The sequence below is a fragment of the Bacteroides sp. 41_26 genome (assembly GCF_949740115.1).
GTDB classification, from domain to species: Bacteria; Bacteroidota; Bacteroidia; order Bacteroidales; family Bacteroidaceae; genus Bacteroides; species Bacteroides nordii.
Genome location: NZ_CATJGZ010000055.1, coordinates 1 through 45,290 on the forward strand (window position 1 = coordinate 1; position 45,290 = coordinate 45,290).

Below are 45,290 nucleotides of genomic sequence, written 5' to 3' on the forward strand. Positions count from 1 at the left end.
GTCTATTAAAAGTGTTAAAAATAAAGATTTCATACCATACTTCTGCAAGCCGGCACCAAAGAAGAATATTTATTTTCTCTAAACAAAGCGTTAATTCCGAACAAAGAATTATATTTGCAGAAATCTAACAATTCTGATACTTATGAAAATACTATCTATCCATGATTTGCAAATAATCAGGAAGAGAGCGGAGCACCATCTTTCATTGCGCGAAGAAAGTAATGAAAAGGTTTCCGAAAAATGTTGCGGGCTGGCGTCCGGAACAGCACACCTCCAGATTCTTATTTGCGGAGGTACCGGTTGTAAAGCCTCTTCCAGTCAGGGCATCACTGAAAATCTTCAAAAAGCCATTGAAAGAAACGGGATAACCGACAAAGTAGACGTCATCACAGTAGGCTGCTTCGGCTTCTGCGAAAAGGGCCCCATCGTAAAGATCATTCCTGACAATACGTTCTATACCCAAGTCACTCCCGAAGATGCGGAGGAAATCATCAGCGAACACATCATCGGAGGACGAAGAATCGAACGGCTACTCTACATAGACCCGAAGACCGAACAAACTGTCAGTGACTCCAAACACATGGACTTCTACCGGAAACAACTCCGCATCGCCTTGCGCAACTGCGGATTCATCGACTCCGAAAATATAGAAGAATACATCGCCCGTGAAGGATACTTCGCACTGGCCGACTGCCTTCTCAACAAACAGCCTGCCGACGTCATCGACGTCATCAAACGCTCCGGCCTGCGGGGACGCGGTGGGGGCGGTTTCCCCACCGGCTTGAAATGGGAATTTGCCAGTAAGCAGGTATCGGACGTAAAGTACGTTGTCTGCAACGCCGATGAAGGCGACCCCGGCGCCTTCATGGACCGCTCCATTATGGAAGGCGATCCGCACTCTATTGTAGAAGCGATGTGCATCTGCGGTTACTCCATCGGTTCCTCCAAAGGACTGGTCTACATCCGCGCCGAATATCCGCTGGCCATCAACCGCCTCAAAAAAGCGATTGAGCAAGCCCGTGCATACGGATTACTGGGAGACCACATCTTGGGGACAGATTTCAGCTTCGACATAGAGATCCGTTACGGAGCAGGCGCGTTCGTCTGCGGCGAGGAAACCGCCCTCATCCACTCGATGGAAGGAAAACGGGGAGAGCCGACCCTGAAACCTCCTTTCCCCGCCGAATCCGGTTATCTGGGCAAACCGACCAATGTGAACAATGTGGAAACCCTCGCCAATATTCCCATTATCCTGACCAAAGGCGCCGAATGGTTCGCCTCCATCGGAACGGAACGCTCCAAAGGAACCAAAGTCTTCGCTCTTGCCGGAAAGATCAACAATGTCGGACTGATCGAAGTACCGATGGGAACTACCCTGCGGGAAGTAATCTACGAAATCGGCGGAGGCATCAAGGGAGGAAAGAAATTCAAAGCCGTACAGACAGGCGGTCCGTCAGGAGGCTGTCTGACGGAGAAACATCTGGATACTCCCATTGACTTCGACAACCTGCTGGCAGCCGGTTCCATGATGGGATCGGGAGGCATGATCGTGATGGATGAAGATGACTGTATGGTATCCGTCGCCCATTTCTATCTCGACTTTACCGTCGAAGAATCCTGCGGTAAATGTACCCCATGCCGTATCGGCAACAAACGCCTGCTGGAACTGCTGAACAAGATAACGGAAGGACGGGGCACGGAAAAAGACCTGGACACGCTTGCCACCCTCGGACGGGTGATAAAGGACACGGCACTCTGCGGACTGGGACAAACGTCCCCGAATCCGGTACTGTCTACCCTCGACAACTTCCGTGACGAATATCTGGAACATGTCAGAGACAAGACCTGCCGCGCCAAACAATGCAAGTCCCTGCTGACCTATACCATTAATCCGGAACTTTGTATCGGTTGCCACCTATGTGCCAAGAATTGTCCGGCGGATGCCATCAGCGGCTTGGTACGCAAACCTCATGTCATCAACCCCGAGAAATGTATCAAGTGCGGCATGTGTATGGCACGCTGTAAATTCAAAGCTATTCTTGTCTGCTAAAATCTACTGCTATGGAAGAAAAACAAATTACCCTCCAGATAGACGGTCACTTTATCACCGTACCCGAAGGAAGCACGATCCTCGAAGCCGCCTGCAAAATCGGCATCAACATACCTACGCTGTGTCACATCGACCTGAAAGGAACCTGTATCAAGAACAATCCCGCTTCCTGCCGCATCTGTGTAGTCGAAGTGGCAGGACGCCGCAATCTGGCTCCCGCCTGCGCTACCCGTTGCACGGAAGGGATGGTAGTGAAAACCAGTACCCTACGCGTGATGAGCGCCCGGAAAGTGGTAGCCGAACTGATCCTTTCCGATCATCCCAACGACTGTCTCACCTGTCCCAAATGCGGCAACTGTGAACTCCAGACACTGGCACTGCGTTTCAACATCCGTGAAATGCCGTTCAACGGCGGCGAACTTTCTCCCCGCAAACGGGAAGTGACCTCCTCCATTGTGCGCAACATGGACAAGTGTATCTTCTGCCGCCGATGCGAAAGCGTCTGCAACGATGTACAGACAGTCGGCGCACTGGGAGCCATCCGCCGCGGATTCAACACAACGATAGCCCCTGCTTTCGACAGAATGATGAAGGACAGCGAATGTACCTACTGCGGTCAATGCGTAGCCGTATGTCCGGTAGGCGCACTGACCGAACGGGATTACACCAACCGCCTTCTGGACGATTTGGCCGACCCCGATAAAATCGTAATTGTCCAGACTGCCCCCGCCGTACGTGCCGCCCTGGGAGAAGAATTCGGCTTGCCTCCCGGCACACTGGTAACCGGAAAAATGGTTTACGCCCTCCGCGAACTGGGTTTCGACTATGTATTCGATACCGACTTTGCCGCCGACCTCACCATCATGGAAGAAGGTTCCGAAATCCTGAACCGACTGACACGCTATCTGGACGGAGATAAATCCGTCCGGCTTCCGATCCTGACTTCCTGCTGCCCGGCTTGGGTAAACTTCTTCGAGCACCACTTCCCGGATATGCTGGATATCCCTTCTACCGCCCGTTCTCCGCAACAGATGTTCGGCTCCATCGCCAAGTCTTACTGGGCAGAGAAAATGGGAATCCCCCGCGAAAAGCTGGTAGTCGTCTCCATCATGCCCTGTCTGGCCAAGAAATATGAATGTGACCGCGACGAGTTCAAAGTAAACGGTGTCCCCGACGTCGATTACTCCATCTCCACCCGCGAACTGGCACGCCTGATAAAGCGAGCCAACATCGGCTTTACCCTCGTGCTGGACAGCCCGTTCGACAACCCTATGGGAGAATCAACCGGTGCCGGTGTCATCTTCGGTACGACGGGTGGTGTCATGGAAGCCGCCCTGCGCTCCGTTTATGAAATCTACACCGGACAGCCGCTGAAGAATGTCAACTTTGAACAGGTACGCGGACTGAGCGGAGTCCGGCGCGCCACCATCGACCTGAACGGATTTGAACTGAAAGTAGGCATCGCACACGGACTAGGCAACGCAAGGCACTTACTGGAAGATATACGAAACGGACATAATGAATATCATGTCATCGAAATCATGGCATGCCCCGGCGGCTGCATCGGAGGTGGCGGGCAACCGTTGCATCACGGCAACTCGGACGTTCTCTACGCCCGTGCCAACGCCCTTTACCGGGAAGATGCCAACAAACCTTTGCGCAAATCTCACGACAACCCATATATTCAGAAACTGTATGAAGAATATCTCGGCAAACCGCTGGGTGAGAAATCGGAAATGCTCTTGCACACGCATTATTTCAACAAATCGATTGATTAACTTTAAACAAGTACTATTATGTCAGATATCAAGCTAGCCTGCGATGTGGTGGAACAAGTCAAGACGATTTGCGACAAACACGGGAACAATGCGGGCGAATTAATCAATATTTTGCATGAAGCGCAACATCTGCACGGCTATCTGCCCGAAGAGATGCAACGGATCATAGCCTCCAAACTCAGAATCCCCGTGTCGAAAGTCTACGGAGTTGTGACATTCTACACCTTCTTTACAATGACTCCCAAAGGAAAGCATCCGATTTCCGTCTGCATGGGCACGGCGTGCTACGTACGTGGTTCGGAGAAGTTGCTGGAAGAGTTCAAGCGGGTACTCGGCATCGAAGTCGGAGAAACCACCCCCGACGGAAAGTATTCGCTGGATTGCCTGCGCTGCGTAGGCGCCTGCGGACTGGCTCCGGTAGTGATGATCGGCGAAAAGGTGTACGGACGACTGCAACCGGTGGATGTAAAGAAGATTATCGAGGAACTGGAATAAGTCTCCCCCGCCCTTCAAAAGAGGATGTGACGTATCGGGTATCCGATATGTCACGCATCTTCTTTGGGGTCATATCCCCACTTCACATAAACCGCTCCCCAGGCAAATCCCGCACCGAATGCGGTAAATATCAGATTATCGCCTTTCTTCAGTTTTTTCTCAAAATCCCAGATGCAGAGCGGAAGCGTGCCGGCACTGGTGTTGCCATAACGTTCGATGTTGACCATCACTTTCTCGGACGGTACTTCCAACCGTTGCGCCACAGCGGTAATGATACGCTGGTTAGCCTGGTGGGGAATCACCCAATCAATATCCTCCTTAGTCAAGTGGTTTCTGGCGATAATAGCTTCACAGGAATCCGACATATTCGCTACGGCATACTTGAACACCGTGCGGCCTTCCTGATAAATATAATGCAGATGATGATCCAATGAATAATAGGAAGGAGGACATACGGAACCTCCCGCTTTTATATGCAGAAAAGGCAGCCCTTTACCATCCGTTCTCAACACCGAATCCATGATGCCGACCTCTTCCGTAGTCGGTTCCAGCATAAAAGCGGCCGCACCGTCGCCAAAGATAGGGCAAGTGGCACGGTCCGTATAATCGATTACGGATGACATCTTATCAGCACCTACAATAATAATCTTTTTATATTTCCCCGAACGGATAAAATTCGCTCCCGTTTCCATCGCATACAGGAAACCGCTGCAAACCGCCTGCATATCGAAAGCGAAAGCATTCTTCAGCCCCAGCCTTTCGCACAAGATAGATGCCGTTGAAGGAAAACGATAGTCCGAAGTAGTAGTGGCGACAATGACCAGATCGATATCATCGGGACGACTCTTTGTGCGTTGCATCAACTGCTTGGCGGCCTTACGGGCCATATACGAAGTTCCAAGCCCCTCTTCATTCAAGATATGTCGTTCTTTTATGCCGATACGCCCCATGATCCATTCGTCGGTGGTATCCACCATTTTAGAAATTTCATCATTAGTCAGCACATAATCGGGCACATATCCCCCGACCCCAGTAATTACCGCATTTATTTTATCCATCAAGTCTATTTTCAGAATTACAAAAATGTGATATCTCAAAAAAATATCGGGCGCAAATATACAGAAAAGAGAATGATATACAAGAGAAGAGTACTAGAAATACCAGACACTTTGACCTATGAAAAGAACTTTTGGCTAAAGAACGAGAAGTTTTGACTAAATTTCAGATTCAGCGGAGAGAGCGGGATTCGAACCCGCGATACACTTTTGGCGTATACACGCTTTCCAGGCGTGCCTCTTCAACCACTCGAGCATCTCTCCCTAAACCGGTTTGAGCCTTTTCAGCTACAAATGTATCCTTTTTTTTCTTCTTCTAAAGCATTCTAGCTCTTTTATCTCAAAGAAATACTCCAAATTAATATATTTTAAAACCTTTAGAAGCTTATTTGAGCATTCCAAACACTTTTAAAGCGTTTTCAGATGTGGCTTCAGCAACCCGTTCAGGCATCTTTTCATAAGCCTCTGCAACTTTTATCAAAGTATCTTTTATATAGGCACTTTCATTCCTCTTTCCACGATTCGGAGCGGGAGTCAGGTAAGGTGAATCAGTCTCTAAAACAATACGTGTCAACGGAATACCTTTCAAAACATCTGCCAAGTGAGATTTCTTAAATGTCACGACCCCATTTATTCCCAGCATAAAATCCGGAAATTCCAGTAACCTGGCAGCCTCTTCAGAAGTACCGGTAAAACTATGAAAAATCCCTTTTAACCCACTTTTTTTATAGGGCTCCAATACCTTATATATATAATCGAAAGCTTCTCTACAATGAACCACAATAGGCAAATGATACTCTAAAGCCCATTCTATCTGTTTTTCAAAGACAATAAGTTGCTCTTTCAAAAAAGTTTTATCCCAATAAAGGTCCAAGCCAATTTCACCAATAGCCACATACTCATTAAAAGGAGCTAACTGACGTGCAACAATATCCAATTCTTTTTCATAAGACTCATTAACAGAAGTAGGATGTAATCCCATCATCGGAAAACAAAATCCTTTATAAGTATTACATACCGAAAGTAATGGTCCAATTGTTGTACTGTCTATATTCGGCATAAAAATATGAGTTACACCTGCATCGTGAGCACGCTGCATTACTTGTGGAAGATCGTCGGAGAACTCTTCCAAAAAAAGATGTGAATGAGAATCAACAAGCATAATTAAACTAATCTATTCAGGTTGTTTTTCACCTGTCCGGTAATAATAAATAACTCCATAGTCACGGCATCTGTCTAAACGGAGTTCATTAGGAGATATATTCCGGAACTTTTCTTCTACTTGATTCCAAATATCCAATATCAGTTCATCAGCACGGGTACGCATAGCAGCCAATCCTTCTAAACTACGGTTAGTCAACACTTGTAGTGCTTTCTGCCTTTCATAACTATCAACAAATATATCATAATGAACCTTCACCTTAGCAATAGTAGGATTATAAATAGGCACTCCTCCCTGTGACGTTCTTTTTCTCTCACCTTCAATAATTCGTTTTCCCCATTCAACCATTGCAACCTCAGATGTTAAATCGGGAACATTATAATTATCAACCGGTAAACAATATATTTTTTTGTGGATAGGTTTCACTTCAGAACGAAGTACAGACAAATTCAATACCTGGATAAAATGAGAAATATACAAACGGGCTGTCTTTACATTTGATTGATGCTTTGGACTTTCCTTCACCTGGTTATTATAACATTGAATATAATAGTTATGAGCAACCTCAAATTTTGAAAGAAAATTCCTTGCTTCAGATAAAGTATTCAAAGATATTGCCAGTTCACTTACATTATACACATCACCCTTTCCGACCGCCGATTTCAGCGCTCGTATTCTGGCCTGGTCTGTATTTGGTAAACGTCTGTAAGGCATCGGACAACACTGTTAATTACATTTCTCTGTACATCAAATGTTCCATCAAATTTTTTAATTCTTTTTTTCTTTCTTCAGCCACTGTTACTACTGCTAAACTTTCCATAGCACGGGTATAATATTCACGCATTTTATTTTTACAGATACCCTTTATGCCAATCTTATCATAAATCCCGGTTACAGCAGCGATCTTTTGTTCCGGAACAAAATCTTCAGCAGTAATCCAGGTATTCAGTTCGGCAAAACAATCCTTATCAGCATGCTCCAAAGCTTTAATCAACATATAAGTTTTCTTATTGCAGAGGATATCTCCCCCTATTTTCTTACCAAAGACAACCGGATCACCATACACATCCAACAAATCATCCTGCAATTGAAAAGCAACACCTAGCTGAACACCAAAATCATAAAGACGTTCGGAATCTTCTCTGGATGCTCCGCCCAATATTGCACCTATTTTCAGACTGGCAGCCAACAACACTGCTGTTTTCAACCGGATCATTTCAATATATTCCTCTTCTTTAACATCGCTACGTTGCTCAAACTCCATATCCATCTGCTGCCCTTCACAAATTTCAAGAGCAGTAAGGCTAAAAATATCCATCACCTCCTTTAAATATTCCGTTGGACAGGCTGCCATATATTGATAAGCAAGTACCAACATTGCATCCCCCGACAATATGGCAGTATTATCATCCCACACTTTGTGTACGGTAGGTTTACCTCTACGCACATCTGCCCTGTCCATGAGATCATCATGAAGAAGGGTATAGTTATGATAAATTTCAATACCTATGGCCGGATCATAAACCTGCTCCACATTTTCCTTATATAAGTTATAAGCCATCAACATCAATACAGGACGAATGCGTTTTCCGCCCAAAGACAAGACGTATTCTACCGGATCATATAATCCTTTAGGAGAACGGGTAAACTGTAATTCAGAAACATGGGTATTTATTTTATCAAGCAATTGAGGCGCAGTAAACATAGTCATTTGAATTAAAAAGACGAGAAATAATTACTAATGAAAAAGGCTGCTTTTATGGCAGCCTTTTTCTGTATATTACATAATATTATTGCAATCTAAACATTACAGGTACCGTATACTTCACACGTACAGGTTTGTTTCTCTGCATACCAGGATTCCATTTAGGCATGGAATTAATCACACGAAGAGCTTCTTTATCCAGATATGGGTCAACACTACGTGCGACCTTTGCATCTACGATACTACCATCTTTATTTACAACAAACTGTACGATAACACGACCTTGTGTACCATTTTCCTGAGCAATTGTAGGATATTTGATATTCTTAGCCAAATATGACATCAAGGCAGCATTTCCGCCCGGGAATTCCGGCATTTTTTCTACAACATCGAAGATTTCCTGTTCTTCCGGTTCTTCTTCAACAACCTGTACAGGCACATATTTCACTTCAACTTTCTGACCGGTTTCCTCACTTGATGCTATAATTGTTTCTTCTACATCAGCATCATCATCTACAATATCCAAGATTTCAGCTGCCGCAGGTACTTCAGGTGGAGGTGGAACCTCAATTTTCTGTTCTTGTTCCGTAATAGGAACCATTTCCTCTTCAAACACTAGATCGGATAAAGCCTGACTTGTATCAATCTTTATGTCTCGCTCGGTCCATTCGAACGCCACGAACATAAAAGCTAATACAACCACGTATCCGATAAGCAACCATGTAGACTTTTTGCCTTCCAGGTCTGCTTTAGGTGATTTTTTAACTTCCATAAATTATAATATAAATATTAATAATACGTTCTTTTAATCAGATGTGTTTCTCAGTGCTTTTGAGTATCACGTGTTTTTCTGCCACAAATATAACGCAGATATTTGAGAAATAAAGTATATTTGAACAGTTTTTTCTGCCAAAATGTTAAAAAAGAATATATTCATAGTAGTATTACTCCTTTTTTGGGTCCGGATACAGGCTCAGGAAGATAATAGCGTGTTCCAATTCCTCAAGATCCCTTTTTCTTCTCATGCAGCAGCATTAGGAGGGGAAAATATATCAATTATAGAGGATGACCTTACAATGGCGGTCCATAATCCTGCTTTGTTGTCATGCGTAGCGGATAAAACACTTAACCTGAACTATATGTTATATATAGCCGGAGTCAACGCCGCCAGTGCAGCTTTCTCACGTGTTGCCGGAGAACGCTCAACATGGGCAGTTACAGCTCAGTTCGTGAATTATGGAACAATGAAAGAAACAACCAGTGAAAATGTAATAACAGGAACCTTTTCGGCTAAAGATATGGCATTTTCAGGAATCTACTCTTATGACTTGAGTGACTATTGGAGTGGTGGAGTAAAAGCAAATCTCATCTATTCTAATTACGAGAAATTTTCTTCATTTGCTATTGGAGTGGATTTGGGATTGAATTATTATCATCAGAACAGCGACTTTTCTTTTTCTCTTGTTGCCCGTAACTTAGGAGGACAAATTGTAGCTTTTGAAGATAAACATGAAAAGCTTCCGGTAGATGTGCAAGTAGGTATCACAAAGCGATTGTCACATGCACCTTTCCGAGTATCAGCAACTTTATACAATCTGACGGATTGGAAAAATTCCAACTTCTTTGATCACACCGTGTTAGGTATAGACTTTCTGCCAACAGATAATTTCTATATTTCATTAGGATACAATTTCCGTAGAAAAAACGAGATGAAAATAGCTGACTCCAGTCATTGGGCAGGTCTCACAGCCGGAGCCGGCATACAAATCAAACGCTTCAAATTAGGAGCTGCCTATGCAAAATATCACCTCAGCTCTTCTTCTTTATTATTCAATCTCTCAATGACATTATAGTACAATTACAAATAAAATGAAAAAAATCACCATAGCAATCGATGGCTTTTCCTCTTGTGGTAAAAGCACAATGGCCAAAGACCTGGCTCGTGAAATAGGGTATATTTATATAGACAGTGGAGCTATGTACCGTGCAGTCACTCTTTATAGTATAGAAAACGGTATCTTTAAAGGAGATACGATTAACACCGAAGAGCTTAAAAAACGAATGAACGACATCCACATTTCTTTCCAGATTGATCCGGAAACCGGCCGCCCAAATACTTACTTAAATGGTGTGAATGTAGAGAACAAAATTCGCACAATGGAGGTTTCTTCTAAGGTGAGTCCTATTAGCACACTTGACTTCGTACGTTCTGCTATGGTCCAACAGCAACAGGCCATGGGCAATGAAAAAGGAATTGTTATGGATGGACGTGACATCGGTACTACAGTATTCCCTAATGCCGAGTTGAAAATATTTGTTACAGCAACTCCTGAAATTCGTGCTCAAAGGCGTTACGATGAGCTAAAAGCGAAAGGACAAGAAGCCAACTTTGATGAAATATTAGAAAATGTAAAACAACGCGATTATATTGACCAGCATCGCGAAGTGAGTCCATTACGAAAGGCAGATGATGCGCTATTGCTGGATAATACAGAATTGACTATCCAGCAGCAGAAAGAATGGTTATTTAATCAATATAATCAAAAGGCAAAAGGGTAAGTTACGTATCATCTGACCTCATTAAGAGCAGAGAGTATTAAACAAATACATAGAATCATCTGAAAAAATCTGCAAACGTAAAACCAGGAATGATCAAAGTAGAAATAGATGAAGGTTCAGGTTTCTGTTTTGGAGTGGTAACCGCTATTCATAAGGCAGAAGAAGAACTGGCAAAAGGAGTTACCCTCTATTGCCTGGGTGATATTGTTCACAACAGCAAGGAGGTAGAACGGTTAAAAACAATGGGACTCATTACTATCAATCATGAAGAGTTCAAGCAACTACATAATGCCAAAGTATTACTTCGTGCTCATGGTGAACCTCCCGAAACATATACAATCGCCCGGGAAAATAATATTGAAATTATTGATGCTACCTGTCCGGTAGTACTCCGATTGCAAAAACGCATCAAGCAAGAATATCAGGAGAAAGATGCAGAAGAAAAACAAATTGTTATTTATGGTCAAAATGGACATGCCGAAGTTTTAGGATTAGTAGGTCAAACTACCGGAAAAGCAATTGTTATAGAAAAATTAGAAGAAGCTAAAGAGCTCGATTTCAGCAAAAGTATCCGTCTTTATTCGCAAACCACCAAATCGTTAGATGAATTCTGGGAAATAGTTGACTACATCAAAGATCACATTTCTCCTTCTGCTACATTTGAATACTATGATACCATTTGTCGTCAGGTAGCCAATCGCATGCCTAACCTACGTACGTTTGCTGCTTCACATGATCTTATCTTTTTTGTCAGTGGTAAAAAAAGTTCTAATGGGAAAATGTTATTCAGTGAATGTCTAAAGGTCAACCCTAATTCTCATTTAATAGATAATGCAGAAGAAATAGATGACTCTCTATTTCATGGAATTAGTTCTATTGGAGTATGCGGAGCTACTTCAACCCCCAAATGGCTGATGGAACAGATTTATACAGAAATCAAAGCACGTCTCGACAAAAAAATCATTTAACGTTATTTATTAATGCCACCGTCAGTTTGACACAAATGCAACTTATTTCCTAACACTTTTTGTTATCTTTGCAGCGTCAAATATAAAATAAGATTGTAATGGGAACAGTTAAGTGTGTAGGTATTTTAACCTCCGGAGGAGATGCTCCGGGAATGAATGCTGCAATTCGTGCAGTGACACGTGCAGCTATCTATAACGGACTGCAAGTTAAGGGTATATACAGAGGATATAGAGGTCTGGTAACAGGAGAAATCAGCGAATTCAAAAGTCAGAATGTTAGTAATATCATTCAACTGGGTGGCACTATATTAAAAACAGCACGTTGCAAGGAATTTACTACTCCTGAGGGACGTCAGCTCGCATACGATAATATGAAAAAAGAGGGAATCGACGCCCTTGTTGTTATCGGTGGTGATGGTTCATTGACCGGTGCACGTATTTTTGCACAAGAGTTTGATGTACCTTGTATCGGACTACCCGGTACAATTGATAACGACTTGTATGGTACAGATACAACTATTGGATATGACACAGCATTGAATACAATTCTGGATGCAGTCGATAAAATACGCGATACAGCGACTTCACATGAGCGCCTTTTTTTCGTAGAAGTAATGGGACGTGATGCAGGTTTTCTTGCACTGAATGGTGCTATTGCTTCAGGAGCCGAAGCCGCTATTATTCCAGAATTTAGTACAGAGGTAGACCAATTGGAAGAGTTTATCAAAAGCGGTTTCCGAAAATCCAAAAATAGCAGTATCGTATTAGTAGCCGAAAGTGAACTGACTGGTGGTGCCATGCATTACGCAGAGCGTGTAAAAAATGAATATCCGGAATACGACGTACGCGTCACTATATTAGGTCATTTACAACGTGGTGGTAGCCCTACCGCTCATGACCGTATCATTGCGAGCAGAATGGGTGCCGCAGCAATCGATGCATTAATGGAAGATCAACGTAATGTAATGATTGGTATCGAACATGACGAGATTGTATATGTACCATTCAGTAAGGCCATTAAGAATGACAAACCAATTCAAAGAGAACTGGTGAACGTACTGAGAGAACTCTCTATTTAAGGGTTATAGAGTTATAAAGTGGTAGAGTTATAGGATTATAGAACCAAGAAGCATAGTGCCATTATTTTTCCATTCAGATTTTCAATGAGATCTGAAGTGTAAAATTTTGAAATCTTGCATCCTATAACCCTATCACTTTATAATTCTATAACTTCACCACCCTATCGTTCTTTTTTATCGTTTATTCAGCGGAATATATTTACCGACATCCAGTACATTTTTATATGCAGGACGGATGATGCGCTTACCTTCAAAGTTAAGTTCTTCATTACGATGTGCACACCAGCCTACAATACGAGCCATTGCAAAAAGCGGAGTATAAATTTCTTGTGGCAGACCAATCATCTCATATACAAAACCGGAATAGAAATCAACATTACTTGATACAGTCTTACCGTTATTTTTTATTTTACCAAACATCGCAATTGCACGTTCTTCAAGCAATTCAAGAAAAGCAAACTCTTCTTCCTTTTTCTTCTCCTTTGCCAAATCCCGGGCGAGTTCTTTCAGCAATAAGGCACGTGGATCTGAAATAGTGTATACAGCATGCCCGATACCATAAATCAATCCGGTTTTATTATAGACTTCCTTATTCAGCATACGAGTAAAATAAGTATCTATTTCATCTACATCCTTCCAATCCTGGATATTTTCCTGAAGATGATGGAACATATCAACTACCTGAATATTAGCACCTCCGTGAAGCGGACCTTTTAAGGAACCGATACCAGCTGCAATAGATGAATAAGTATCTGTCCCGGTAGAAGAAGTGACACGTACTGTAAAAGTAGAGTTATTACCACCACCATGCTCTGCTTGTAGCATGAGTAAAAGATCAAGAGTACGGGCCTCCAGCTGGGTATAATCCTTCTTAAGCATGTAGAGGAAATTTTCGGCTATAGAGAGATTTTCCTGCGGATGACGAATATGAAGCGAACGACCAAAGGTGGCATGACGCAACATATTATAAGCATATGCAATAATAGTAGGAAACTTCGAAATCAGATCAATACTCTGTCTCATAAGATTATCCCGGGAGGTATCATCCGGATTGGGGTCAAAACGATACATTTCAAGAACACTACGAGCCAGAATGTTCATAATGTTATTACCCTCCAGCTCTATAATATTCATTTTCGTTTTCTGTTCCAATGGCATATTGTCATTCACCAATTCACGAAAAGAAGCTAATTCTTCCTTATCGGGCAAATGACCGGATAGCAACAGATAAGCTACCTCTTCAAATCCGTAACGTTTTTCTTTCATTGCAGCATGTGCCAAGTCTTCCAAATCGTATTGACGATAGAACAACTTACCGGGAATTGGCTTCAAACCACCACCCGGAATACGCTCATAACCAACTACATTACCAACCTTAGTCAATCCTACCAGTACACCAGTACCATCTTCATTACGCAAACCGCGCTTTACATCATATTTCGGAAATAAATCATTATCAATCCGGGTAGCATCCTTCATCTCCTCGGAGAGCTTATAAACTAAATATTCTTTCTTCATGGAATTATCTCTCTTTTAATCATTAATTTATATTTTCTATTCTTTCAATAATCTCCCGCGTAAAAGCAGAAGTAGACAGAGCTTTACCCCCCGGCATAAACCGAGCCAGATCAGCTGTTGCACGACCATCCTCAAAGTTGTGTTCCAGTGCTCTTACTATCAGATCGGCAGCTTCCTGCCAACCAAAATACTCAAGCATCATCACAGCAGAAAGAACAAGCGAACAAGGATTCACAATATCCTTTCCGGCAATGTTAGGTGCAGTCCCGTGTGTTGCTTCAAAAATAGCATGCCCACTATCATAATTGATATTAGCACCAGGAGCTATACCAATACCGCCTACCATAGCTGCCAACTGATCAGAGATATAATCACCATTCAGATTGAGGGTGGCAACCACCGAATACTCTTCGGGCATTAACAAGGTATTTTGCAGAAAAGCATCTGCAATACAGTCTTTAACAATAAATCGTCCCTCTGCCAATGCATCACCAAATTCACGTTGTGCCAGTTCATACCCCCATTTTTTGAAACCACCTTCGGTAAATTTCATAATATTTCCTTTATGCACCAATGTCACAGAAGGTAAATGATGATCTAATGCATACTGACAAGCTGCCCTTACCAAACGTTCAGTACCTTCACGCGAAACCGGTTTTACACCAAAAGAAGACGTTTCCGGAAACCGTACTTTAGTTACTCCCATTTCATCACGTAAAAAATGATAAAATTTCTTCGCTTCAGGAGTGCCCGCTTCCCATTCTATTCCTGCATAAATATCTTCTGTATTTTCACGGAAGATATGCATATTTACCTTCTCTGGTGCTATGACAGGCGAATGTACGCCTATGAACCAGCGAACAGGACGAAGACATACATACAAATCAAGAGTTTGGCGCAAAGCTACGTTCAATGAGCGTATGCCACCGCTCACCGGTGTAGTCAAAGGCCCCTTGATACCTATCAGATACTCTTTAAATTTTTCCATGGTCTCATCAGGAAGCCATGAACCGGTAATATTATATGCACGTTCTCCAGCCAAAACTTCTACCCAGTCTATTTTACGCTTTTCACCGTAAGCTTCTTTCACGGCAGTGTCCACAATGCTTTGCATGGCAGGAGTAATCTCCTCGCCTACCCCATCCCCTGTTATGAAAGGAACTGTAGGGATATCGGGTACTAATAATGTACCATCTGCTTGCTTAGTAATTTTACTCATAATAAATAATGTGCCAATATGCCAATATTCAAAACATGTCAATTGGCTGGCGCGTGTTAATTGGTTAATTGGTTAATTCTTTAATCCATTATTATTCAAGGCAGAACCGGCACGAAACCAGTCTATCTGTTGTTCATTATAAGTATGTTGCACAGCAAAACGTTCTTTCGTTCCGTCTTCATGATGGACAATCACTTCAAGATCACATCCCGGAGCAAAATTCTGTAGACCTATTACAGAAATTAAATCATGTTCCTGTATCCGATTATAATCATCTTTATCCTTGAAAGTAATAGCAAGCATGCCCTGCTTTTTAAGATTTGTTTCATGGATACGGGCAAAACTCTTGGCAAGAATTACTTTCACATTGAGGAAACGAGGTTCCATAGCAGCATGTTCCCGGCTGGAACCTTCGCCATAGTTTTCTTCAGCAACCACAATCGAAGAAACTCCTTCAGATTTATACATCTTTGCCGTACCCGAAACTGGTCCATACGTATTTGTCAAACGATTCCAGACACTGTTCGTTTCACCATTAAAAGCATTCACAGCTCCCATCAACATATTGTCTGAGATGTTTTCCAGATGCCCCCGAAAACGCAACCAGGGACCTGCCATAGAGATATGGTCGGTAGTACACTTCCCCTGAGTCTTAATAAGGAGAGGCATATTCAGTAAATCATTTCCATCCCATGCAGGGAAAGGAGTCAATAATTGTAAACGCATTGAATGTGGATCCACTTTTATTTCAACTTGTGATCCTATCGGAGCAAGATAGCCGTCAGAAGCCGAAATGAAACCATGCACAGGCAATTCATCGCCTACCGGTTCATTAAGCTTTACTTTTTCACCATCATGAGTGAGTAAACGATCTCTCAACGGATTAAAGCAAAGATCACCGGCAATGGTCAATGCCATAACAATCTCAGGTGAAGCAACAAAAGCAAAGGTATTCGGATTTCCATCAGCACGCTTGGCAAAGTTACGATTGAAAGAAGTTACTATAGAATTCTTACGCATAGGGTCATCTGTATGTCTCTTCCACTGCCCGATACAAGGTCCACAAGCATTAGCCATAATTGTAGCACCAATTTGCTGAAAAAGAGTTATCATACCATCGCGTTCAGCAGTAGCGTAGATTTGTTCACTACCCGGATTTACAATTAGTGGTGAAGAGATAGCAACATCTTTCTCCAATGCCTGCCGGGCAACAGAAGCAGCGCGACTGATATCCTGATAAGAAGAATTTGTACATGAGCCAATAAGCCCCACCTCCATCTTACGAGGATATCCATTCAGCAATACTTTTTCTGCAAATTCCGAAATAGGAGTAGCAGCATCAGGAGTAAAAGGTCCGTTAATATAGGGTTCTAATTCAGATAGATCTATTTCAATTATACGATCATAAAACTTCTCAGGAAGTGCCATTACTTCATCATCCGGACGAAGATCGGCAGCTACAGTTTCAGCCAACATTACAACCTCTTCGCGGCCAGTAGCACGTAGATAAGCAGCCATACGCTCATCATAAGGAAATAGTGAAGTAGTAGCACCTACCTCCGCCCCCATATTACAAATAGTAGCTTTTCCTGTAGCAGAAATAGATTCCGTACCGGGGCCAAAATATTCAATAATGGCATTTGTTCCCCCTTTCACGGTCAATATACCTGCCAGTTTCAGAATAACGTCTTTCGGGGCAGTCCAACCATTAAGTTCACCCGTCAAACGAACTCCAATCAACTTAGGCATCTTAAGCTCCCATTCCATACCCGTCATCACATCTACTGCATCAGCACCTCCCACACCTATTGCAACCATACCTAACCCACCGGCATTAGGAGTATGAGAGTCCGTTCCCACCATCATACCGCCAGGAAAAGCATAATTCTCCAATACTACCTGATGGATAATGCCAGCTCCCGGTTTCCAAAAGCCAATGCCATAGCGGGAAGAAACGTCACGCAGAAAATCATACACTTCTTCGTTTGTCCTGGTGGCAGTGGCAATGTCTTCGCGTGCACCTTTATAAGCTTGTATCAAATGATCACAATGTACAGTAGAAGGAACTGCAGCCTGTTCCTTTCCTGCATTCATAAACTGCAATAAAGCCATCTGCGCTGTAGCATCCTGCATTGCTACGCGGTCCGGACGGAAATTCACATAATCTTCCCCACGTTTATAATCTTTTAAAACAGCCTCATCAAAAAGATGAGTATACAAGATCTTTTCCGCCAACGTAAGCGGACGCTTCAATACTGCCCGCACATGCTCCATCTTCCCTTTATAAGCCGAATAGAAGCTCTTTATCATGTCTATATCATACACCATATGCATTAATATTTTTAAACTGTATATATAATATTAACGAACGAGAGACAGATAAGGTTTAACAAAATGAAATAAATATTCGAGACTGCAAAGAGAAGTGTTACCTTTGCGAAAAGATAAATTATAATCAGAATTATTTTCTCTGCTTAAAAAAAGAATCACGCTTTACAACATAGATTTGTTTTTTGAGCAATAGTGAATATTTTTTAGCAGACAGCATGGTTGAAAATAAAATAAATCCCGCATCTCCACTCCTTTCTCTCCAAAAGCAACAACTCCTGTTGCGTATGGAATATGAATGTGAGAAAGAAGAATTTAAGCGTCAGACAGAAACAATGGGAATCACCCGAAAGATAAAACGCGGGCTCTGCTGGTATCCTCTACTTGTTGGACGTAGTTATTATAATTCTTTAAACCAACTGGTAGCAGAAGTGATACGAACCGAAGATAAGGATATCGAGCATGCTTTTGAGTTCGGACGTCCTGTTTGTTTCTTTCAGCAGGAATATGATGGAAAAATCCATTATATGAATTTTACTGCAACAGTAAGTTATGCTGATGAAGAACGAATGGTAATCGCTCTACCCAATGCAGGTGCACTACTCGAAATACAAGGAACCGATCGGTTGGGGGTACAGCTTTATTTTGACGAGACCTCCTACCACACTATGTTTGAAGCATTGGAAGATGTAATCCGTGCCAAAAATAGCCGACTGGCAGAACTGCGTGATACACTCTTAGGAACTCTTCCTGTACATCAACGCGAGCTCTATCCTGTCCGTTTCCCATGGTTAAATTCTACTCAGGAGGAAGCTGTAAACAAGGTACTTTGTACTAAAGACGTAGCCATAGTCCATGGACCTCCCGGAACAGGAAAAACCACCACACTCGTTGAAGCTATTTACGAAACACTACATCGTGAAAATCAAGTACTCGTTTGCGCACAAAGTAACACTGCTGTAGACTGGATTTCAGAAAAGCTTGTAGACCGCGGTGTACCCGTACTTCGCATCGGTAATCCAACGCGTGTTAATGATAAGATGCTCTCGTTCACGTATGAACGCCGTTTTGAGAGTCATCCGGCCTATACCGAGTTATGGGGGATACGTAAATCTATCCGGGAAATGAACGGACGTATACGTAAAGGCAGTCATATCGAAAGAGAAAATATGCGCAACCGTATCAGCCACCTGCGTGACCGTGCCACAGAGTTGGAAATACTTATCAATGAAGATCTGTTTTCTTCAACCCGGGTGGTTGCATCCACTCTTGTCAGCAGTAACCACCGGATTCTTAATGGACGTCGTTTCAGTACACTGTTCATTGATGAAGCTGCACAAGCATTAGAAGCAGCATGCTGGATTGCTATCCGCAAAGCAGATCGTGTGATCTTTGCCGGTGATCATTGCCAGTTACCTCCTACAATCAAATGTATTGAAGCTGCTCGTGGTGGTTTGGATCACACATTGATGGAAAAAGTAGTAGCTAATAAGCCAATTTCCGTTTCTTTATTAAAGGTACAATACCGTATGAACGAGTCCATCATGCGTTTTCCTTCAGAATGGTTTTATAACAATCAGTTAGAATCTGCTCCTGAAATACGTCAACGCGGCATTCTTGATTTCGATACCCCTATGACCTGGATCGATACCTCAGAAATGGAATGCCACGAAGAGTTTGTTGGTGAAAGCTTCGGACGTATTAATAAACCAGAAGCAAACTTGTTGCTGCAAGAGCTGGAAAGTTATATTCAAAAAATAGGAGAAAACCGGGTATTAGACGAACAAATTGACTTTGGACTCATTTCTCCGTATAAAGCACAAGTACAATATTTACGAAACAAAATAAAAAGTAGTAGTTTTTTCAGGCGCTTCCGGCCATTAATTACCGTTAATACAGTAGACGGCTTCCAAGGTCAGGAAAGAGATGTCATTTTTATCAGCCTCGTACGCGCCAACGAAAGCGGGCAGATTGGTTTCCTCAATGATTTACGAAGAATGAATGTTGCTATTACCCGGGCACGAATGAAATTAGTAATATTAGGAAATGCTACGACCCTGACTAAACATACTTTTTATCACAAACTAATGGAATATATCCAAAAAGAGACAGCTATACGCTTATAAATCATCCTACCTATAAAAACAACCGGGTGATATTATTCAAAGACAATACCACCCAGCTATCACACTAATGTGTATCTATTACTTGTACCAATCTTTATTAGTTGTACCATTCGACTTAGCCCAATCCGTAAAACGGGGATAAGACTTGTCTACTGATATTTTTTCTTCTGTACTGAATTTTTCAGCATCTGCCATATGGATAGCATATGGATAATTATTAGTAGAAACATAATAAACACCTTTTTCTACTTCAGAAAGATCAGCACCTGTATGGAATAATGTCATATCCGCTTTCTCCGTCGGTTTATGGTTTACCAGATGAACCTCAATGCGCCCCTTGTCCATATTCTTATGAATAAAAATAAACGGATTGTATGGAGCAACATCAAACTGGCTATGATCGACCGGTTTTTTGAAAGAATTCCTGACTTTATAAACAGAAGTATAAGTGTTATTCCCCGTTACTTCACTGGCATCATTAAACAATGATATAGTGGCCATACTTATATCCTTGTCAAGTCCCTGATTACTCCAGCCAGAAGCACCTTCTACAACTTCACATTCCACATTAGAACGTTCAGTATTCATCTGATAAGCAAATCCATTATGATAAAGTGCCCCTGCCCAAAGAGCAGTAAAAGTATCTTCTGTGGAAAGAACTTCATTCTTTGTGTTATAGTACATTACAGAGTTATACTTCAGAATCATATCATTCAAATCATAATCACCCTTATCAGGCCAGTTATCCTCAAAAGCCAGGATTCCTTTATAAGTTACACGATAGGCTATCGAGTTATCATCTTCCGGCTCTGAAGGTTTTACTTCAGGCAGTTCTGGGGTTACAATTGCTTCTATCGGATTAGACCATACATTGAACTGTACATCATTGTAATCCTCATCTGTCCAGTCTTCAAACGAAAGTACGATGAAGTCATTTATTCTAAAGGCTACAGTGTGTGTGCGTCCATCAGAGTTCAAACTGGTCGTGGAATAGAATTCTTTATATCTGGTAGCAACCGTACCTTTTCTGAAAGCATCATTATTGATAAACCAGCCAATTTTTGTTCCATTCGGAAAATCCGTTCCCTGATCTACTCCATTTCCGTCAATATAATGCAATTTTACGCATTCTCCCCCTTTAATACCAACACCTGTTTTTGTGTTAGGGAATACAACATACTTTTTGGCCTTTTTGATAGCTGCGTCCGAGTCTCCTTCTTTATAACAATAATATCCAAAAGCACTCGCGGCAGCACTTGTCCCTCCAATAAAACGTACTTTAACCTCTGATTTTCTTCCTTTCGGATCATTTAATACAAAATCAGCAGACTGACGATACTTAGAAGGACAAGTTCCTCCTTCCGGGATAGTCTTATTGATTGTACTTAATATAGACTCAGATAAACTGAGCTGCCCTTCACTGTCCAAATAATTTGGACGACCATTTACATCCCATGTCCCTAATATATTATAATTAGAAGGTACATTCTCAAATTCTCCACTGGCACGTGTCTGTGGAATAGCATCAGCCATTGTATCCCAATTGATGTCAGCATCAATCACCTCCCCCTTAAATGAAGCCTTATACAACATAGGTACCCCGATATAGGAGGTATAAATATAAACATCACTACCATGATCCGATGAAATCGTTTCCAAAGAACGGTATTCCCCCTTTTCATCTGTCATACGTTTAACTACGGGTTCAATATCCATACGTTTTACAACTTGCCCTTCAGCATCAGTAATAAACGGATTTTCAGTATAAACCTCAAAAAGAACTTTATATCCTTTAGGAACATCGTAATTCACATTCAACTGAATGGACTCAGTAGTAGCAAAATCAAAAGTATTGGGAGTGTCAGAATTAACGTCCCCAGGTTCAGAAAGGTCAGTATCATTATTAATACAACCTACAAGAATAGAAGTCATCAGCAAGCAAAATATTGCTCCTGAATACATAAAGGAGATACACTTCTTTACCATATTAGTTATTCGTTTTGTTTGTTTTCAGTTAATCGCCACAAATATACATATAAACTTGTAATATTTATCCATACCATATACTGTTTTTTTATACAGAAATCAAACCTTTAACTAATATCCGGTTTAGTACTCTATCATACAGCAAAATAAAAGGAGGAAAACTAACGTCCCCTCCTTTACAAAAGTTGTATATTTTATCCAGATTAGTTATTTTCCGGACGAAGTTTACGAACAACCGCACCAGCTTGCCACATTTCACTTTCACGTAATGCTTTCAGCTCAGCATCCAAACCTTCACGATAATCCGGTTTAGAGTTTGTATCAATAGAGCGTTGTGCTTCGTTACCACATTTTACTTCACTATACAGCTTTTCAAATACTGGTTTTGTAGCATCATGGAACGGCCCCATCCAGTCGAGAGCACCACGTTGAGCAGTAGTAGAGCAGTTTGCATACATCCAATCCATACCATTCTTTGCAAATAATGGCATCAACGACTGAGTCAATTCTTCAACAGTTTCGTTGAAAGCCTCAGAAGGAGTATGACCATTCTCACGCAACACTTCGTATTGAGCCAGCAACAATCCTTGAATAGCACCCATCAACGTACCACGTTCTCCTGTCAGGTCAGAGTAAACTTCACGTTTGAAGGTAGTTTCAAACAAATAACCAGAACCTACACCGATCCCCAGTGCAATCACTCTATCCCATGCTTTACCTGTCGCATCCTGGAAGATAGCAAAAGAAGAGTTCAACCCACGACCTTCGAGGAACATAGTACGAAGAGACGTACCCGACCCCTTCGGAGCTACAAGAATTACATCTACATCAGCAGGAGGAACAATGCCTGTACGTTCTTTGTAAGTAATACCGAAACCGTGAGAGAAGTAAAGTGCTTTACCCGGAGTCAGATTCTTCTTCACAGTAGGCCATACTTCGATTTGGGCTGCATCAGAGAGCAGGTATTGAATAATGGTTCCACGCTGGCATGCTTCGTCAATATCAAACAATGTCTCACCAGGTACCCAACCGTCAGCAACTGCTTTTTCCCAAGTTTTACCACCTTTACGCTGTCCTACGATTACATTAAAACCATTGTCGCGCAAATTTAACGACTGGCCAGGGCCCTGTACACCGTAACCGATAACAGCGATTGTTTCGTTTTTCAATACTTCACGAGCTTTCTCCAACGGAAATTCTTCACGGGTTACTACATTTTCAGTAACACCGCCAAAATTCATTTGTGCCATTTTTGTTTTCAGTTTTAAATGGTGGCATAGCCACCTGTTCATTATTTATAATCTAATTTTTTTCTATTCAAACAGTACTTTAGAACGACAAACGACCTCGTTTCCATTCTTTTTTACCTCTACATGATATTCATTTTCATTCACCTCTTCCTGAAAGAAAGAGAGTTCATCACCGTAATAACTTTCGGCAACATAAGCCATTTCAAAACGGCGAATATGCTTCGTCTTATACAATTCTATCGGAAACAAATCCAGAATATGCTCAATATAACGAATACTGTTTACATGCCCGTTAATATCGATATCACTATATTTAGCTGTAAGCGTAGCCGCAGGTTCTGTAACGGTCACCTTAATACGTGAAGGCTTTTCTATCGGACAAGGTTCATCACAAACATAATCCACAATACTTCCCCCATGTAGCGTAAGCAAGTCGGCCGGTTTACGGGTATTCAGATTTATCATAGCCCATACAGAACGGGCGTATCCGATTTTCTTTCCATCTTTATTGATTATTGCAAAATTACGATCTGTAAAAAGGCGGTATACATTTTCTACCCATGTCTGAACACCAAATTCCTCATACTGATAAGGCATTTCATCCAATTCAATAGCTAAGCGGGAAAGCACCCAGGTATAATTATCCTCATTTAAAGTTGCGATTCCAAACCCACGGTCACTGGCATGAAAACCTGCACAGTTAAGCAAATGATTCCCCAGCACCCCCATTGTCAGACGCCCGTTAAAATCTACATGAAACGGCTCTGCTATGAATTTATAGCTTCCAATTTTATTATTCTCACTCATTTTCCTGCTGATTCTTACTTAGGTTATATCTTGCCTCCCGATCCGCCAGAAATTCATTTACCCGTTCAAAGCAGCTGGTAGTAATAGCTACACGTCCCGAACGTACAAATTGCAATACACAACCCAATGTGCGTAGTTCATCATAAAGAGCTGTGATATCTTCTCCCCGTCCATTCTTCTCAACAATAGCAAATACAGGGTTTACCTCCACAATACGTGCATTGTATTTTCTGATTATCCGGGAAGCATCCGGATTGGATTGAAATTCCGGAATAGATACTTTATATAGAGCAATCTCATGAAAATAAATCTCATCATCAGTAAAATAATGTGCCTGCAACACATCTATCTTCTTTTCAATCTGTTTAACAACTTTCTCGATTGTATCTTTATCCGTCCAGGCAGTAATCGTATACTTATGTACCCCTTTAATGGAAGAGGCAGACACATTTAAACTCTCGATATTAATCTGACGACGTGTAAATACAGCCGTTATCTGATTCAACAAACCTGCAATATTCTCCGAATGAACAATCAGCGTATATAATGTCTTATCACTCATAATCTTATTTAGTTAATTGAAAATTGAAAGTTGAAAATTGAAAGTTGAAAGTTGAAAGTTTTTAGTTAAAAGTGAGATTACGCTATCAGACTGCATAGCCATTTTCAACTTTCAATTTTCAATTTTCAACTAATTCAGCACTCCAACAGCATCTGATTCACCGAACCACCCGGAGGGGTCATTGGCAATACATTTCCCTCTTCAATCACACAAGCTTCCAGCAGATACGGTCCATCGGTTGCAATCATTTCTTCGATAGCCTCTGCCAGTTCTTCACGCGTCATTACCCGCCGGGATGGAATATCATAAGCGGAAGCAATTTTCATATAGTCCGGATTCAACATCGGCGTAAAAGAGTATTTACGGTTGAAAAACATCGCCTGCCATTGACGTACATTTCCCAAAAAGTTATTGTTCAATACGATAATCTTTACCGGTGCCTTCTGTTCCATGATAGTACCCAACTCCTGAATATTCATTTGAAGACCACCATCTCCCATAAAAACACAAACCGTACGGTCCGGACGTCCAAAGGTAGCACCAATAGCTGCCGGAAGGCCAAATCCCATCGTTCCCAATCCTCCGGAAGTAATAATACTACGATCTTTCGTATATTTAAAATACCGGGCAGACATCATTTGATTCTGGCCAACATCGGTTACAAGGATCGCTTCATTATTAGTAGCTTCGCTCACAGCACGTACCACTTCACCCATAGAGAGTGTGTCATTCATAGGATGAAGTTCCGGACGAATAACTTTTTCCTCTTCCATCCGTTCATAATCCGTGAAGCTTTCCAGCCATTCAGTGTGTGTATTGGGCTGAAGTAGTTCTGTTACTGCAACCAACGTTTCTTTGCAATCGCCTAACACAGCTACATCTGCATATACATTTTTATTAACTTCAGCCGGATCAATATCAAAATGAATCACTTTTGCCTGTTTGGCATAGGTAGCAAGATTACCTGTTACGCGGTCGTCAAAACGCATGCCCACGGCAATAAGCACATCGCATTTATTTGTATTAATATTAGGCCCCAAATTTCCATGCATCCCCAACATCCCTTTATTCAGAGGATGTTCAGTAGGTAAAGCAGACAATCCGAGCAACGTACATCCAGCAGGTATTCCAGCCTTTTCGATAAAAGTGCGCAATTCCTGTTGAGCATTTCCTAGCTCCACACCCTGCCCAACAAGCACCAACGGACGTTCTGCCTTATTAATCAAATCGGCAGCCATCTTCACAGATTCCGGATCGGTATCAGGTACAGGAACATAACTACGAATATAATCCAGTTTAGCAGGAGCATATTCAGCTTTTTCTACCTGTGCATTTTTTGCAAAGTCAAGAACAACAGGACCGGGACGTCCACTTTTTGCAATATAGAAAGCACGTGCCACAGCCCATGGGACATCCTCTGCACGACGAATCTGATAACTCCATTTGGTTATAGGTTGGGTAATACCAACAAGATCTACCTCCTGAAAAGCATCTGTCCCCAAAAATGCAGTTCCTACCTGACCGGCTATCACAACAACAGGAGTACTGTCAATCATGGCATCAGCAATACCTGTTATAGTATTAGTAGCACCAGGACCACTGGTTACCAGGCAGACCCCTACTTCACCCGACGAGCGTGCAAAACCCTGTGCTGCATGAGCAGCCCCCTGTTCGTGTCGAACCAAAATATGGTTCAATGTTTCTCTATGATCATACAGAGCGTCGAACACCGGCATAATAGAACCTCCCGGATAACCAAAAATGGTTTTCACTCCCTGATACTCAAGAGAACGCATCAATGCCTCTGAGCCTGATATTAGTTCTTTCATCTATATATTTACGATTAGACAATTTACTATTTACGATTGAAATTACTTCAACTCTCAATCCTAAATCCTAAATCTAAATTCATACTTCTAAATCATTCTTACAGCTCCCTTATCAGCGGAGCTTACCATACTGGCATAAGCCTTCAAACTTTTCGGAACATTACGTTCGCGGGTCACAGGAGTCATGGGACGAGCAGCCAACTCTTCATCGGTCAGTTTCACATTAATGGTACGTTCCGGGATATTGATTTCAATAATATCTCCATCCTGAATTTTTCCGATATTCCCGCCGGCTGCAGCTTCGGGAGAGATATGCCCGATACTCAGTCCGGATGTACCACCACTAAAACGGCCATCCGTAATCAAAGCACATTCTTTTCCAAGATGACGGGATTTAATATAAGAAGTAGGATACAGCATTTCCTGCATACCTGGACCACCTTTGGGACCTTCATTCGTAATAACCACCACATCACCACTCACCACCTTGCCTCCGAGGATACCCTCACAAGCTGCCTCTTGCGAATCAAATACTTTGGCCGGTCCCGAAAACTTCCAGATACTTGCATCTACGCCTGCTGTTTTCACGACACAGCCATCCTGAGCTATATTTCCTTTCAGTACTGCCAGACCACCATCTTTGCTATAAGCATGTTCCAAGTCACGGATACACCCTTCGGCACGATCCGTATCAAGCTCTTTATAAGATGCATGCTGAGACCCAAGTACAAGATTAAATTTGCCGGCTGCAGCACTTGAATATTTTTTTTTCGCTTCATCACAAACGTCAGAACTGGTTATACTGTATTTATCAATAGCCTCAGCCAATGTCATTCCATCTACACGCAGAACGGTTGTGTCTACCAATCCGCCCTTAGCCAATTCATCCATTATAGCAATGATACCTCCGGCGCGATTCACATCCTGTATATGATATTTCTGTGTATTAGGAGCTACCTTACAAAGACATGGGCTCTTACGGGACAACATATCAATATCATCCATCTTAAAATCCACCTCTGCCTCATGGGCAACAGCAAGCAGATGGAGTATTGTATTAGTAGAACCACCCATAGCAATATCCAGCGTCATTGCATTCAAAAAAGCTTCACGCGTTGCTATACTTCGCGGCAATACACTTTCGTCGCCTTCTTCATAATATTTAAAAGCATTCTCTACTATCAATTTTGCTGCATCTTTAAAGAGTTGCTTACGATTCTCATGTGTAGCCACAATGGTACCATTGCCGGGAAGTGCCAAACCAATCGCCTCATTCAGACAGTTCATTGAATTGGCCGTAAACATACCCGAACAACAACCACAGGTAGGACAAGCATGTTGTTCTATTTTAGCAACTTCATTATCGCTCACACTCTCGTCGGCCGATTTAATCATAGCATCAATCAAGTCAAGATGCTGGCCATCCCATTCACCAGCTTCCATCGGACCACCCGATACAAAAACAGTAGGAATATTCAATCGCATAGCAGCCATAAGCATACCTGGAGTGATTTTGTCACAATTACTAATACAAATCATTGCATCTGCCTTGTGAGCATTCACCATATACTCAACACTATCAGCTATAATATCACGGGAAGGAAGTGAATAAAGCATACCATCATGTCCCATTGCTATACCATCATCAATAGCAATTGTGTTGAATTCCGCTGCAAAGCATCCCAACTTCTCTATTTCAGTTTTCACCTGTTGCCCTATCTCATGCAAGTGTACATGTCCCGGAACAAATTGTGTAAACGAATTGACAATAGCTATAATGGGTTTTCCCATTTGTTCTTTCTTCATGCCATTGGCTGCCCATAAAGCGCGGGCACCCGCCATACGGCGGCCTTGTGTACTGGATGAACTGCGTAACTGCTTTTTCATTTCCTGTTTTCCTTTTAATTAAAGAGCCTTCCTCACTGTTGTGAGAAAGGCTCTAATATTATCTTTTATGATACGAATACATACACAACCTTCCTCACGCTCTTGATGGAACCACCACGACGCGAATAATATGCAGGACTGTTAGGTTTATAGATGTATGGATATTCATATCTTAATTTTCTCTGTTTATTGTGCTGCAAAGGTAAGGGCTTTTTTATTATCTCCAAACAAATTGAAGAAAAAAATCATCTAAAAACGAACAATCGTAAGAAAACAAAGGAATAATATCCTTTTTTATCACTTAAATAACACTTTTCACCACAGAGTAACACTGAGTTTCACAGAGAATTAACCATTAAATTCATCTATAAACAATAAACTCTGTGAAACTCTATGCTACTCTGTAGTGAAATTCGTATCTTTGCAGCTACGCGGATTATGCGTAAGTACTAACTATATACAAAAAACAAATGGAAACAGTAGAAAACAAGTACATCACTGTAGCGTACAAGCTGTACACAATAGAAGATGGAGAAAAAGATTTAGTAGAAGAAGCAAAAGCAGAAAATCCATTCCAGTTCATTTCCGGTTTGGGTACTACGCTCGAAGCTTTCGAAAGCCAGATAGCCTCACTCAACAAAGGAGATAAATTTGAATTCATCATCCCGTCACAAGAAGCTTACGGCGAATACAACGAAGAACATGTACTGGATTTGCCGAGACACATCTTTGAGATTGATGGTAAATTCGACAGCGAACGTATCTACGAAGGTAGTGTAGTACCTTTGATGGACGCTGAAGGTCATCGTATGAACGGAACTGTAGTAGAAGTGAAACCCGATACAGTAGTAGTTGACATGAACCACCCGTTGGCAGGAGCTGATTTAAACTTCGTAGGTGAAGTTACAGAAAGCCGCCCGGCTACAAACGAAGAAATACAGGAAGTCGTAAATATGATGGGCGGTGGCGGCTGTAGCTGCGGTTGTGGAGACTGTGGCAGTGACTGTGGTGACCATGAATGCAGAGATGGCTGCGGATGCCATTAATTTAGTTGAAAGTTGAAAATTGAAAGTTAGCTGCGCTATAACACTGCATAGTAATTTTCAATTTTCAACTTTCAATTCCCTAACAGTTCTTATGTGTCATTATGTCCAATACCACTCTATCCGTTTCATTCATTCCCTGCGAACCAATACGGGTTAGGTTACGAATACTTTGATCCACATCTTTGTCTATAATACCCTCTACAGATGTAACACAGCGATTCTCCATTGCCATTACAGCAGATAAAACAGCAGTAGAAACTCCCGTTGTCACTTTTAATGCACAACTGGGTTTTGCACCATCGCAAATCATTCCGGTTAAGTTAGCAATCATATTTTGTACAGCGAAAGCAACTTGTTCATAGCTTCCTCCCATCAGCCATGTTATACCACAACTGGACCCCGTTGCAGCTACTACACAACCACAAAGAGCTGATAAACGCCCCAGACTTTGCTTTATATAGATCACCGTGAGATGACTCATCATCAAGGCTCTGATTAATTCCTCTTCTGATTTTCCATTCTCTTCAGCAAAGACAAGTACAGGTAAAGTAGCCGAAATACCCTGATTACCACTTCCCGAATTACTCATTACAGGAATCATAGCCCCTGCCATACGGGCATCACAAGCTGCCGAAGTATAAGAAAGAATGTGAGAAAACACACTATCGCCCATAATCTGATGTTCATACCTCCCCCGGAGCATTCTTCCCAATGCATGTCCATACTCTCCATGAAAAGATTGCTCGGCAGCAGCCTTATTTAGACGGGCAGTCTCAAGGATAAAGCGAATTTCATCCAAGGGAGCTTCCAAAGCAAAATCATACACCTTTCTCAGATTTAGTTCCAAAGGTTCTTGTTCGTCTTCCTCTGTTCCGGATTGTTGTTTATCAAGCAATACTTCTTCACCACGCGCTATATATATAAAGGTAGTATGCCCCCCGGCAATAATTGCTGTAGCAGTTTTATCTCCCGCCTCACAAATTACTTCAATATAAAGTTTCTCCGCTATATCCTCTTTTAATGAAATACAAATACGTTTTTCATCAATAAATCGCTTACCTTGCTCCACAGCTTCCGGTGTACTATCTCTCAACACTTCAAGCTGGTATTCTGATTTTCCGATAATAGCACCCAAAGCCACTGCAATAGGAAGCCCGATCATACCTGTTCCCGGAATACCCACCCCCATTGCATTCTTTAAAATATTAGCACTCAAAAGAACTTTTATATTTTTGGGGATTGCGCCAAGTGTTTCTGCTGCTTTCGATACACATAATGCTACCGCAATGGGCTCCGTACAACCAATAGCCGGAATAACTTCGCGTTGTACTAAATCTATTATCTGTTTCCTTTCTGACTCAATCATGAATTTTCTCTTTTTTTAAATTTCTACAAAAGTAAAGAATATACTTATAAACATGAATTATATTTTCAAGTTTTACACAAAATATCGAGATATTATATACCTATACCAAAGCCCCCTTAATTTCTTTTTTATTCAACTGCTTTCTTGCTAACAATGAAAGGCTATAAGATACAAAATAAACTTAGGTATTTAACTATACGTTAAATACCTAATTAACAAGCTATTAAATACGTACTTTTACATACATAAAGTACGTACTTTTGTAAAACACTATAGTACAAATACATACATAACATTTTATATCTTTTGTGCCTATACATCTTTTAGTATACTCACATATATTATCCCCGATCATTTACTATAATAAATTCGAGGTTATTTTAGGATTAGACCACAAAATCAAAAGAATAGACCTGCATTTAATCCGATTCACAGGCATTATTTTAAGGAATAGTACAAAAAGAACATAAAATAAGGAAAGCAAGATTTGATATATGAAATTTTAAACTTAACTTTGCACCAAAGTTTTCTCAAAATAGTCTATATTATAAATTTATAATCAATAATTTAACGGAATGAGATTTAGAACTATAATAATAAGTATGTGCATTTGTCTAAGCTTTAGCTCTTGCATACGTGAAGAAGCGGCTAACACTGAAGCTGATATCGAATCTTGTACAGTTTCCGATCCCTCAGTGTTGAAAATGCAGCCAATTATTACTAATAATACGGTAATAATCATGGCACAATCAACCATTGACATCACGCACTTTGCTCCTGAATTCACATTAACAAAAGGGGCCACTATTGAACCGCCCAGCGGAACAGTAAGAGATTTCTCAAATCCACAAACTTATATAGTAACATCGGAAGACAGACAATGGAAAAAGGAATATACTGTCTACGTTGATATTTCTAAGAATAAATTGGATTTTAATTTTGAGCATTGGGAAATAATAGAAGGAGCCAGAGGTAAACAATGGCACGGTTTTTATGAAATCTCAGAACAGGAGCAGAAACAGTTTATTTGGGCAACAGCTAACAGTGGATATGCCCTGACCGGTTATGTTACTCCTGAAGGAGAAAAACTCACTAATCCTCTTATTTACCCAACTACCTCCTATGAAGCCGGACATTCCGGAAAAGGGGTGAAACTTGAAACCAAACCGACCGGTGCATTCGGTGATATGGTAAGAATGCCGTTAGCTGCCGGAAATTTATTCATAGGTTCCTTTGATGCCACAGTAGCAGGTCAAGGTCCTGAAGAGGCATTAAAGTCAACATTATTCGGACTTCCTATCGCTTACAGTCCTAATAAAAAGCCTAAAGCTTTTAATGTATGGTATAAGTATACTCCCGGAGAAGTATTCAGAAATGAACAAAAAGAAGAAATACCAGGTAAGGAAGACATATTCGATATGTATTCAATTCTTTATGAGCCAACCGATGGTAAAATCCTGGATGGTTCTATTCAGTTCGATGATCCTTGCATTATAGCTATCGCTCGTCGTATAGAAGATGCTAAACCTGCTTCTGAATACACATACCGATCAATCCCTTTTGTATACCGTAAAGAACCTGATCCATCCAAACTCGAAACAGGCAAGTATTATACAGCAATTGTATTTTCGTCCAGTCTGGAAGGAGCATTTTTCAGAGGTGCTATCGGAAGTACCCTTATCATTGATGAGGCTACAATTGAACTCGAAGACATAGAAAACATAGAAGATCATCTTAATTAAAACTATCAATGAACAAGAAAATAACCTTTATACTTCTGTGCCTAATTGTAGCTAATATTGCTCAAGCTCAGGAAGATCGTAACAAGAATATTCTTAAATCACTGACAATAGGACTTGAATATCGTTTAAAAGCCGGATTTAACATAGGTGGGACATCTCCTATCCCCCTACCTGTTGAAATAAGAAAAATCAATAGTTATAAGCCTACAACAGCCTTCTCTATAGAAGGAGATGTAGTAAAAACGTTCGATAATAAGTGGGGAGTTAGCGCAGGGATCCGTTTAGAGACAAAAGGTATGGAAACGGATGCTACTGTGAAAAACTATCACATGAAAATGATTGCCAGTGACGGCGGCGAAATGGAAGGACAATGGACAGGAGGTGTAACAACGACCGTTAAACAATCACTGTTAACTGTCCCAGTTTTAGCTCTTTATAAAGTGAGTAAGCGTTGGGAATTAGAGTTAGGACCCTGGTTTTCTTACGTTCTATCAGGTGAGTTCTTTGGAGAAGCCTACGACGGTTATCTCAGAGACGGTGATCCGACAGGAGAAAAAGCAAATGTAAGTTCTGCTACCTACAACTTTAATGATGATTTAAGACGTTTCCAATGTGGTATGCAATTAGGTGCGCAATGGAGAGCCTTTTCTCATCTAAATGTAACCGCCAGCCTTACCTGGGGGGTAGTACCTATTTTCAAAAAAGATTTTGATACCGTTACATTTAATATGTTTCCTATTTACGGAAACATTGGTTTCGGTTATGTGTTCTAAAGAATAAACGATAAAAGAAAAAATTATGAAGAAAAAATTACTTACAGCAATTATTGCGTTCATAGCAATCACAATGTCCTCATCAGCTTACGCACAAGTAAGTCAGGAAGCAGCAGGAACTTACAACGGTACGCTGACAGTTTCGCAAGATGGAAATACAATGGGAAAACCCAGTACAGAAAATGTATACCTCACGGCAACAGACGATTCTCACGTTACGTTAGAAATAAGGAATTTCTCATTTAACATGGGAACAGTTCTTGAGTTAGGAGATATAGTAATCCCGGAAGTGGAAATACAGAAAGAAGGAAATGTAATTACTATTCTTCCTAAAGAATTAAAAATGACGCTGAACATAGTAGGTGAAGTTACTGTACACCTTAATACATCAACAATTGTTGATAAAAAGATAGTATTATCTTTAAATGTAGAAACCATTTTCCCTGTTGAATTATTCATTGATGTGGATTTTGAAGGAACAATGACTGCAACTGGTATCTCAGACGTAACTATAAATAAACCTACAGTTTATTATAATCCTTCAATAGATGCTTTAATGGTGCAAGGTGCAGAAAATCAAAAGTATGATATATATAATGTCACTGGTATGCAAATCCTATCAGGAGTTTTAAATACAGAAGAAGTTAGTGTATCTACTCTATCCAGAGGTTTGTATCTTATAAAGATTGGTAATACTACGGTAAAGTTTATAAAAAAATAAACTCAAAATATCCCTAAAATAAAAGCTCCCTACAGATTTAGAAAAATAATCTGTAGGGAGCTTTTATTTTGGTTCATTACTTCTCATTGCGTTAACACCGTTAACGAAGTTTTTAACATTCAAATTCTTACCTTACAAGATTGTACATTTTAGCACCACAAGAATGTACAACCTTATATGGCAAAAGTGTACATTTAACACTAACATAAGTGTACACTCTTATAGGACTAAAAATATAGGATCATAACTATCTGACAAACAAAATATTAAATCAACAAACATATTCTATTCCGGATTTTCTTCCTCCAATGTCTATAATTGCTTTTTGAACAACTATCCATATATCGAAGGGATTAGAATGAACACCTTCTTTCACTATCTGCTTTAGATAAAACTACGGTATTACACAAAAAACACAAGTTATATAGAATAGCGTAGTCCTTTTATCTATTTGAACCACCGCACTACTCTATATAACTTGTGCCAAAGTTAGATAGCAGCCAGCTCTTTTATCGCGCCAGCTGCTATTTCAATTATCTAACAACTATTTTAGCTACATAAGATCCAACACGTACCACATACATAACATCTTTATCGATATTAGTAGAAATCACGTTATCTGTTCCTTCGTAAACCTTCACACCTTGTGTTGTATACACTTCAATTGTTTCAGTAGCTTCATTATTAGCTACACAAATCGCTCCGTTTTCACTATATACGCGAACATCAGAAAGCGAATTGTTATCAATTCCGGTAGGAGCCGTTATCTTCAGTACACCATTTACATAAGTAACTTCATAATTGGCAGCTGTACCTTTGGTTATAGCAATTGCAAACTCGTCACCAACTTTCGCATCAGATGGAATTTCCTTTTCAAGAGCAGCAACAGGAACTTTTGTACCAAATGCTTTTGCTACATCTTCATCGTAAACAAATCCATCGTATATCAACTCAAAGGTTTCAGGTGCCGGACTTCCGATAAGTAAAGCTACATTCTGGGCAGTAACTGTAAGCGGAGCTTTAGCAATAGGAATGTCTACACGTTTTGACAGAGCCATATATTCATCATTAGCAGCAACCTTAATGGTTACATAAGTAGATGCATATGCAGATTTAATAGTCAAAGTTTTACCAGACACAGTAAGTCGGCTGGTACTTGAAGGAGTAATGGTATAATCAACAGATTCACCCTTATCATTCTTCACGATAAAAGGAGCTTCAAAAGGAGCATCACCATATACTTTCTCTATCTTTTCCGCGTTTTCTACTGTATATGCCTTCAAAGCTTTTACAGTCAATCCTGTATAAGTCTTGAATTCATAATTATCCAATACCTTTTGAGGGAATTTCACTGTCAGAGGAACAACTTCTCCAACTGCTGCAGTTTTAGGTGCTTTGTCAAATACTACATTAACCGTATCATTACCTAATGCTTCCATCACAGCAGCATCCTCTTTATATACAAATCCACTATAAGTAATTCTATAGTCAATATCAGACCCATATACGAAAAGCCCCTGAGCATCATTCTTGTTCAAATTAACTTTCGTACCATCCAAGTCATAATAAGGATAGACTGTCAGGAATGTTTTCCGGATTTCGGCACCATTATTGACAAAAGTTACATTATAGTTATTAGTTGAAACGGTTGTCAATGGATCACTTGAACCGGTAAATGAGAAGACAATGGGACGATAGTTTCCTATAACCTCATCCGTTGCCTCTTTTCCGGCAGCACCACTTGATATATAAATATTCTTTGTATCAAATATCTTATGTACCACATCGACTATCGTACCCTCACCATCATCATTTTTCAGTCCTTCATATTCAAATTCAACCCCATAGTCCGTACCATTGGCAGCTACTGACGAAGAAGTATTGAAGCTTATCGTCTTACCACGCTGACACCATGCCTTCAAAGTCATAGTCAATGATGCTTTTTCAATGGTCACCGTCACTGGGTCAGAAACAGCAGGTAATGCACCTTCTTTCTCCTGATGTGCCACTACAGTAGTAGTACCTGCACCAATAGCATAGAATTTCTTCGTTTCGGAATCATACTTCAGCACTTTGTCACTTCCAATTGTATAAGTGAACGGCACCTCTGTATTGGTTGATGTAAATGGTATTTCAAACCCATCACCATATACTTGAGACATATCAGCAGGAGCGGTTATATCGCCCACATAACTTCCTTTAAAGGTCAACGTATAGACATACGTCTTATTCACATCAGAAGTAGCATTGTCAGCACAAGTCACAGTCAGAGTCTTTATTACTTCATTAGCATCTTCCTTTGTTGTAGCTTCAGTTACCACTGCATCTTTACCAAAGGCTTTAGCTACAATCGCTTTATTGTGCTCGTTATAAGCCAGGTTATATTCAAACTTATCCGGATCGAATCCCGTAAGTTCTTCGCCACCCAACGTTACCGAACTCAATTTAGCATTATAAACAAGTGCAGCATCGTCTACCCACAATGTATTTTCTTTACCGATATCAGCACGTACCCAATAGTTACCTCCTGAGAATACTATATTCATCTTTTCAGGAACCAATTTTCCGTTTTCACCCTCTACATAGTTGACCGGAATAGAAAGACGTACCCAACCGTCTCCTTCAGTTTCTTTAGTAATGGTGTATTCAGTACTGGCAATCAAGACACCATCACCTTTTGTTTCGGCAGGGATAATTTCCTTTCCTAATATAGCCCGATCCTGATCGTCCACCTCTACATAGGTAACATCATTACCACTATGAGAATTAATTATTTTAGATTTAAAAGTTCCCTTCCACAGGTATACCAATACCTTAGCTGTCTCATTGGGCTTTTCTGTTCCTAATTTACGTTTATAATACACAGTCAGAGAATCCGGACGATAAGTGAAATCAATACCACCGTTTACTCCACCATTACTCATATCATTCCCCCCCAGCATACCGGACATATCAGCAAAAACCCACATTTTGCCTAAAGTGACAAAAGCAGGAGCATTAGCACCTATTCCCAACATACCAACATAATCATTCATAATTTTAGCACCGGTTCCTGTACGGCCTGCATCAGGAAATACAAACTCCTTACCTACTATAATCTGGTATACATTTGAAGCGGTCCACCCTACAGGTTGTTTACCTACCAGCTTTCCCTCAGCAGGATAGCAATCTTCCCACTCTTCAAAATCTCCTTTAATTTGCTGTGCCAACGCACTTCCTGCGTACAACACAACACACATCATTAAAGTAATAAATTTCTTCATACACTTCTCTTTTTAATATAAATACAATCTTTCGTGAACCATAAACCGGAAATCCCCTATTGATTCACATCATTCATAAAAACGTTGCAAAGTAACAACCGTTTTTGTTTTCAGTCAAGGTCTATTTCTGTAATCTTATATCCCATTACTAAGGTATTTTATCATTTTACCCTATAAATCACCCAAATAAGGGTATCTATTACCACTTTTTCATGTCCTATAACTAAAATAAAAATACCTATTCATAAAATACTTGTATATTTGGGCGTTGAAAAAAGAGAATACACATGAAAAAGGAATTACCCAAAATAGACATCAGTGAAGATTTTGTAATAGGCAGTAATGCTGATATAGATCCTAATATACTAAATCTCTATACCAGCTATCCATGCCGACTTAAAGCCGAAGTCTTTGTACTCTGTATGGGAGGGAGTATTGAAGCCAGCATAAACCTTTCGGACTATACCATAAAGAAATATGATTTCGTAACGCTCTCTCCGGCGAGTATTATTCAGATTAATAAGATAGAAGGTGATTTAAAACTCTATTTCATGGTATTTTCTTCCGATTTTATTAACGGGATAAGTAAAACCAAAGCTATTATTGACCTTATTTATATAACTAAAAATCACCCGGTATTATCGCTGCCTCAGGAGTTTGCCAATATTTATGAAGAGTTCTTTCTACTCATGATGAAAGTATATTATAAGAAGCGGTCTCCTTATAATCCAGAGATACTAAAATGTATGCTGTTATCTATTCTGTACAGACTGAGTGATATGTATCATGAACGCCCTGTTCGAAACAAAAGCAGTTTAAACAGAGGTGAAGATATATGTAAAGCATTTGGAAATTTGGTAATTCAGCACTACACACAGGAAAGAAATATTTCATATTATGCACAACAACTAAACATAACGCCTTCCCACCTGAGCAATACCGTAAAACATATCACAGGGAAGACCGTCATGGATATCATTTCAGAAGTGGTCATTGTTGATGCACAAGCACAGCTAAAGTCAACCAATACACCTATACACGAAATTGCAGATTCATTAAACTTTCCGAATGTATCTTTCTTTGGGAAGTATTTCAAACGACTCACAGGAATGAGTCCTCAGCAGTACCGAAACAGTGATAAATAAAAGTAAAAAAGTATAGTAAACTAAAAACCAATAAAGGTCCCTCTTCCTACTAATAAGAAAAGCCAGCTAATCCGATCAGCTGGCTTTTCGTTCATATTTATTTCAGGTTTACTTTGTCATTACGCGTGTTACATAAGAACCTATTTTTACAAGATAAATTGTATTTGAAGATAATCCATGGATAGTCATCGTACCATTAACAGTAGATTGTGCAACCAACATTCCTTGTACGGAATATACTTCAATAAGCTCTTCCAACTGTGCTCCTTCAACAACCACACCACTTTCTATACCTTTTATGCTCAATGAGTTATATGTATTTTGTTCAACACCTACACCGCCTTTGAATGTTAAAGTATAAGTATGATAGTTTGCAGCGTTATCAGCAATATCATTACCTTTCACTGTTATAGTTAGCACTTTGCCAGCAGCAGTAACTTCTACTGTAGCACCTTTACCATCTGCTTCTGCAACAACATCTGCCACAACAGGCATAACACCATCTACTGCATATTCATAAGTATCTTTGTCGAAACCAGTTAATGCAGTACCACTAATAGTTATTGATTTGAGTTTAGAGTTATAAACGAAAGCTACATTGTCAGCACTCAGTGTATTGCCATTACCAATTCTGGTACGATTGAAATAATCCGCACTAGATATGATCACATTAGCCTTCTCCGGTTTCTCATCACTTACATAGTTCAATGGAACGGATATACGTGTCCAGTCAGCCAATTCCTTAACGGTTTCTTCGGCAGATGCAATTAAAGTAATGCCTCCTGCAGCCTCTCCGCCATTCTTTGTTCCGAGAATGTCGATATCGCGATCAATTAGCAACTGCCAGGACGAGCCTGTTGATGTAAATAGATCTCCTGTAGCCGGAGCCATGGAAGTAGATGTACCTTTCCATAAATAAGCAATAATTTTTGCTTCTTCATTAAGATTCGTACCTGCAAGTTTACTCCCTGCATCTGCATAAGTACGCTTGTAATAACCTATAATAGAGTCTGGCTGATAAGAGAAGTTAACCCCTCCGATAGTTCCACCGTCACTATCATCTGTATCCGGTATTCCACCTGGATAAATTGATGACATTAAACCTATCATATCTGCATACACCCAAGGCCTACCTAATGCAATATATCCCGGTGCATTAGATTCAATCCCCATTGCTCCCGGACGTCCATTAATCATCTTCACAGCCAATTTATCATCACCTACAACATGAGATTCTTTTTCAACCATGACAAAATTCATACTTCCCATCTGAGTTACATTGGATGAATACCAGCCATCTGCTACTGTGCCCCATCTTTCCTCATTCAGAGCATCGGGTCCCCACTGTACCTGCTTTTCAAAATCCCCTTTGATCTGAGAACCATTCATTATTTTATCCGAAGGAGTGAATTTCAGTGTATATGTATGATCTGCCCCATTCACTTTATCTGTCACCACAATTGTAACAGTGTGTTCTGAAGTGCTCAGTTGCATGTCTACTGATGTCAAATTAGGATCAGAATTAACCGATACCACCGGATAAACTCCATTAGTCATTTCAAGACCGTCATAAGAAGTGACAGCAGGATCAAAATCTTCAAGTTTAACATCATTCAATGCAATAGCAGTAGCACCAAAAGTAGTACCTTTTCTAACCAATGAATAGACATGCTGATTAGAAGCACCATCGTTGCCGGTAACTACAATCTTCATAATATTATCACCTTCCTGAATGTCGACTTTAGCACCTTTACCATCAGAAATCGCTACGATATCATCCTTAGCAGGAAACTCGCCTTGAAGTACATACATATAGGTATCTTTATTAAACCCCTCTAAAGGTGTACCATTAATAGTAATTGATTTTAGTTTTGAGTTATAAATAAATTTAAAATCATCAGCCCATAAAGTATTACCTTTACCAATAGTTTTGTCATTAAAATATTCTGCACTGGAAATAATTACATTTGCTTTTTCCGGCACTCCATCTGTTAAATAATTCACAGGAAGACTAACATAAGTCCAATCTTCATAATCTCCTTCAATAAATTTATCAACAGTAGCGACTAATGAAAAATCTTCACTTTTAGTAACACCTTCTGTGATCATACCTAAAACATCCTTATCACGGTCAACCATTTCCTGAGGTTCTACATCCTCTTTCTCTTTTAAGCTCAATCCACTTTTTACTTGCGATTTAGTAGTTCCTGTCCAGAAATAAGCTAAAATTTGAGCTTTTTCATTCAAATTTTGTTCACCCTCCTTCTTTCCTGTATCCACACCGTGTTGTCTTTTAATATAACCCACAATAGAGTCTGGCTGAGAAGTGAATTCTACACCTCCATGAGTTCCTCCATCGCTAGCCAAAATCTTACTACCACTACCAAATAGGACTAATTTACACCATGCATAACTCCAAAACTCTCCTAAGCTAACAAAAGCAGGAGCATTTGCTCCCAACCCCATTGCACCGCAAAAATCGTTCACCATCTTTATACTTTTACCACCTGTAGTAGTACGATCTGCATCTCCAAAAACAATAGGAAATTTTAGCACACGATCTACATTAGATGCATACCACCCTTCTGGATAGATACCATCTGTTTTCTCCCAAGTATTTTGAATATCAAAATCTCCTTTGATCTGTGACGATACATTTCCTTGTGCCGAAGCCCATGAACAACTTACTGCTGCACAAAGCACCATAAGTAACTGTTTCTTCATACTTTTTTTGTTTTTTAAATTAACTATTCCAATTCCATCTTTATTTCAAAAAAGACATTGCAAAATACGGTATTTTTGAATCTCCTCACAAGGTCTATTCCTTCTAATTTATGTTCTATTACTTAATTCTTTTATTTATCTCTCTATATATTCCACAAATACAATAAATATATTCTTTTTTCATGTTCTATAACTTAAACGCCCATGTCTATTCATTAATTATTTCTATATTTGAACACACATTAAACATTTAAACAATTATGGAAAAGATATTGCCCAAAATTGATATAACCGAAGATTTCGTGATTGGAAGTAATGCGGACATAGACAATAGTATACTAAGCCTTTATACCCAATATCCTTGCCGCCTTAAAGCCGAAATATTTGTGCTTTGTATGGGAGGAACTCTGGAAGCCACAATCAACTTATCAGACTATACCATCCGGGAAAATGATTTTATCACACTCTCTCCGGGAAGTATTATCCAGATAAACAAGATTGAAGGTGATTTGAAACTCTACTTCATGGTATTCTCTTCCAAATTTATCGAAGGAATAAGCAAAACAAAATCAATTATTGACCTTATCTATATAACCAAAAACCATCCGATACTATCGTTACCAAAGGAATTCGCCTGCATTTACGAAGAATTTTTCACACTCATGATGAAAGTATATTATAAAGAACATTCTCCTTATAATCCTGAAATATTGAAGTGTATGCTTCTTTCAATTCTATACAGACTGAGCGATATGTATCACGAACGTCCCATACGGAGTGAAACTGCATTAAGCAGAAGTGAAGAGATATGTAAAACATTCAGTCATCTGGTAATTCAACATTATACCACAGAAAGAAATATCTTATATTATGCAAAGCAGATGAATATAACACCTACTCATCTGAGTAACACTGTAAAACATGTTACCGGAAAGACTGTCATGGATATTATATCAGAGGTTGTAATAGTAGATGCCAAAGCACAACTAAAATCAACCAATATACCCATACATGAAATTTCAGACTCCCTGAACTTCCCTAATGTGTCTTTCTTTGGAAAATATTTTAAGCGCCTTACCGGTATGAGCCCTCAACAATATCGAAACAGCGATAAATAAAAGTAAAGTTATCAACTATAGTGTTAGATAAATTGTTATATTTGCAATATACAATCTCTTAAATTACACAACATCATGTTCAATTCATTCGGAAACATATTCAGACTCACCAGCTTTGGAGAATCTCACGGGAAAGGCATCGGAGGCGTTATTGACGGCTTTCCGGCAGGTATCAGGATTGACGAAGAGTTCGTCCAAAAAGAGCTCAGTCGTCGTCGTCCGGGACAATCGGCCATTACCACCTCACGCAAAGAAGAAGATAAAGTAGAGTTTCTTTCAGGAATCTTCGAAGGAAAATCTACCGGTTGCCCTATCGGATTTATTGTATGGAATCAGAATCAGCATTCCAACGATTACAATAATTTGGAGTATGTATATCGTCCATCGCATGCCGATTATACCTATAAAGTTAAATATGGCATTCGCGATCATCGTGGTGGTGGACGATCTTCCGCACGAGAAACTATTTCACGTGTTGTTGCAGGTGCATTAGCAAAATTAGCACTAAAGCAATTGGGCATTCATATCACAGCTTACACATCACAAGTGGGCCCTATCAAGCTGGAAGGAAATTATACTGATTATGATCTGGATCTGATTGAAAGTAATCCCGTACGTTGTCCTGACCCGGAAAAAGCAAAAGAGATGCAAGACCTTATATACAAGATAAAGGGAGAAGGGGATACCATTGGCGGAGTATTGACTTGTGTAATCAAGGGCTGTCCCATCGGATTGGGACAACCGGTATTCGGAAAGCTACATGCTGCACTTGGAAACGCCATGCTGAGTATCAATGCTGCCAAAGCTTTTGAGTACGGTGATGGATTTAAAGGTTTAAAGCAAAAAGGTTCGGAACAAAATGATGTGTTTTACAATAACAACGGACGTATTGAGACACGTACGAACCATTCGGGAGGTATCCAGGGTGGTATCAGTAACGGACAGGATATCTTCTTCCGCGTTGCGTTCAAACCGGTAGCGACAGTATTGATGCAGCAGGAAACCGTGAATATAGACGGTATCGATACTACTTTAAAGGCACGCGGACGCCATGATCCTTGTGTATTACCCCGTGCAGTACCTATCGTAGAAGCAATGGCTGCTATGACAATACTCGACTATTATTTACTGGATAGAATGACACAGCTATAGTTTAGCAGTCAGCAGTTAGTAGTCAGTAGCTGGAATCCTTTCGGGCATATCAACACTTACATGCTGCATAGATTCTATCTACTAACTATTAAATTCCAACTTCTTATTCTATCTACTAAATTCTAACTTCTTATTCATTATGAGTTATATTAAAGACTATATTGCGGCTAATGAATCGAAAATGATGGAAGATTTGTTCAGCCTCATCCGTATCCCAAGTATCAGCGCTTTGCCGGAACATCATGATGATATGTTGGCCTGTGCACAACGCTGGAGTCAACTATTGCTGGAAGCCGGAGCAGACGAAGCTATCGTTATGCCTTCAAAAGGAAATCCAATGGTGTTCGGACAGAAAATTGTAGATCCGAATGCCAAAACAGTACTTGTGTATGCGCACTACGACGTAATGCCTGCTGAGCCACTGGAGCTTTGGAAGAGTGCTCCCTTTGAACCGGAAATACGTAACGGTCACATTTGGGCACGAGGTGCAGACGATGATAAAGGACAAGCATTCATTCAGGTGAAAGCCTTCGAGTATCTGGTCAAAAATGAGTTATTGAAAACGAATGTAAAATTCATTTTTGAAGGAGAAGAAGAGATTGGTTCACCAAGCCTTGAAGCATTCTGTGAAGAGTATAAGGAGCTATTGAAAGCAGATGTCATATTGGTATCCGATACCAGCATGTTAGGAGCTGATCTGCCTTCACTTACTACCGGATTAAGAGGTCTTGCTTACTGGGAAATAGAGGTAACAGGCCCCAATCGTGACCTCCATTCCGGACACTTTGGGGGTGCGGTAACCAACCCTGTCAATGTGCTTTGTGGCATGATCAGTAAAGTAATAGATGCCGACGGACGTATCACAATTCCAGGTTTCTATGATGATGTGGAAGAGGTACCTCAAGCCGAACGGGAAATGATTGCACATATTCCATTTGATGAAGAAAAATATAAAGCAGCTATCGGCGTAAAAGAATTATCCGGCGAAAAAGGATACAGCACGTTGGAACGCAACAGTTGTCGTCCTTCATTCGATGTTTGTGGTATATGGGGAGGTTATACAGGAGAAGGTTCGAAAACCGTTCTTCCTTCAAAAGCATTTGCCAAAGTATCCTGCCGACTGGTTCCACACCAGGATCATCATAAAATATCAGAACTATTTGCCAATTACATCCGTGCTACCGCCCCGGATACTGTTCAGGTGAAAGTAACTCCCATGCATGGCGGACAGGGATACGTATGTCCCATCTCTCTCCCTGCTTATAAGGCTGCCGAAAAAGGATTTGAAATCGCATTTGGAAAAAAGCCACTTGCAGTACGTCGCGGAGGAAGCATCCCCATTATCTCTACATTTGAACAAGTGCTTGGCATCAAAACAGTACTGATGGGATTCGGACTGGAATCGGATGCTATTCATTCTCCCAATGAAAACTTCTCACTGGATATCTTTAGAAAAGGTATTGAAGCAGTGGTGGAGTTTTATAAGGAATATGGGAAATAGTGATTAGCGAATAGTGATAAGTGATTAGTACCATGCGGAGTATAGCGTAGCCATTAATCACTTATCACTATTCGTTAATCACTATTTCTCACGGCAATCTGAACAGGAACGTAAATGACTTACCATTCTGGAAATCTTTATAAGCATCTCCTGCATAAATCTCTCCATTGGTCAATGACAATTTCTTCACACTTGCTTTCGGACTAAAATCTACTTTCTTCAAGTCTACCCAGAAAAGATTGGGAGTCAAGGTTGATTCAAAGTAATATACTTTATCTTTCTGATCGGATACAGAACGCCAGCGGGTGGAAGAAATATGAGGTTTATCCGGAGTAGAAATACCAAAAGGAACAGATACATTTCTCATTATGCTTAA

The 45,290-nt window shown here is 40.5% G+C and carries 34 protein-coding genes and 1 tRNA gene; 16 read left to right on the plus strand and 19 right to left on the minus strand.

Annotated features, from left to right (window positions below):
• Positions 1-142 precede the first annotated feature (142 nt).
• The 3 genes from nuoF to nuoE are packed head-to-tail and all read left to right on the plus strand — an operon-like array spanning position 143 to position 4,323.
• Positions 143-2,050, plus strand: a complete 1,908-nt coding sequence (nuoF, locus tag QX565_RS04920) for an NADH-quinone oxidoreductase subunit NuoF (RefSeq protein WP_289291625.1) — start codon at positions 143-145, stop codon at positions 2,048-2,050.
• A gap of 11 nt (positions 2,051-2,061) precedes the next feature.
• Entirely contained in the window at positions 2,062-3,828 is a 1,767-nt protein-coding gene (locus tag QX565_RS04925; protein ID WP_119200451.1) for an NADH-dependent [FeFe] hydrogenase, group A6, read from the plus strand.
• Positions 3,829-3,846: 18 nt separating this feature from the next.
• Positions 3,847-4,323, plus strand: a complete 477-nt coding sequence (gene nuoE / locus QX565_RS04930; protein ID WP_008766748.1) for an NADH-quinone oxidoreductase subunit NuoE — start codon at positions 3,847-3,849, stop codon at positions 4,321-4,323.
• 50 nt (positions 4,324-4,373) lie between these two features.
• Here the strand turns inward: nuoE and QX565_RS04935 are convergent, their stop codons facing one another.
• From QX565_RS04935 to QX565_RS04960, 6 genes are all read right to left on the minus strand, one after another.
• Complete coding sequence (locus tag QX565_RS04935; RefSeq protein ID WP_048692699.1) at positions 4,374-5,381, minus strand: beta-ketoacyl-ACP synthase III; 1,008 nt, start codon at positions 5,379-5,381, stop codon at positions 4,374-4,376.
• A gap of 173 nt (positions 5,382-5,554) precedes the next feature.
• A tRNA-Ser gene (locus QX565_RS04940) sits at positions 5,555-5,642 on the minus strand.
• 121 nt (positions 5,643-5,763) lie between these two features.
• Positions 5,764-6,540, minus strand: a complete 777-nt coding sequence (locus QX565_RS04945; RefSeq protein ID WP_289291629.1) for a TatD family hydrolase — start codon at positions 6,538-6,540, stop codon at positions 5,764-5,766.
• Positions 6,541-6,552: 12 nt separating this feature from the next.
• Positions 6,553-7,254, minus strand: a complete 702-nt coding sequence (locus QX565_RS04950; RefSeq protein ID WP_221651372.1) for a hypothetical protein — start codon at positions 7,252-7,254, stop codon at positions 6,553-6,555.
• Positions 7,255-7,270: 16 nt separating this feature from the next.
• On the minus strand, positions 7,271-8,245 hold the full coding sequence (locus QX565_RS04955) for a polyprenyl synthetase family protein (protein WP_289291632.1): 975 nt from the start codon (positions 8,243-8,245) through the stop codon (positions 7,271-7,273).
• A gap of 85 nt (positions 8,246-8,330) precedes the next feature.
• A complete protein-coding gene (locus QX565_RS04960) occupies positions 8,331-9,017 on the minus strand; it encodes an energy transducer TonB (RefSeq protein WP_002559454.1) in 687 nt (228 codons plus the stop codon).
• A 142-nt stretch (positions 9,018-9,159) separates the two neighbouring features.
• On the opposite strand from QX565_RS04960, the gene porQ reads away from it, so the two are divergent.
• From porQ to pfkA, 4 genes are all read left to right on the plus strand, one after another.
• The gene (gene porQ, locus QX565_RS04965; protein WP_221651370.1) at positions 9,160-10,098 is read left to right on the plus strand and encodes a type IX secretion system protein PorQ; all 939 of its coding nucleotides are present in this window, start codon (positions 9,160-9,162) and stop codon (positions 10,096-10,098) included.
• A 16-nt stretch (positions 10,099-10,114) separates the two neighbouring features.
• Positions 10,115-10,804, plus strand: coding sequence for a (d)CMP kinase (gene cmk / locus QX565_RS04970; RefSeq protein WP_221651369.1), 690 nt, complete (start codon positions 10,115-10,117; stop codon positions 10,802-10,804).
• Between the two features lie 89 nt (positions 10,805-10,893).
• On the plus strand, positions 10,894-11,772 hold the full coding sequence (locus QX565_RS04975; RefSeq protein WP_221651368.1) for a 4-hydroxy-3-methylbut-2-enyl diphosphate reductase: 879 nt from the start codon (positions 10,894-10,896) through the stop codon (positions 11,770-11,772).
• A gap of 98 nt (positions 11,773-11,870) precedes the next feature.
• Positions 11,871-12,851, plus strand: a complete 981-nt coding sequence (pfkA, locus tag QX565_RS04980; protein WP_002559450.1) for a 6-phosphofructokinase — start codon at positions 11,871-11,873, stop codon at positions 12,849-12,851.
• A 174-nt stretch (positions 12,852-13,025) separates the two neighbouring features.
• Here the strand turns inward: pfkA and QX565_RS04985 are convergent, their stop codons facing one another.
• From QX565_RS04985 to QX565_RS04995, 3 genes are all read right to left on the minus strand, one after another.
• Positions 13,026-14,369 carry a citrate/2-methylcitrate synthase gene (locus QX565_RS04985; RefSeq protein ID WP_289291636.1) on the minus strand — a complete coding sequence of 448 codons (1,344 nt, stop codon included), beginning with the start codon at positions 14,367-14,369 and terminating at the stop codon, positions 13,026-13,028.
• A gap of 22 nt (positions 14,370-14,391) precedes the next feature.
• On the minus strand, positions 14,392-15,588 hold the full coding sequence (gene icd / locus QX565_RS04990; RefSeq protein WP_289291637.1) for an NADP-dependent isocitrate dehydrogenase: 1,197 nt from the start codon (positions 15,586-15,588) through the stop codon (positions 14,392-14,394).
• 72 nt (positions 15,589-15,660) lie between these two features.
• On the minus strand, positions 15,661-17,916 hold the full coding sequence (locus QX565_RS04995; RefSeq protein ID WP_289291639.1) for an aconitate hydratase: 2,256 nt from the start codon (positions 17,914-17,916) through the stop codon (positions 15,661-15,663).
• Between the two features lie 218 nt (positions 17,917-18,134).
• Between QX565_RS04995 and QX565_RS05000 the strand changes: the two genes are divergently transcribed.
• Entirely contained in the window at positions 18,135-20,042 is a 1,908-nt protein-coding gene (locus QX565_RS05000) for an AAA domain-containing protein (protein ID WP_289291640.1), read from the plus strand.
• A gap of 78 nt (positions 20,043-20,120) precedes the next feature.
• Here the strand turns inward: QX565_RS05000 and QX565_RS05005 are convergent, their stop codons facing one another.
• From QX565_RS05005 to ilvD, 6 genes are all read right to left on the minus strand, one after another.
• Positions 20,121-22,028, minus strand: coding sequence for an LruC domain-containing protein (locus tag QX565_RS05005; protein WP_322932768.1), 1,908 nt, complete (start codon positions 22,026-22,028; stop codon positions 20,121-20,123).
• 203 nt (positions 22,029-22,231) lie between these two features.
• The gene (gene ilvC / locus QX565_RS05010) at positions 22,232-23,278 is read right to left on the minus strand and encodes a ketol-acid reductoisomerase (protein ID WP_002559445.1); all 1,047 of its coding nucleotides are present in this window, start codon (positions 23,276-23,278) and stop codon (positions 22,232-22,234) included.
• A 63-nt stretch (positions 23,279-23,341) separates the two neighbouring features.
• Positions 23,342-24,085 carry an acyl-[acyl-carrier-protein] thioesterase gene (locus QX565_RS05015; RefSeq protein ID WP_221651363.1) on the minus strand — a complete coding sequence of 248 codons (744 nt, stop codon included), beginning with the start codon at positions 24,083-24,085 and terminating at the stop codon, positions 23,342-23,344.
• The gene (gene ilvN / locus QX565_RS05020; RefSeq protein ID WP_221651362.1) at positions 24,078-24,647 is read right to left on the minus strand and encodes an acetolactate synthase small subunit; all 570 of its coding nucleotides are present in this window, start codon (positions 24,645-24,647) and stop codon (positions 24,078-24,080) included. Before ilvN ends, QX565_RS05015 begins: the two co-directional genes overlap by 8 nt.
• A gap of 134 nt (positions 24,648-24,781) precedes the next feature.
• Complete coding sequence (ilvB, locus tag QX565_RS05025) at positions 24,782-26,476, minus strand: biosynthetic-type acetolactate synthase large subunit (RefSeq protein ID WP_221651361.1); 1,695 nt, start codon at positions 26,474-26,476, stop codon at positions 24,782-24,784.
• 87 nt (positions 26,477-26,563) lie between these two features.
• The gene (gene ilvD, locus QX565_RS05030; protein WP_289291645.1) at positions 26,564-28,363 is read right to left on the minus strand and encodes a dihydroxy-acid dehydratase; all 1,800 of its coding nucleotides are present in this window, start codon (positions 28,361-28,363) and stop codon (positions 26,564-26,566) included.
• A 470-nt stretch (positions 28,364-28,833) separates the two neighbouring features.
• Between ilvD and QX565_RS05035 the strand changes: the two genes are divergently transcribed.
• On the plus strand, positions 28,834-29,409 hold the full coding sequence (locus tag QX565_RS05035) for an FKBP-type peptidyl-prolyl cis-trans isomerase (RefSeq protein ID WP_289291647.1): 576 nt from the start codon (positions 28,834-28,836) through the stop codon (positions 29,407-29,409).
• A gap of 79 nt (positions 29,410-29,488) precedes the next feature.
• Here QX565_RS05035 and QX565_RS05040 read toward each other — a convergent pair whose 3' ends face one another.
• A complete protein-coding gene (locus QX565_RS05040) occupies positions 29,489-30,775 on the minus strand; it encodes an L-cysteine desulfidase family protein (RefSeq protein ID WP_289291649.1) in 1,287 nt (428 codons plus the stop codon).
• A gap of 602 nt (positions 30,776-31,377) precedes the next feature.
• Here QX565_RS05040 and QX565_RS05045 point away from each other — a divergent pair.
• From QX565_RS05045 to QX565_RS05055, 3 genes are read left to right on the plus strand one after another with little or no spacing between them, the layout of a single operon-like run.
• Positions 31,378-32,517, plus strand: coding sequence for a PCMD domain-containing protein (locus QX565_RS05045; protein ID WP_502874516.1), 1,140 nt, complete (start codon positions 31,378-31,380; stop codon positions 32,515-32,517).
• Between the two features lie 8 nt (positions 32,518-32,525).
• Positions 32,526-33,290 (plus strand): porin family protein, encoded by a 765-nt coding sequence (locus tag QX565_RS05050; RefSeq protein ID WP_221651356.1) that lies wholly within the window; start codon positions 32,526-32,528, stop codon positions 33,288-33,290.
• Between the two features lie 25 nt (positions 33,291-33,315).
• Positions 33,316-34,011, plus strand: coding sequence for a calycin-like domain-containing protein (locus tag QX565_RS05055; RefSeq protein ID WP_025866519.1), 696 nt, complete (start codon positions 33,316-33,318; stop codon positions 34,009-34,011).
• 533 nt (positions 34,012-34,544) lie between these two features.
• Here the strand turns inward: QX565_RS05055 and QX565_RS05060 are convergent.
• Positions 34,545-37,274, minus strand: coding sequence for an MBG domain-containing protein (locus QX565_RS05060; protein WP_289291654.1), 2,730 nt, complete (start codon positions 37,272-37,274; stop codon positions 34,545-34,547).
• A 287-nt stretch (positions 37,275-37,561) separates the two neighbouring features.
• On the opposite strand from QX565_RS05060, the gene QX565_RS05065 reads away from it, so the two are divergent.
• Positions 37,562-38,419: a helix-turn-helix domain-containing protein gene (locus tag QX565_RS05065; RefSeq protein ID WP_025866521.1), complete on the plus strand. Its 858-nt coding sequence runs from the start codon at positions 37,562-37,564 to the stop codon at positions 38,417-38,419.
• Positions 38,420-38,527: 108 nt separating this feature from the next.
• On the opposite strand, the gene QX565_RS05070 is transcribed toward QX565_RS05065, so the two are convergent.
• Positions 38,528-41,143, minus strand: coding sequence for a hypothetical protein (locus QX565_RS05070; RefSeq protein WP_025866522.1), 2,616 nt, complete (start codon positions 41,141-41,143; stop codon positions 38,528-38,530).
• 260 nt (positions 41,144-41,403) lie between these two features.
• Here QX565_RS05070 and QX565_RS05075 point away from each other — a divergent pair, with 260 nt between their 5' ends.
• The 3 genes from QX565_RS05075 (at position 41,404) to QX565_RS05085 (ending at position 44,914) form a co-directional block, all read left to right on the plus strand.
• On the plus strand, positions 41,404-42,261 hold the full coding sequence (locus QX565_RS05075; RefSeq protein ID WP_122200897.1) for a helix-turn-helix domain-containing protein: 858 nt from the start codon (positions 41,404-41,406) through the stop codon (positions 42,259-42,261).
• 75 nt (positions 42,262-42,336) lie between these two features.
• Positions 42,337-43,413 carry a chorismate synthase gene (gene aroC, locus QX565_RS05080; RefSeq protein ID WP_002559432.1) on the plus strand — a complete coding sequence of 359 codons (1,077 nt, stop codon included), beginning with the start codon at positions 42,337-42,339 and terminating at the stop codon, positions 43,411-43,413.
• Positions 43,414-43,552: 139 nt separating this feature from the next.
• Positions 43,553-44,914, plus strand: a complete 1,362-nt coding sequence (locus QX565_RS05085) for a dipeptidase (RefSeq protein WP_289291660.1) — start codon at positions 43,553-43,555, stop codon at positions 44,912-44,914.
• 88 nt (positions 44,915-45,002) lie between these two features.
• Here the strand turns inward: QX565_RS05085 and QX565_RS05090 are convergent.
• Positions 45,003-45,290: linear amide C-N hydrolase (locus QX565_RS05090; RefSeq protein WP_289291661.1), on the minus strand; the 288-nt coding region annotated here is incomplete at its 5' end.

Coding starts and splice junctions, on each gene's coding strand:
- nuoF (WP_289291625.1), top strand. CDS start 143: ATGAAAATACTATCTATCCATGATTTGCAAATAATCAGGAAGAGAGCG.
- QX565_RS04925 (WP_119200451.1), top strand. CDS start 2,062: ATGGAAGAAAAACAAATTACCCTCCAGATAGACGGTCACTTTATCACC.
- nuoE (WP_008766748.1), top strand. CDS start 3,847: ATGTCAGATATCAAGCTAGCCTGCGATGTGGTGGAACAAGTCAAGACG.
- QX565_RS04935 (WP_048692699.1), bottom strand. CDS start 5,381: ATGGATAAAATAAATGCGGTAATTACTGGGGTCGGGGGATATGTGCCC.
- QX565_RS04945 (WP_289291629.1), bottom strand. CDS start 6,540: ATGCTTGTTGATTCTCATTCACATCTTTTTTTGGAAGAGTTCTCCGAC.
- QX565_RS04950 (WP_221651372.1), bottom strand. CDS start 7,254: ATGCCTTACAGACGTTTACCAAATACAGACCAGGCCAGAATACGAGCG.
- QX565_RS04955 (WP_289291632.1), bottom strand. CDS start 8,245: ATGTTTACTGCGCCTCAATTGCTTGATAAAATAAATACCCATGTTTCT.
- QX565_RS04960 (WP_002559454.1), bottom strand. CDS start 9,017: ATGGAAGTTAAAAAATCACCTAAAGCAGACCTGGAAGGCAAAAAGTCT.
- porQ (WP_221651370.1), top strand. CDS start 9,160: ATGTTAAAAAAGAATATATTCATAGTAGTATTACTCCTTTTTTGGGTC.
- cmk (WP_221651369.1), top strand. CDS start 10,115: ATGAAAAAAATCACCATAGCAATCGATGGCTTTTCCTCTTGTGGTAAA.
- QX565_RS04975 (WP_221651368.1), top strand. CDS start 10,894: ATGATCAAAGTAGAAATAGATGAAGGTTCAGGTTTCTGTTTTGGAGTG.
- pfkA (WP_002559450.1), top strand. CDS start 11,871: ATGGGAACAGTTAAGTGTGTAGGTATTTTAACCTCCGGAGGAGATGCT.
- QX565_RS04985 (WP_289291636.1), bottom strand. CDS start 14,369: ATGAAGAAAGAATATTTAGTTTATAAGCTCTCCGAGGAGATGAAGGAT.
- icd (WP_289291637.1), bottom strand. CDS start 15,588: ATGAGTAAAATTACTAAGCAAGCAGATGGTACATTATTAGTACCCGAT.
- QX565_RS04995 (WP_289291639.1), bottom strand. CDS start 17,916: ATGGTGTATGATATAGACATGATAAAGAGCTTCTATTCGGCTTATAAA.
- QX565_RS05000 (WP_289291640.1), top strand. CDS start 18,135: ATGGTTGAAAATAAAATAAATCCCGCATCTCCACTCCTTTCTCTCCAA.
- QX565_RS05005 (WP_322932768.1), bottom strand. CDS start 22,028: ATGGTAAAGAAGTGTATCTCCTTTATGTATTCAGGAGCAATATTTTGC.
- ilvC (WP_002559445.1), bottom strand. CDS start 23,278: ATGGCACAAATGAATTTTGGCGGTGTTACTGAAAATGTAGTAACCCGT.
- QX565_RS05015 (WP_221651363.1), bottom strand. CDS start 24,085: ATGAGTGAGAATAATAAAATTGGAAGCTATAAATTCATAGCAGAGCCG.
- ilvN (WP_221651362.1), bottom strand. CDS start 24,647: ATGAGTGATAAGACATTATATACGCTGATTGTTCATTCGGAGAATATT.
- ilvB (WP_221651361.1), bottom strand. CDS start 26,476: ATGAAAGAACTAATATCAGGCTCAGAGGCATTGATGCGTTCTCTTGAG.
- ilvD (WP_289291645.1), bottom strand. CDS start 28,363: ATGAAAAAGCAGTTACGCAGTTCATCCAGTACACAAGGCCGCCGTATG.
- QX565_RS05035 (WP_289291647.1), top strand. CDS start 28,834: ATGGAAACAGTAGAAAACAAGTACATCACTGTAGCGTACAAGCTGTAC.
- QX565_RS05040 (WP_289291649.1), bottom strand. CDS start 30,775: ATGATTGAGTCAGAAAGGAAACAGATAATAGATTTAGTACAACGCGAA.
- QX565_RS05045 (WP_502874516.1), top strand. CDS start 31,378: ATGTGCATTTGTCTAAGCTTTAGCTCTTGCATACGTGAAGAAGCGGCT.
- QX565_RS05050 (WP_221651356.1), top strand. CDS start 32,526: ATGAACAAGAAAATAACCTTTATACTTCTGTGCCTAATTGTAGCTAAT.
- QX565_RS05055 (WP_025866519.1), top strand. CDS start 33,316: ATGAAGAAAAAATTACTTACAGCAATTATTGCGTTCATAGCAATCACA.
- QX565_RS05060 (WP_289291654.1), bottom strand. CDS start 37,274: ATGAAGAAATTTATTACTTTAATGATGTGTGTTGTGTTGTACGCAGGA.
- QX565_RS05065 (WP_025866521.1), top strand. CDS start 37,562: ATGAAAAAGGAATTACCCAAAATAGACATCAGTGAAGATTTTGTAATA.
- QX565_RS05070 (WP_025866522.1), bottom strand. CDS start 41,143: ATGAAGAAACAGTTACTTATGGTGCTTTGTGCAGCAGTAAGTTGTTCA.
- QX565_RS05075 (WP_122200897.1), top strand. CDS start 41,404: ATGGAAAAGATATTGCCCAAAATTGATATAACCGAAGATTTCGTGATT.
- aroC (WP_002559432.1), top strand. CDS start 42,337: ATGTTCAATTCATTCGGAAACATATTCAGACTCACCAGCTTTGGAGAA.
- QX565_RS05085 (WP_289291660.1), top strand. CDS start 43,553: ATGAGTTATATTAAAGACTATATTGCGGCTAATGAATCGAAAATGATG.